54 protein-coding genes and 1 riboswitch (1 of these 55 only partly in view) are annotated in these 56,613 nt (G+C 68.5%); of the genes, 25 read left to right on the top strand and 29 right to left on the bottom strand.

The features are described from left to right. From narJ to AWC02_RS08785, 4 genes are all read right to left on the bottom strand, one after another. Positions 1–482, bottom strand: partial view of a nitrate reductase molybdenum cofactor assembly chaperone gene (narJ, locus tag AWC02_RS08800; RefSeq protein WP_085128399.1) — the 5' portion only. It extends 181 nt beyond the left edge of the window; only the first 482 of its 663 coding nucleotides appear in the window; its start codon is at positions 480–482; its stop codon lies beyond the left edge, outside the window. Next, positions 482–2,089, bottom strand: a complete 1,608-nt coding sequence (narH, locus tag AWC02_RS08795) for a nitrate reductase subunit beta (protein ID WP_085128398.1) — start codon at positions 2,087–2,089, stop codon at positions 482–484. The genes narJ and narH overlap by 1 nt, the downstream gene beginning before the upstream one ends. Positions 2,090–2,091: 2 nt before the next feature. Next, complete coding sequence (locus AWC02_RS08790) at positions 2,092–5,814, bottom strand: nitrate reductase subunit alpha (RefSeq protein ID WP_085128397.1); 3,723 nt, start codon at positions 5,812–5,814, stop codon at positions 2,092–2,094. A 144-nt stretch (positions 5,815–5,958) separates the two neighbouring features. After that, positions 5,959–6,366, bottom strand: coding sequence for a (deoxy)nucleoside triphosphate pyrophosphohydrolase (locus tag AWC02_RS08785; RefSeq protein WP_085128396.1), 408 nt, complete (start codon positions 6,364–6,366; stop codon positions 5,959–5,961). Positions 6,367–6,399: 33 nt separating this feature from the next. Between AWC02_RS08785 and AWC02_RS08780 the strand changes: the two genes are divergently transcribed. Next, entirely contained in the window at positions 6,400–6,684 is a 285-nt protein-coding gene (locus AWC02_RS08780) for a 4a-hydroxytetrahydrobiopterin dehydratase (protein WP_085128395.1), read from the top strand. On the opposite strand, the gene AWC02_RS08775 is transcribed toward AWC02_RS08780, so the two are convergent. Beyond that, positions 6,662–7,948 (bottom strand): mannosyltransferase, encoded by a 1,287-nt coding sequence (locus tag AWC02_RS08775; protein ID WP_207568023.1) that lies wholly within the window; start codon positions 7,946–7,948, stop codon positions 6,662–6,664. The genes AWC02_RS08780 and AWC02_RS08775 overlap by 23 nt on opposite strands. Positions 7,949–8,090: 142 nt before the next feature. Here AWC02_RS08775 and AWC02_RS08770 point away from each other — a divergent pair, with 142 nt between their 5' ends. Then, positions 8,091–9,101 carry an Rv1157c family protein gene (locus tag AWC02_RS08770; protein WP_085128393.1) on the top strand — a complete coding sequence of 337 codons (1,011 nt, stop codon included), beginning with the start codon at positions 8,091–8,093 and terminating at the stop codon, positions 9,099–9,101. A gap of 4 nt (positions 9,102–9,105) precedes the next feature. Here the strand turns inward: AWC02_RS08770 and AWC02_RS08765 are convergent, their stop codons facing one another. Together AWC02_RS08765 and AWC02_RS08760 are read right to left on the bottom strand one after the other, a co-directional pair. Then, positions 9,106–9,252, bottom strand: a complete 147-nt coding sequence (locus tag AWC02_RS08765) for a hypothetical protein (RefSeq protein ID WP_013828086.1) — start codon at positions 9,250–9,252, stop codon at positions 9,106–9,108. Continuing rightward, positions 9,249–9,848, bottom strand: coding sequence for an HhH-GPD-type base excision DNA repair protein (locus tag AWC02_RS08760; protein WP_109560934.1), 600 nt, complete (start codon positions 9,846–9,848; stop codon positions 9,249–9,251). The genes AWC02_RS08765 and AWC02_RS08760 overlap by 4 nt, the downstream gene beginning before the upstream one ends. A gap of 141 nt (positions 9,849–9,989) precedes the next feature. Here AWC02_RS08760 and AWC02_RS08755 point away from each other — a divergent pair, with 141 nt between their 5' ends. Next, entirely contained in the window at positions 9,990–10,286 is a 297-nt protein-coding gene (locus AWC02_RS08755) for a DUF732 domain-containing protein (RefSeq protein WP_085128391.1), read from the top strand. Here the strand turns inward: AWC02_RS08755 and AWC02_RS21190 are convergent, their stop codons facing one another. Next, the gene (locus tag AWC02_RS21190) at positions 10,287–10,460 is read right to left on the bottom strand and encodes a DUF5302 domain-containing protein (RefSeq protein ID WP_109560933.1); all 174 of its coding nucleotides are present in this window, start codon (positions 10,458–10,460) and stop codon (positions 10,287–10,289) included. A 59-nt stretch (positions 10,461–10,519) separates the two neighbouring features. Next, positions 10,520–10,963, bottom strand: a complete 444-nt coding sequence (locus AWC02_RS08750) for a PPOX class F420-dependent oxidoreductase (protein WP_085128390.1) — start codon at positions 10,961–10,963, stop codon at positions 10,520–10,522. A 53-nt stretch (positions 10,964–11,016) separates the two neighbouring features. On the opposite strand from AWC02_RS08750, the gene AWC02_RS08745 reads away from it, so the two are divergent. Next, positions 11,017–11,541, top strand: coding sequence for a DUF1697 domain-containing protein (locus AWC02_RS08745; protein ID WP_085128389.1), 525 nt, complete (start codon positions 11,017–11,019; stop codon positions 11,539–11,541). 10 nt (positions 11,542–11,551) lie between these two features. Continuing rightward, positions 11,552–12,373, top strand: coding sequence for a class I SAM-dependent methyltransferase (locus tag AWC02_RS08740; protein ID WP_085128388.1), 822 nt, complete (start codon positions 11,552–11,554; stop codon positions 12,371–12,373). Here AWC02_RS08740 and AWC02_RS08735 read toward each other — a convergent pair. Beyond that, positions 12,370–12,747: an Rv1152 family transcriptional regulator gene (locus AWC02_RS08735; protein WP_085128387.1), complete on the bottom strand. Its 378-nt coding sequence runs from the start codon at positions 12,745–12,747 to the stop codon at positions 12,370–12,372. The two genes, AWC02_RS08740 and AWC02_RS08735, sit on opposite strands and share 4 nt — an antisense overlap. Before the next feature lie 28 nt (positions 12,748–12,775). Between AWC02_RS08735 and AWC02_RS08730 the strand changes: the two genes are divergently transcribed. Beyond that, positions 12,776–13,489, top strand: coding sequence for an SIR2 family NAD-dependent protein deacylase (locus AWC02_RS08730; RefSeq protein ID WP_085128386.1), 714 nt, complete (start codon positions 12,776–12,778; stop codon positions 13,487–13,489). Positions 13,490–13,496: 7 nt separating this feature from the next. Here AWC02_RS08730 and AWC02_RS08725 read toward each other — a convergent pair whose 3' ends face one another. Continuing rightward, on the bottom strand, positions 13,497–14,135 hold the full coding sequence (locus AWC02_RS08725) for a class I SAM-dependent methyltransferase (RefSeq protein WP_085128385.1): 639 nt from the start codon (positions 14,133–14,135) through the stop codon (positions 13,497–13,499). 166 nt (positions 14,136–14,301) lie between these two features. On the opposite strand from AWC02_RS08725, the gene AWC02_RS22850 reads away from it, so the two are divergent. Then, positions 14,302–14,427 (top strand): hypothetical protein, encoded by a 126-nt coding sequence (locus AWC02_RS22850; RefSeq protein WP_109560932.1) that lies wholly within the window; start codon positions 14,302–14,304, stop codon positions 14,425–14,427. A gap of 280 nt (positions 14,428–14,707) precedes the next feature. Here AWC02_RS22850 and AWC02_RS08720 read toward each other — a convergent pair whose 3' ends face one another. The 3 genes from AWC02_RS08720 to AWC02_RS08710 are packed head-to-tail and all read right to left on the bottom strand — an operon-like array spanning position 14,708 to position 17,595. Beyond that, positions 14,708–15,706, bottom strand: coding sequence for an NAD(P)H-dependent flavin oxidoreductase (locus AWC02_RS08720; RefSeq protein ID WP_085128384.1), 999 nt, complete (start codon positions 15,704–15,706; stop codon positions 14,708–14,710). An 8-nt stretch (positions 15,707–15,714) separates the two neighbouring features. Next, on the bottom strand, positions 15,715–16,467 hold the full coding sequence (locus AWC02_RS08715) for a 3-hydroxyacyl-CoA dehydrogenase (protein ID WP_046319830.1): 753 nt from the start codon (positions 16,465–16,467) through the stop codon (positions 15,715–15,717). 42 nt (positions 16,468–16,509) lie between these two features. Continuing rightward, positions 16,510–17,595 carry a CaiB/BaiF CoA transferase family protein gene (locus tag AWC02_RS08710; protein WP_085128383.1) on the bottom strand — a complete coding sequence of 362 codons (1,086 nt, stop codon included), beginning with the start codon at positions 17,593–17,595 and terminating at the stop codon, positions 16,510–16,512. A gap of 52 nt (positions 17,596–17,647) precedes the next feature. Here AWC02_RS08710 and AWC02_RS08705 point away from each other — a divergent pair, with 52 nt between their 5' ends. Beyond that, positions 17,648–18,457, top strand: a complete 810-nt coding sequence (locus tag AWC02_RS08705; RefSeq protein WP_085128517.1) for an enoyl-CoA hydratase — start codon at positions 17,648–17,650, stop codon at positions 18,455–18,457. Between the two features lie 31 nt (positions 18,458–18,488). On the opposite strand, the gene AWC02_RS08700 is transcribed toward AWC02_RS08705, so the two are convergent. From AWC02_RS08700 to AWC02_RS08630, 15 genes are all read right to left on the bottom strand, one after another. Continuing rightward, positions 18,489–19,208, bottom strand: a complete 720-nt coding sequence (locus tag AWC02_RS08700; protein WP_085128382.1) for a CPBP family intramembrane glutamic endopeptidase — start codon at positions 19,206–19,208, stop codon at positions 18,489–18,491. 80 nt (positions 19,209–19,288) lie between these two features. Next, complete coding sequence (locus AWC02_RS08695) at positions 19,289–19,816, bottom strand: gamma carbonic anhydrase family protein (RefSeq protein ID WP_085128516.1); 528 nt, start codon at positions 19,814–19,816, stop codon at positions 19,289–19,291. Next, positions 19,813–20,601: a crotonase/enoyl-CoA hydratase family protein gene (locus AWC02_RS08690; protein ID WP_085128381.1), complete on the bottom strand. Its 789-nt coding sequence runs from the start codon at positions 20,599–20,601 to the stop codon at positions 19,813–19,815. Before AWC02_RS08690 ends, AWC02_RS08695 begins: the two co-directional genes overlap by 4 nt. Beyond that, a complete protein-coding gene (locus AWC02_RS08685; protein ID WP_085128380.1) occupies positions 20,598–21,743 on the bottom strand; it encodes a thiolase family protein in 1,146 nt (381 codons plus the stop codon). The genes AWC02_RS08690 and AWC02_RS08685 overlap by 4 nt, the downstream gene beginning before the upstream one ends. 86 nt (positions 21,744–21,829) lie before the next feature. Continuing rightward, positions 21,830–23,101, bottom strand: coding sequence for a cytochrome P450 (locus AWC02_RS08680; RefSeq protein WP_085128379.1), 1,272 nt, complete (start codon positions 23,099–23,101; stop codon positions 21,830–21,832). Positions 23,102–23,120: 19 nt separating this feature from the next. Next, positions 23,121–24,023, bottom strand: coding sequence for an SDR family NAD(P)-dependent oxidoreductase (locus AWC02_RS08675; RefSeq protein WP_237160396.1), 903 nt, complete (start codon positions 24,021–24,023; stop codon positions 23,121–23,123). A gap of 5 nt (positions 24,024–24,028) precedes the next feature. Continuing rightward, positions 24,029–25,240 (bottom strand): cytochrome P450, encoded by a 1,212-nt coding sequence (locus AWC02_RS08670; RefSeq protein WP_085128377.1) that lies wholly within the window; start codon positions 25,238–25,240, stop codon positions 24,029–24,031. Between the two features lie 11 nt (positions 25,241–25,251). Beyond that, on the bottom strand, positions 25,252–26,754 hold the full coding sequence (locus tag AWC02_RS08665; protein ID WP_085128515.1) for an aldehyde dehydrogenase family protein: 1,503 nt from the start codon (positions 26,752–26,754) through the stop codon (positions 25,252–25,254). A 16-nt stretch (positions 26,755–26,770) separates the two neighbouring features. Then, positions 26,771–27,655 carry an SDR family oxidoreductase gene (locus tag AWC02_RS08660; protein WP_085128376.1) on the bottom strand — a complete coding sequence of 295 codons (885 nt, stop codon included), beginning with the start codon at positions 27,653–27,655 and terminating at the stop codon, positions 26,771–26,773. Continuing rightward, the gene (locus AWC02_RS08655; protein WP_085128375.1) at positions 27,648–28,778 is read right to left on the bottom strand and encodes a spirocyclase AveC family protein; all 1,131 of its coding nucleotides are present in this window, start codon (positions 28,776–28,778) and stop codon (positions 27,648–27,650) included. Before AWC02_RS08655 ends, AWC02_RS08660 begins: the two co-directional genes overlap by 8 nt. A gap of 3 nt (positions 28,779–28,781) precedes the next feature. Further along, positions 28,782–29,894 (bottom strand): ABC transporter substrate-binding protein, encoded by a 1,113-nt coding sequence (locus AWC02_RS08650; protein ID WP_085128374.1) that lies wholly within the window; start codon positions 29,892–29,894, stop codon positions 28,782–28,784. A gap of 62 nt (positions 29,895–29,956) precedes the next feature. Continuing rightward, positions 29,957–30,757, bottom strand: coding sequence for a CbbQ/NirQ/NorQ/GpvN family protein (locus tag AWC02_RS08645; RefSeq protein WP_085128373.1), 801 nt, complete (start codon positions 30,755–30,757; stop codon positions 29,957–29,959). Positions 30,758–30,776: 19 nt separating this feature from the next. After that, on the bottom strand, positions 30,777–32,420 hold the full coding sequence (locus AWC02_RS08640) for a nitric oxide reductase activation protein NorD (RefSeq protein ID WP_085128514.1): 1,644 nt from the start codon (positions 32,418–32,420) through the stop codon (positions 30,777–30,779). Positions 32,421–32,564: 144 nt separating this feature from the next. Beyond that, entirely contained in the window at positions 32,565–33,767 is a 1,203-nt protein-coding gene (locus AWC02_RS08635; protein WP_085128513.1) for a cytochrome P450, read from the bottom strand. A gap of 38 nt (positions 33,768–33,805) precedes the next feature. Beyond that, complete coding sequence (locus AWC02_RS08630) at positions 33,806–34,456, bottom strand: TetR/AcrR family transcriptional regulator (RefSeq protein ID WP_085128372.1); 651 nt, start codon at positions 34,454–34,456, stop codon at positions 33,806–33,808. 220 nt (positions 34,457–34,676) lie between these two features. On the opposite strand from AWC02_RS08630, the gene AWC02_RS08625 reads away from it, so the two are divergent. The 17 genes from AWC02_RS08625 to AWC02_RS08545 all read left to right on the top strand — a co-directional run. Further along, positions 34,677–35,471 (top strand): spirocyclase AveC family protein, encoded by a 795-nt coding sequence (locus AWC02_RS08625; protein WP_085128371.1) that lies wholly within the window; start codon positions 34,677–34,679, stop codon positions 35,469–35,471. A 213-nt stretch (positions 35,472–35,684) separates the two neighbouring features. Next, a complete protein-coding gene (locus AWC02_RS08620) occupies positions 35,685–36,548 on the top strand; it encodes an MlaE family ABC transporter permease (RefSeq protein ID WP_085128512.1) in 864 nt (287 codons plus the stop codon). Between the two features lie 5 nt (positions 36,549–36,553). Beyond that, a complete protein-coding gene (locus AWC02_RS08615) occupies positions 36,554–37,411 on the top strand; it encodes an ABC transporter permease (RefSeq protein ID WP_085128370.1) in 858 nt (285 codons plus the stop codon). Continuing rightward, positions 37,375–38,850, top strand: a complete 1,476-nt coding sequence (locus AWC02_RS08610; protein ID WP_237160394.1) for an MlaD family protein — start codon at positions 37,375–37,377, stop codon at positions 38,848–38,850. Before AWC02_RS08615 ends, AWC02_RS08610 begins: the two co-directional genes overlap by 37 nt. Further along, positions 38,847–39,887 (top strand): MCE family protein, encoded by a 1,041-nt coding sequence (locus tag AWC02_RS08605; protein WP_085128369.1) that lies wholly within the window; start codon positions 38,847–38,849, stop codon positions 39,885–39,887. The genes AWC02_RS08610 and AWC02_RS08605 overlap by 4 nt, the downstream gene beginning before the upstream one ends. A 7-nt stretch (positions 39,888–39,894) precedes the next feature. Next, positions 39,895–40,977, top strand: a complete 1,083-nt coding sequence (locus AWC02_RS08600) for an MCE family protein (protein ID WP_085128368.1) — start codon at positions 39,895–39,897, stop codon at positions 40,975–40,977. After that, complete coding sequence (locus AWC02_RS08595) at positions 40,974–42,107, top strand: MlaD family protein (RefSeq protein WP_085128510.1); 1,134 nt, start codon at positions 40,974–40,976, stop codon at positions 42,105–42,107. Before AWC02_RS08600 ends, AWC02_RS08595 begins: the two co-directional genes overlap by 4 nt. Beyond that, positions 42,104–43,237 carry an MCE family protein gene (locus AWC02_RS08590; RefSeq protein WP_237160393.1) on the top strand — a complete coding sequence of 378 codons (1,134 nt, stop codon included), beginning with the start codon at positions 42,104–42,106 and terminating at the stop codon, positions 43,235–43,237. The genes AWC02_RS08595 and AWC02_RS08590 overlap by 4 nt, the downstream gene beginning before the upstream one ends. Then, entirely contained in the window at positions 43,234–44,520 is a 1,287-nt protein-coding gene (locus AWC02_RS08585) for an MlaD family protein (RefSeq protein ID WP_085128367.1), read from the top strand. The genes AWC02_RS08590 and AWC02_RS08585 overlap by 4 nt, the downstream gene beginning before the upstream one ends. 14 nt (positions 44,521–44,534) lie before the next feature. Further along, positions 44,535–45,104: a hypothetical protein gene (locus AWC02_RS08580; RefSeq protein ID WP_085128508.1), complete on the top strand. Its 570-nt coding sequence runs from the start codon at positions 44,535–44,537 to the stop codon at positions 45,102–45,104. Further along, positions 45,104–45,811 carry a DUF3298 domain-containing protein gene (locus AWC02_RS08575; RefSeq protein WP_237160392.1) on the top strand — a complete coding sequence of 236 codons (708 nt, stop codon included), beginning with the start codon at positions 45,104–45,106 and terminating at the stop codon, positions 45,809–45,811. Before AWC02_RS08580 ends, AWC02_RS08575 begins: the two co-directional genes overlap by 1 nt. A gap of 68 nt (positions 45,812–45,879) precedes the next feature. After that, the gene (locus tag AWC02_RS08570; protein ID WP_085128366.1) at positions 45,880–47,166 is read left to right on the top strand and encodes an amidohydrolase family protein; all 1,287 of its coding nucleotides are present in this window, start codon (positions 45,880–45,882) and stop codon (positions 47,164–47,166) included. 117 nt (positions 47,167–47,283) lie between these two features. Beyond that, complete coding sequence (locus tag AWC02_RS08565; RefSeq protein ID WP_085128365.1) at positions 47,284–48,588, top strand: TetR/AcrR family transcriptional regulator; 1,305 nt, start codon at positions 47,284–47,286, stop codon at positions 48,586–48,588. Between the two features lie 75 nt (positions 48,589–48,663). Further along, positions 48,664–49,542 (top strand): mycofactocin-coupled SDR family oxidoreductase, encoded by an 879-nt coding sequence (locus AWC02_RS08560; RefSeq protein WP_085128364.1) that lies wholly within the window; start codon positions 48,664–48,666, stop codon positions 49,540–49,542. Between the two features lie 42 nt (positions 49,543–49,584). After that, the gene (locus tag AWC02_RS08555; RefSeq protein WP_085128363.1) at positions 49,585–50,247 is read left to right on the top strand and encodes an SDR family oxidoreductase; all 663 of its coding nucleotides are present in this window, start codon (positions 49,585–49,587) and stop codon (positions 50,245–50,247) included. A 23-nt stretch (positions 50,248–50,270) separates the two neighbouring features. After that, positions 50,271–50,497: riboswitch (cobalamin riboswitch) on the top strand. A gap of 110 nt (positions 50,498–50,607) precedes the next feature. Beyond that, positions 50,608–52,905, top strand: a complete 2,298-nt coding sequence (metE, locus tag AWC02_RS08550; protein WP_419179229.1) for a 5-methyltetrahydropteroyltriglutamate--homocysteine S-methyltransferase — start codon at positions 50,608–50,610, stop codon at positions 52,903–52,905. Positions 52,906–53,245: 340 nt separating this feature from the next. Next, on the top strand, positions 53,246–56,613 hold a 3,368-nt coding region (locus tag AWC02_RS08545; protein WP_085128506.1), incomplete at its 3' end, for an HAD-IC family P-type ATPase.

The following is a 56,613-nucleotide window of genomic DNA, read 5'->3' as shown; positions in this document are numbered from 1 at the left end:
TGGGTCAGCGCCCGGTGCACGACGTCGATGGGCGCACGGTGGGCCAGCAGCAGCCGGCGTCCGGCCGCGGGGTCCACCGTCGCGGCGAACTCCAGAACCACCGGCAGGTAGTCGGGCGCCTCCCCGGCCGGCGGCTGCACGCCGGCGTCGCGGTAGGCGTGGGCGAACGCCAGCATCTGCATCCCGCGGTTGCGGGTGTCGCCGCCGGTCCAGTAGGTCAGCAACATCGTGGCGCGCCGGCGCATGTCGAAGGTCTCGACGTAGTCGGCGGCGGCGGCCATCGGGTCCGCGGCGCGCAGGGCACTCGCCGTGCGCCGCAACAACGCCGCCGGCGGCCCGGCGTGGACCAGCAGCGCCTCGACGGTGTCGAGCCGCCGCGGCAGGTGCTCGTCGGGGTAGGACAGCAGCAGCGACGCGGCCTGCCACACCGCCCGGTCGGCGGGTCCGCCCGCCGGGCGCCGAGGTGGGAGCCGGAATCGCATCAGTGTCGCTCCGGGAACATCTCCGGCACGGCCCGCTGGCCGCCGCCCCAGTTGAGCAGGTTGGTCCGGCCCTGGGGACGTTGCGCGTGCCCGTTTTCCACCAGGTGAAACGAGGATTTCGCGGCCTCTCCGACACCGGCGCCGACGAACGGATCCTGTGCGTCCGGCCCGCCGGTGATCGAGCATCCCAGGTGCTCCAGGTCGTGCGCCTGCTGACTGTAGGCAGTGGGAATCACATAGCGCTCTTCGTACTTCGCGATCGCCAGCAAGCGATACATGTCGTACATCTGCTCTTCGGTCATGCCGACCGCGGCGGGGATGTGCGGCTGGGTGTCCCGTCCCAAGCTGATGTCGCGCATATAGGAGCGCATCGCAGCGAGCCGGCGCAGCACGCTCTCGACCACCGCGGTGTCGCCGGCGCTGAACAGTTCGGCCAGGTAGGCCATCGGGATGCGCAACGCCTCCAGCGCCCCGAACAGGTTGCCCAGATCCTCGCCGTCGTGGCCGTCCCGGCTGACCGCGTCGACCACCGGCGACAGCGGCGGGATGTACCAGACCATGGGCATGGTGCGGTACTCCGGATGCAGCGGCAACGCCACTCGAAAGGTGTTGATCAGCGCGTAGATCGGCGAACGCGCGGCGGCCTCGATCCAGGTGTCGGAGATCCCCTCGGCCCGCGCTCCGGCGATTACCGCCGGGTCGGTCGGGTCGAGGAACACCTCGCACTGCGCGTGATACAGATCGGCGTCGTTGTCGACCGACGCCGCCTCGAGCACCTTGTCGGCGTCGTAGAGCACCAGGCCGATGTAGCGCAGCCGGCCGACACAGGTCTCCGAGCAGACGGTCGGCAGCCCGACTTCGATGCGCGGGTAACAGAAGTGGCACTTCTCGGCCTTGCCGGTCTTGTGGTTGAAGTACACCTTCTTGTAGGGGCATCCCGACACGCACAGCCGCCAGCCGCGGCAGCGGTCCTGGTCGACGAGCACAATGCCGTCTTCTTCGCGCTTGTAGATCGCCCCCGTCGGGCACGACGCGACGCACGACGGGTTCAGGCAGTGCTCGCAGATCCGTGGCAGGTAGAACATGAAGGTCTCTTTGAGCTCGCTGGTGATCCGGTCGCTGACCTTCGCCAGGACCGGGTCGTTGACCAGGTTTTCGGGCGCGCCGGCCAGGTTGTCGTCCCAGTTGGGGCCCCACTGGATCTTCAGGGGCTCGCCGGTGATCGAGCTCTTGGGCTCGGCGACCGGGATGGTGTCGGCCAGCGGTGCCGCGGTGAGGTTCTCGTAGTCGTAGGTCCACGGCTCGTAGTAGTCGGTCAGCTGCGGCAGGTTGGGGTTGGCGAAGATGTTCAGCAGCTTGTGCACGCGGCCGCCGGCCAGCAACCGCAGCCGGCCCTTGCGGTCCTTGGTCCAGCCGCCCTTCCAGCGACTCTGGTCTTCGTAGGTGCGTGGATAGCCCCCGCCGGGGCGGGTATCGACGTTGTTGAACCAGACGTATTCGGTGCCCTCGCGGTTGGTCCAGGCCTGTTTGCACGTCACCGAACAGGTATGGCAACCAATACATTTGTCCAGGTTCATCACCATGGCCAGCTGCGCCATCACCTTCATGGTCAGTACCTCACGTCCTGACTGCGCCGCCGCACCACGGTCACCTCGTCGCGCTGGTTTCCAGTCGGGCCCAGATAGTTGAACCCGAACGCGTGCTGGCCGTAGCCCCCGGCGAGATGACTGGGCTTGACCCGGATTCTGGTCAGCGAGTTGTGCGTGCCGCCCCGCTTGTTGTTGGTCTCGGCCCGCGGGGTGTCGACGGTGCGTTCCTGCACGTGATAGACGAACACCACCCCGTCGGGCATCCGCGAGCTGACGATCGCGCGTCCGACGAACACCCCGTTGACGTTGACCGCTTCGATCCAGTCGTTGTCCCTGACACCGATTTTCGCGGCATCGCCGGGGCTCATCCACATGGTCGGGCCGCCCCGCGACAGCGACAGCATGTACAGGTTGTCCTGGTAGGTGGAGTGGAAGGACCACTTCGAATGCGGCGTCAGGTAGCGCACGGTAATGCCGATGCCGTCTGCGGCCGCACCCAGTTCGGGGGCGTCGAACAGCCGCACCATGTCCAGCGGCGGGCGGTATACCGGCAGGTGTTCGCCGAGCTCCTCGATCCAGTCGTGGGCGGTGTAGAAGTGCATCCGGCCGGTCAGGGTGTGAAACGGCTTGAGGCACTCGATGTTGATGGTGAAGGGCGCGTAACGCCGCCCGCCGGTCTCGCTACCGGACCACTCCGGGCTGGTGATCACCGGCACCGGGCGCGCCTGGGTGTCGGCGTAGGTGATCCGCTTCTCCGCACTGCCCTCCGACAGGTGCGCCAGCTGCCGGCCGGTGCGCTTCTCCAGCTCCCGGAAACCCTCGGTCGCCAGCCGGCCGTTGGTGGTGCCCGACAACGCGAGCACGGTGTCGCACATCCGCGTCGCGGTGGTCAGCGCCGGGCGCCCCTCCCCCGCCCCGGACGTCAGCACCCCGAAGCGGGCGGCCAGGTCCTCGACCTCTTCGTTCGGGAAGACCGTGTAGCCCTTGGTGGTCATTCCGAGGGTGTCCACCAGCGGCCCCAACGACTGCCACTTGTCGAAGATCGCGGTGTAGTCGCGTTGCACCACCGTCACGTTCGGCATGGTCTTGCCCGGAATCGGCGTCTGGCCGCTGCGCAGCCAGTCGCGCTCGGTGCCGTCGGGGCAGGCCATCGCATCGGCGGTGTCGTGCGCCATGGCGGTGAGGACCACGTCATCGCGGACGCCCAGGTGCTTGGCCGCCAGCGCGCTGAATGTCCGGGCGATCGCCCCGAAGGCGTCGTAGTCGCTGCGGGTCTCCCAGGGCGGGTCGATCGCGGCGCTGAACGAGTGCACGTAGGGATGCATGTCCGTCGACGACAGGTCGGCCTTCTCATACCAGGTGGCCGCCGGCAGCACGATGTCGGAGAGCAAGGTGGTCGAGGTCATCCGGAAGTCGATCGACATCAGCAGGTCGAGCTTGCCCTCCGGAATGTCGCGGTCCCAGCGCACATCGGCCGGTTTGACCCCGCCGGTGGGCGGCTGTCCGATCACGCTGGCGTCGGTGCCCAGCAGATGCTTGAGGAAGTACTCTCCGCCCTTGCCGGACGCCCCGATCAGGTTGGCCCGCCACACCGTCAGCACCCGCGGCCAGTTCGCCGGGTCGTCGGGATCGGTGACCGCGAGTTTGAGCTCACCGGAGGCGAGTCGCTCGGCGACGTAGTCGCCGGCGTCGCGACCGGCGGCGGCGGCCTCGTCGGCCACCTCCAGCGTGGAGCGGTCGAACTGCGGATAGAACGGGCTCCACCCCATGGCCGTGGCCGAGGCCAGGATGTCCATGGTGTGCCGGCCGTCGAATCGGCCGCGCCCCAGCGGCGTTGCGAGTTTGTCCGCCCCGTAGGCGTCGTAGCGCCACTGATCGGTGTGTGCGTACCAATACGAGGTGCCCGGCACCTGGCGCGGCGGCCGCGACCAGTCATTGCCGGTGGCCATGGTCTGCCATCCGGTCAGCGGGCGCACCTTTTCCTGGCCGACATAGTGTGCCCAGCCGCCGCCGTTGCGGCCCATCGCGCCGGTGAGCATCAGCAACGCCAGGACCGCCCGGTAGGTGGCGTCGCCGTGGAACCACTGGCAGATGCCGCTGCCCATGATGATCATCGAGCGGCCGCCGGATTCCTCGGCGTTGCGGGCGAATTCGCGGGCGACTCGAATCGCCTGGGCGGCCGAGACACCGGTGATCGGCTCTTGCCAGGCCGGGGTGTTGACCTGTGTGGCGTCGTCGTATCCGGTGGGCCACTGGCCGGGCAGCCCGGGCCGGCGCACCGAATAGTTGGCCAGCATCAGGTCGAACACCGTGCAGACCAGGTGCTCGCCGACCTGGCGCACCGGGACCCCGCGTTCGACAGCGGTGCCGTGGCCGGTCACGGTGTCGAAGCTGGGCAGCCAGACCAGGGCGGTGGGTTGATCGCCGTTGCGCGCCGCGGGGCTTTTGACGCTCAACGCCGGCCGCAGCTCGCCGAGGTCGAGGTTCCACTTGCCCATGCCGTCGTCGCCCCAGCGGAAGCCCAGCGAGCCGTGCGGTACCACCACGGCGTCGGTGACCTCGTCGAGCAGGGCCGGCTTGAACGCCGAGTTCTCTGTTGCCGCAAGCTCTCCGCCCAGGTCGGCGGCGGTCAGGTTCTTGCCCGGAACCAGCCGGCCGTCGCGGGACTCCAGTTTGATCAGGAAGGGTAGGTCGGTGTAGCGGCGCACGAAGTCGGCGAAGAACGGGACTTCGCGTTCGGCGTAGCACTCGGTGAGGATCACGTGGCCCATCGCCATGGCCAGTGCGCCGTCGGTGCCGGCCGCACAGGGCATCCACTCGTCGGCGAATTTGGTGTTGTCGGCGTAGTCCGGGCTGACGGAGACCACCTTGGTGCCCCGGTAACGCACCTCGGCCATCCAGTGCGCGTCGGGGGTGCGGGTGATCGGGACGTTGGAGCCCCACATCATCAGATACGCCGCGTCCCACCAGTCCCCGGACTCCGGGACGTCGGTCTGGTCGCCGAACACCTGAGGTGAGGCGACCGGCAGGTCGGCGTACCAGTCGTAGAACGACGACATCACCCCGCCGAGCAGCTGGATGAAGCGCGACCCGGCGGCATAGGACACCATCGACATCGCCGGAATCGGCGAGAACCCCGCGATCCGGTCGGGCCCATGGGTTTTGATGGTGTGCACGTGGGCCGCGGCGACCATCTCGGTGGCCTCGGCCCAGCTCACCCGAACCAGCCCGCCCATGCCGCGCGCCTGCTGGTAGGTGCGCCGGCGCTCGGGATCGGCCTGGATGTCCGCCCAGGCCGCCACCGGGTCGCCCAGGCGCGCCTTGGCCTCGCGGAACATCTCCACCAGCACGCCGCGGGCGTAGGGGTAGCGGACCCGGGTCGGCGAGTAGGAGTACCAGGAGAACGAGGCGCCGCGCGGGCAGCCGCGGGGTTCGTATTCGGGGCGGTCCGGGCCCACCGAGGGATAGTCGGTGGCCTGGTTCTCCCAGGTGATGATGCCGTCCTTGACGAAGATCTTCCAGGAGCACGATCCGGTGCAGTTGACCCCGTGGGTGGACCGCACCACCTTGTCGTGACTCCAGCGGTCCCGGTAGAAGACGTCGGCCGCGCGCCCACCCCGACGGGTGACGGTGCGCCCGTCCGGCGAGACCTGGCCGGGGGTGAAGAACCGGCCGCTGCGTCCGAGCAGTTGCTCGAACGGCCCTCCGATGTGCGCGGTGGGCGGTCGCGCTGTACGTGTCATCGGGATCTCCTTAGGCGGTAGCCGCGCTCCGACGGGTCATGTGCAGTCCGGAGCCGCCGCACACCATTTCAGGCCCGAAACACCAGCGTAGCGGGATATATCGCTCAACGACCCTTTTGCAGGGCGAGATTTAACAGAGCGTTTTCACCAGAGTGCCCGAGCCAGCTCGGACAGCCAAGCCCGATCGGCAGGTACCCAGTCAACGTCGAGCAGTTGCACAGCCGTCACCCAGCGCAGGGCCTGATGGTCATGCGGCTGCGGCTCGCCGGCGCTGAGCCGTACAAGGTAGGCGCGCAGGATCATCTGCGGGTTCAGCACCACATCCGCGCCCAGGCGTTCCCCCACGGTGATCGCCTCGGGGTCCAGGCCCAGTTCTTCGCCGAGCTCGCGCGCCAAGGCGGCCGGTTCGCTCTCGCCGGGCATGACTTTGCCGCCCGGCAGCTCCCAGCGACCGGCCAGCTCCGGTGGGCGGCGACGCTGCGCGATCAGCACCGCAGGCCCCGCCGGCGACGGCGCGACGACGGCTCCGGCGACGACGATCTGGGAGGGCATGGCGTGTGAGGCTATACCGTCCTACGGTCAGGTATGGCGTTGTTGACCGATGACCAGATAACCGAGGCACTGCCCGGCCTGCCGGGTTGGGAGCACACCGACGGCGCGTTGCGCCGCACGGTGAAATTCGACTCGTTCCCCGCCGGCATCGAGGCGGTGCGCCGGGTCGCTGAGCGCGCCGAGGCGGCCGATCACCACCCCGACATCGACATACGATGGCGCACCGTGACTTTCGTGCTGGTGACCCACTCGGCCGGCGGGATCACCGACAAGGATGTGGCGATGGCCGGTGAGATCAACCGGATTCTGCAGACCTGACCCGCGAGGCCGCCATCCAGGCCAGGGTCACCAGCGCGCCGACGATGTAGACCAGGCCGGCCCACGCCAGGTACCACGGCCGGCCGTCCTGCCAGATCGTCGGCTGGAAGAAGCTCAGCAGCCAGGGCACCCCGATCAGGGTCAGCGCCAGCCACAGCCAGCCCAGTGCGCGGGCGCCCGGAAGACCGGCACGGGGCCCGTGCAGCAGCCAGATCATCAGCGGCACCAGCCAGACCCAGTGATGCGTCCAGGAGATCGGGGACGCCAACAGCCCGAACAGCTCGACCACCAGCAGCGACCCGAGCGGATCGGGTCCGGACGGACCGCTGTTGAGCGCCCGCCAGGCCAACACCGCCAGCACCCCGGTGACGCCGATCGCGACCAGCACCGGCGTGCTGTAGCCCGCGTCGTGGCCGAGGATGCGCGAGATCCCGCCCCGCCACGACTGATTGAAGGACGTGCCGATGGGGCCCACCCGGTGGGCGTCGCCGAGCAGCTCGGTGAAGTAGCGGCGGGCCTGATCCCCGGTGACCCACACCGAGACCGCGACGGTGCCGGCGAACACGACCGCCGAGCACACCGCCGCCGCCCACCGCCGCGCCCCGGCCAGGTACACCCCGGCGATCGCGGGGGTGAGTTTCACCCCGGCGGCCAGACCCACCAAAAGCCCTGAGACCCACCATCGTCGGCTGTTGACCGCGGCGAGCACCGCCAGCACCAGGATCACGTTGATCTGGCCGTAGTCGAAGGTGCTGCGCAGCGGTTCGATCCAGATCCCGACCGCCGTCCACAGCATCGCGTTCCGGCGGTTCAGCGAGGCTCGACGAAGGAGAGGCGAAGCTGGGACCGCCCCATCAATCCGGCGGCCGGCGGTCACCGGCTGGCCCAGCAGGCGCTGGGTCAGCCGCACCACGCCGTACAGGGCGACCACCGTCCCGATCTGCCACAGGAAGGCGACCAGGCCGAACGGCAGGAAGTGCAGCGGGTAGAACACCACCGCCGCGAACGGCGGGTAGGTGAAGGGCAGCGGGAAGTCGGGCGTCTGGTCGGCGTAGACGTAGTCGTAGACTCCGCCGGGCCGGGTCAGCGCGGCCGCGCCGCTGATGTAGACGTGCAGGTCGACGAAGTTGGCGCCGCGCGGGGTCAGGTAGGTCAAGGCCAGGCGCGCCGCGACGCTGGCGGTCAGCAGCAGGGGGGCCCACGCGATCAGGCGGGATGTGCGCGAGGGCGCAACCGGGGTGTCCAGGGTGGTGTCTACCGGCACGACTTTAGACGAACGGCCGATCGGTCACCGTCGAGGTTCGGGTCCGTAACGGTTCTATAAATCACACACGTGTCACTTGAGCCTCACCAGTAACAAGCTAGCTTCGTTTTCCAGGACGCCACCGCCGATGATTGGGGAAGTCATGTCGCGCCTGAAGACGCTGTTCGGAACGCCGCAGTTCACCATGCAGCGCGCCGCCGCCAAGGCCACCGTCGCAGCCGGATCGTCGGCCGTGCTGGTCTTCGGCGCCGTCAGCGGGGTGGCCCTGGCCGACCCGGCCATGCCGGCGTTGCCGTTGCCCGCCGCGGGATTCCCCGGGCTGCCGGCCATCGAGCAGTTGAGCCCGGTGATTCAGCAGGCCGCCGCCGACCCCGCCGGGGCGACCTCCCTGCTGATGGCCGCGGCCGCCGCGTTCGCCGGAAACCCCGCCGCCACCCCCGACTCCCGGCAGGTGGCCGACTCGGTGGCGCAGTTCGTGCAGTCGCCGCCCGAGGCACTGTCGCCCCTGCACGTTCCGACGGCCGGCTCGGCTCCCGGCATGGTGGCCCACCTGCCCAGCGGTGTCGACCCGGCCAAGTCGGTGGGTCCGGTCGCCCAGGCGGCGCCCAGCGCCCCCGAAGCGCTGCCCGCGCCCGCCGAGGCCGTCCCGGCGCCCGCCGAGGCCGTCCCGGCGGCTCCCGACGCCGCATCGGTGGCACCCGGCCAGGACGCGGTGCCGACCGCCAATGCCGGATTCGGCCCGGACGCCCCGCCGACCCAGGACTTCATGTACCCGTCGCTGGGCCAGAACTGCTCCGCCGACGGCGGCAACGTCATCGCCACCGCGCTGTCGGTGGCCGGCCCGGCCACCATCCCGACGCCGGGCCCCAGGGCCGGCCAAACCGCCTACGTGTTCACCGCCGTGGGCACTCCCGGCCCGGCCGAGACGCAGAAGCTACCGCTGAACGTCACGTGGGTGAACCTGACCACCGGAAAGTCCGGCAGCGCAACGCTGCAGCCGCGCAGCGACATCAACCCCGAAGGGCCGACGACGCTGACCGCGATCGTCGACACCGGCTCGGGCAGCATCATGTCGACGATCTTCGGTCAGGTCAGCACCAAGGACCACCAGTGCAACTTCCTGCCCACCATCGGCTCGACGGTGGTGCCCTGAGCCGTCAGTAGGCCATGAAGAGGATGGCGTCCCGGTCGTAGCTCATGCCGGGATGCGCATCCGCAAGGTGCTTCTGGGCCAGGTCGACCAAGTCGTCCTCGTCCTTGCCGACAATGGCCTCGCCACACGGACAGTTCAGGTGAGTTTTCACGTCGCCGCCTTTCCCTTGCTCTCTCGGGCCTGTTTCGCAGCCTGTTTCTGGGCCTTCTTGGTGGACCGCACCTCGTGCAGTGACGCCGCATCCACGACATCGGCGATGGAGAGGTGCGTGCCTGCTTCACCGTATGCTCCGGCGGCCTCCCGCCATCCCGACGGGGTCACCCCGTACTGCTTGCCGAGCAGGGCCAGAAAGATCCGGGCCTTCTGCTCACCGAAGCCGGGCAGCGCCTTGAGGCGTTTGAGCACCTGCGCGCCGTCGGGCTCCCCGACCTTCCACAGGGCGGCCGTGTCACCGCCGTACTGCTCGCAGACCGCCCTGGCCAGCGCCTGAACCCGGCTCGCCATCGAGCCCGGGAACCGGTGCACCGCAGGCTTTTCGGCGAACAATGCGGCGAACTCCTCGGGATCGCGCGCGGCGATGTCGTGCGGGTCGAGCCCGCCCATCCGGTCGGCGATCTTCTTCGGACCGGCGAAGGCGACCTCCATCGGGATCTGCTGATCCAGCAACATCCCGACCAGCAGCGCGAACGGGTCGGCGCTCAGCAGGGCATCGGCTTGCGGATCTCCGGCCAACTGCAGCATGGGCACGCGCTCAGTCTAGGGCCACGCCCGCCGGCTGCCGGCGGCAATGAGCACGGCAGCCGACCAAAGCGTTGCGGTGGTCTGTGTCGGTGGAGTGTGCGAGCGTGTAATCAGCATCCAGCGGACGCACCTCTTAGGAGAAAGACCATGAGACGGGCAGTGGCAGTTCTCTTCGCAGCAGCGGTCACCGCTGTGGCCTTGGCGCCGGTGGCCGGTGCGATACCGGAGCAGGGCACCCCGGAGTTCGACACCTACATGCAGGGCCTGGAACGCAACGGGTTCAACTTGAACCCCGACACCGCGTGGCGGGTCGCCCACCAGGCGTGCGAAGGCGGCCTTCCCGGGTTCATCGGCTGGGAGTTGGCGGCCCAAGGGGTCGTCGGTCCGGGCGCCGATCAGCGCCTGATGGACGTGGCCCGCAAGTACGCGTGCCCCGTGCAGTAACTAGCCGCTCTTGCGGCGGAACTCCCGGCGGCTCTCCACCGGGCCGTGCGACCGGGACTGCTTGGCTCCGGCGTCCTTGTGGTCGGATCCGCCGGCCGCCTTGGCGTTCTTGCGCTCCAGCGCCTCGCGGAATTTGCGCTTGTTCTCGTCTGCGGCGGAATCTGACTCGGGCATACCCCGGAGCCTAGCGGTGATCCCCGGAGCGGCGCAGCCCGTCTCGGCCAAACCTGCCCTCAGCGCACGCCGGGGGGCATGCCGTAGAGGTGGTGGATCGGCAGGGTCAGCAGAACCCGCCGGTCGGTCACCATGGCCTGGCGGTAGTCGTCCCAGTCCGGATGCTCTCCGGCGATGCTGCGGTACAACTCGACCAGCGCCTCGACGGTGTCGTCGTCGGGGGCGCCGGCCGGCGGTGTCAGCTGGGCATCCCCCTCGGCGACGGCATAGGACCAGCCGTCATCGGAGCTGACCAACAGCGACGCGCGGGGGTCGCGGCGCAGGTTGCGGGTCTTGGCCCGCGGCTCGGTGACCGACACCTGCACCGTGAGGGCCCGCGGATCGAAGTGGTACTGCACGTTGGACAGCTGCGGGCGCCCGTCGCGCTTGACGGTGGCCAGCACTCCCAGCGTGTTCCCGCTGATCACGGCCAGCAACTTGTCGTCGAACACCTGGCGTCCCATGATCGAAGCGTACCGACGCGCCGCGTGTTCTTCGGAGGATTGGAGTAGCCCTCATGAGCCGGTATGCGCTGTTTCTGCGCGGCGTGAACGTCGGCGGGATCAAGCTCAAGATGTCCGACGTCGCCGCGGCGCTGCGCGACGCCGGATTCGACGAGGTCCGCACCCTGCTCGCCAGCGGCAACGTGCTGCTGGACTCGCCTGCCAAAGCCGCCGCGGTGCGGGCCACCGCCGAATCCGCGCTACGGCAGCGCTTCGACTACCAGGCGTGGGTGCTGGTCTACGACGTCGACACGGTCCGCGAGATCGTGACCGCATACCCGTTCGACGCCGCGGATCCCGGCCTGCAGTCCTATGTCACCTTCGTCGCCGACGACGCGGTGCTGGCCGAACTGGCCGAGCTCACCGACGGCGAGGAGAAGATCACCCTCGGGGACGGGGTGGTCTACTGGCAGGTCCCCAAGGGCGACACCCTGACCAGCCCCGTGGGTAAGACGATGGGGGCCAAGCGCTACCAATCGGCCACCACGACCCGCAATCTGCGCACTGTGCACAAGGTGCTCGACTCCGCCGACCGGTAAGGTCGCGCAGGTGGGCGAGGCACAGAAAGTCACCCTGACCGGGGTATCGGAAACAGCACTGCTGACCTTGAACGCGCGGGCGAACGAGGCCCGCCGGCCCGACCGGATCCTCGACGATCCGATGGCGGTGCGCCTGGTGGATTCGATCGACTTCGACTTCGCGAAGTTCGGCACCACCCGCCAGGACATCCCCCTGCGCGCGCTGGGTATCGATACGCAGGCCCTGCGCTTTCTTCGCCAACACCCGACGGGCACCGTGGTGGCCCTGGCCGAGGGCCTGCAGACCAGCTTCTGGCGGCTGAGCGAGGCGGTCCCCGATCCGCAATTCCGTTGGCTCACCGTCGATCTGCCCCCGATCATCGCGATCCGCGAACGGCTGCTCCCCAAGGAGCCGCGGGTGTCGGTCTGCGCCCAGTCCGCGCTGGACTACAGCTGGATGGACCTGGTCGACACCTCCGACAGCGTGTTCATCACCGCCGAGGGCCTGCTGATGTACCTGCAGCCCGACGAGGCGCTGGGCCTGATCGCCGAGTGCGCCCGCCGCTTTCCCGGCGGCCGGATGGTCTTCGACCTCCCCCCGTCGTGGTTCGGCTGGCTGATGCGCCAGGGCGTGCCGACCTCGCTGCGTTACCGGGCGCCGGCAATGCCGTTCACGCTGTCGGCTGCTGCCAGCGCCAAACTGGTGGACACCGTCCCGGGAGTGCGGGCCGTGCACGATCTGCAGCTGCCGCCGGGCCGCGGCCTGCTGTTCAAAAAGCTGCTGCCCGCCGCCTACCGGTTGCGGTCGCTGGCCGATGTGCGCCCGTCGCTGACTCTGCTGGAGTTCGGCTAACCCGCCCCGGCGCCGTCGAACGCGGCGTCGAGGTAGCGCAGCGCCTGGGCCTTATCCAGTCCGACCGCGCGGGCCGCGGCGGCGAATGCACCCGCGGCCTGGGCCATCGCCGCGTCCGCCGGATCGGTGCCGGCCACGAAAGTGCCGAAGCGGCCGCGGGTTTCGACAACGCCGCCGGACTCCAGCTCGCGGTAGGCCCGCGCGACGGTGTTGACCGCCAGGCCCAGTTGGCCCGCCAGGTCGCGCACCGTGGGCAACCGGGTGCCAGCCGGCAGCGAGCCGGCCCGGACTGCCTCGATCAGCTGCACCCTGATCTGCTCGAACAGCGGCCCGTCGTGGTCCGCGTCGATCTTCAGCATGTCCGAGAAGTCCATTCGGCCAGTATCCCGCTATGTTGGTGGCGTGCGGGTGGCGGTATTCAGCGGCGCAGGGATCTCGGCGGAGAGCGGGATACCCACATTCCGTGATGACGAGAACGGCTTGTGGTCGCAGTATGACCCCTACGAGGTGTCCAGCATCGACGGCTGGAACCGGCACCCCGAACTGGTGTGGGGCTGGTATCTGTGGCGCTGCCAGCTGTCCCGGCGCTTCGAGCCCAACCTGGGCCATCGCGCGATCGCGGACTGGGAGCAGCACGCCGAGGTCCAGGTCATCACCCAGAACGTCGACAACCTGCACGAGCGGGCCGGCAGTTCCACGGTGCACCATCTGCACGGCACCATGTTCAGCTTCCGCTGCGCGGACTGCGGCGAGCCCCGCACCCCGGAGCTGCCCGAGCTGCCCGAACCCGTGCTGGAGATCGCGCCGTCGGTGTGCGAGTGCGGCGGCTTGATCCGCCCGAACGTCGTGTGGTTCGGCGAGGACCTGCCCGACGGGCCGTGGAACGCCGCGGTTGAGGCCGTCGACAACTGCGACGTCATGGTCGTGGTCGGCACCTCCGGGGTGGTCTATCCGGCGGCCAGCCTGCCCGAACGGGCGCTGGACCTGGGCAAGACCGTCGTCCAGGTGAACCCCGAGCCCACGCCGCTGTCCGAGCGGGCCACGGTGCACCTGCTCACGACCGCCTCGGCGGCGCTGCCGGGCATGGCGCAGCGGTTGCCGTTCCTGCTGCGCTGAGGCGCGCTCAGGCCGTGCGGCTGGCCGAGCCCAGCGCGAACTCCGACACCGGAACCGGCGCCCAGGCCGGGAATTGGTGCCCGCGCCGCGACTCCGTGACGACGAATCCCGCTGCGGTGATCATCTGCTCGGTGTGGCGGTGGGTGTGGCAGTTGCCGAACAGCCGGGGCCAGAAGGTGGCGTCGGCCACCCGCTGCAGCCGGCCGCGGGCCCCGGCACTGGCGACGTGCTCGAAGTAGCGCAGCTCGCCGCCGGGCTTGAGCAACGTGAACAGCTGACGCAGCACGTCCTCGGGACGGTCGACCGAGCACAGGACCAGGGAGCACACGATCGCGTCGAAGGGCTCGCCGGCGTCCAGGGCCTCGACGGTGCTGGCCAGTACAGTGACCGGCACCGGCGCGGACGTCGCGGCCGCCGTGGCGGCGTCCCGCAGTCGCGACTCGGGCTCGGCGGCCACCACCTCGGTCACGGTCTCGGGGTACAAGCCGAAGTTGCTTCCGGTGCCGGCGCCGACCTCCAGCACACGCCCGGACAGGCCGGCCAGATTCTCCCGGCGCCGGTCGCGCAGCCATTCGGTCTCCCGGCTCGACATGAAGGTCCAGATCCGGGCGAACAGCGGGTTGTCCAGGGTGTCCGGTGCGCTCATGCCAGCCACCCTAGCCCGCCGCCGCGGGGCAGAGCGCACCGATTGTGGCGGATCACGCCCGCCGGCTCGGTAGGGCGCCGGCAAACCCTACCCGTCAGTAGTATTGCCACCATTTCCCGAAACGTGACTCAATGATTCCTTAATAGTGACCCATAGGCTCAGGGTCATGTGGATCGACGACTCAAGTGCCGACGTAATCAAGGTCGATTTCGAGGCTCTGTACCACGGCGATTTCCTCGTCGAGGGTGACACCTCGGAGCAGTTCGACGACTGGCATCTGCTGGCCAGTTGAGTGACCGGCGCCGCGACAGCGGCGCCGTTCCCTGTTGCGCCCCTCGCGCGACGGCCCCCGCTCCTCCGAGACCGGGTGCCACCTGTGAGTCAAACCATTTCTCTTTTACTCAGGCCCCGCTGCGGCATGCGCTGATCGAGCGCCCGGCGCGGCCCGGCCCAGCAACGTGCGGGCAACCCTCTCAACAACAACGCCGAACGTGCAATCAGGGCGGAAAATCGGTCCACATTCCGCCCTGATTACACGTTCGGCGCTGGTAAAACAGCCTCGGGTGTCGCTGTTAGGCGACGTTCTCCGCGTCCTCGTCCTCGACCATGTTGCCGAGACGTCCCAGGATGATCTCCTCGGCCTCCGACACGATCCGCGAGACCAGCTCGTCGACAGTCGGAATGTCGTTGATCAGGCCCATCGCGGTGCCCACCGTCCAGATGCCGGCGTCGATGTCGCCCTCGTCGAAGACGCGGCGGCCGCGCACGCCCGCCACCAGCTCCTGCACGTCGGGGAACTGACCGCCGTTCTTGAGGATCTCGACGACCTCGCGGGACACCGCGTTGCTGGCCACCCGGGCGGTGTTGTGCAGCGACCGGAAGATCAGCTCGGTGCCGCGCTCGTCGCCGGCGACGATCGCTTCCTTGACGTTCTGGTGGATGCAGGACTCCACGGTGCACATGAACCGCGAGCCCATGTTGATGCCGTCGGCACCCAGGGCAAGGGCTGCGACCAGACCGCGCGCGTCCGCGAAGCCGCCGGAGGCGATCATCGGGATCTCGATCTGTGCGGCCGCGGCCGGGATCAGCACCAGGCCGGGAACGTCGTCTTCGCCGGGGTGCCCGGCGCACTCGAACCCGTCGATGCTGATGCCGTCCACCCCGAGACTCTGCGCCTTCACGGCGTGCCGTACCGAGGTGCACTTGTGCAGCACCTTGATGCCGTTGTCATGGAACATCGGCAGGTGCGGCGCCGGGTTGGACCCGGCCGTCTCGACGATCTTGATGCCGGCGTCGACGATGACCTGCCGGTACTCGTCGTAGGGCGGCGGGTTGATCGCCGGCAGGATGGTCAGGTTCACCCCGAACGGCTTGTCGGTGAGATCCCGGGTCTTGGCGATCTCGTTGGCCAGGTCGGCCGGAGTCGGCTGGGTGAGCGCGGTGAGGAATCCCAGCGCCCCGGCATTGGCGACCGCGGCCACCAATTCCGCGCGACCCACCCACTGCATACCGCCCTGGGCGATGGGGTGCTCGACGCCGAACGCCTCGGTGAACTTCGTTGTGATGCCCATGTCACTCCTTACCTGGGGGCCATCCGGATCGCACCGTCGAGGCGGATGACCTCGCCGTTGAGCATCGGGTTGTTGATGATGTGCTCGGCCAGGGCCCCGTACTCGTCGGGGTCACCCAGGCGCGAGGGGTGCGGCACCTGCGCACCGAGGGACTTCTGCGCCTCCTCGGGCAGCGATCCCAGCAGCGGGGTCTTGAACAGGCCCGGCGCGATGGTGCAGACCCGGATCAGTTCCCGCGACAGGTCCCGGGCGATCGGCAGCGTCATGCCGACCACGCCGCCCTTGGACGCCGAGTAGGCCGCCTGGCCGATCTGGCCCTCGAACGCCGCCACCGAGGCGGTGTTGATGATGACACCGCGCTCGCCGTTGATCGGCTCGGTCTTGGCGATCCGCTCGGCCGAGAGCCGCAGCACGTTGAACGTGCCGATCAGGTTCACCTGGATGATCTTGGTGAAGGCGTCCAGCGGGAACGCGCCGTCCTTGCTCAGCGTCTTGATCGCGTTGCCGATGCCGGCGCAGTTGACGTTGATCCGCACCGGACCAAGCGACTCCGCGACGTCCAGGGCGGCCGTGACGCCCTCGGGGTCGGCCACGTTGGCCTCCACGAAGCGAGCCCGGTCGCCGAGCTCGGCGACAACGTCCGCACCCTTGAGGTCGATCACCACAACCAGCCCGCCGGCATCCAGCAGGCGCTTGGCGGTCGCCAAACCCAACCCGGAAGCACCGCCGGTGACAACGGCTACCGCGTCCTTGATCTGCACTCTCTTGGCCCCTCTCAGTCCCAACCGTCTGGTTGGTCGGGACTATACCCAGTCGTCCAGGACAGTCTCGTTGTCGGCTCCCAGAACAGGCGGCGGCGTCGGGGTGCCGGGCACGCTGCGGGAGAACCGCGGCGCGGGCATCGGCTGAAGATAACCGTTGACGTCGTAGAAAGTGTTGCGTTCGGCAATGTGCGAGTCGGTCTCCACCTCGCCGAAGGCCAGCACCGGAGCCACGCAGGCGTCCGAGCCGGCGAACACCGCCGCCCAGTGGTCCCGGTCGTGGGCGGCGAACGCCTCGGTCAGCTTCGCCCGCAGCTGCGGCCAGCCGCTGACATCGTTCTGCGCCGGCAACTCGGCCGGGTCCAGTTCGAGCTTGGCCAGCAGTTCGGCATAGAACTGCGGCTCGATGGCGCCGACGGACATGTACTTGCCGTCGGCGCATTCGTAGGTGTCGTAGTAGGGCGCGCCGGTGTCGAGCATGTTCACACCGCGCTCGTCGCTCCACATCCCCTGCGACCGGAAGCTCCACATCATCGCCGAGAGCACGCTGGCCCCGTCGACCATCGCCGCATCGATCACCTGGCCCTTGCCCGAGGTCTGCCGCTCCCACAGCGCGGCCAGAATGCCGACCAGCAGGAACATCGATCCCCCGCCGAAGTCGCCGGCGAGGTTCAGCGGTGGAACCGGGCGCTCACCGTGACGGCCGATGGCGTGCAACACCCCGGTCACCGAGATGTAGTTGATGTCGTGGCCGGCCTGCTGGGCACGCGGGCCGGTCTGCCCCCAGCCGGTCATGCGGCCGTAGATGAGCCGCTCGTTGACCTTGGCGCAGTCCTCGGGGCCCAGGCCGAGGCGCTCGGTGACGCCCGGCCGGAAACCCTCGATCAGCACATCGGCTTTGGCGACCAGCTGCAGCACCAGGTCGCGGCCTTCCGGCGACTTCAGGTCCGCGGTCACCGAGCGGCGGTTGCGCAGCATGGCGTCCTTGCTGGGGCCACCACCGAATTTCGGCGGCCGCTCCACCCGGACCACGTCGGCACCCAGGTCGCCGAGGATCATCGCCGCGTGCGGTCCCGGACCGATCCCGGCCAGCTCGATGACCCGCAGTCCCGCCAGTGGTCCCGCCATTTTGCGCCTCCTCGTCGTAAGCCTGTGTGATCAGCATCCTAAGGTGAAGGCCATGACAGCAATCGACTCCGGCATCGACACCCTGGCTCCGGTGGCGGGTGTGTCCGTCACCCTGACCGACGGGGTGCTCTCGGTGACCATCGACCGCCCCGACAGCCTCAACTCGGTGACCACCGGAGTTCTGGCCGGTATCGCCGACGCCATGGAGGCGGCCGCCCGCGACCCGCGGGTGCGGGCGGTGCGCCTGGGCGGGGCGGGGCGCGGGTTCAGCTCCGGGGCGGGGATCGGCGCCGAGGATGCGGCCGACGAACTGCCCACCGAGATCATCGTCGAGGCCAACCGCGCAATCCGGGCGATTGTCGCGTTGCCGCGACCGGTGGTGGCGGTGGTGCAGGGCCCGGCGGCCGGTGTCGGGGTGTCGCTGGCGCTGGCCTGCGACCTGATCGTGGCCTCGGACAAGGCCTTTTTCCTGTTGGCGTTCACCAAGATCGGGCTGATGCCCGACGGTGGCGCCTCGGCGCTGGTGGCCGCGGCGGTCGGCCGGACCCGGGCCATGCGGCTGGCGCTGCTGGCCGAACGACTCTCGGCGGCCGAGGCCCTGGAATGGGGGCTGGTCTCCGCGGTGTACCCGGCCGAGGAGTTCGACGCCGAGGTGGACAAGCTGCTGGGCCGCTTGCTGGCCGGCCCCGCCGTGGCGCTGTCCAAGACCAAGCACGCCGTCAACGCCGCTACCCTGACCGAGCTGGACGCGGCCCTGGACCGCGAATACGTCGGGCAGTCAATCCTGTTGAACAACCACGACTTCCGTGAGGGTGCGCGGGCGTTTCAGGAGCGGCGCGCGCCGAACTTCACCGACTCCTGAGTCGGGCGAGTCGGGGCGAGATCCCGGGCGGCTACATCCCGAACAGCGGCGGCAGCGCCAGGACCATCACCAGTCCCCAGACCAGGTGGGTCAACACCGGCGCCAGCACCCCGCCGGTGGCGCGGCGCTCCATGGCGCACACGCTGCCGAGCACCAGTGCGGCCACCCCCACCATGAGGTTGCCCGCCGCCATCATCGCCGCGACGTAGAGCAGCGTGGAGAACACCAGCGGGGAGCGGCGGCCGAAGGCACTGAACAGCGCGCCGCGGAAGAAGATCTCTTCGGCGATCGCGTTGACAATCGCGATCAGCACCACCAGCCGCCAGGAGACCTCGGTGGTGTAGGCCAAGATCGCCACCACCTGATCGGACAGCAGCGGAATCTCTTGCACCGCAACCCCGCCCAGCAAGAACACCCCGCCGAGCACCAGGCCCACCCCGGTGCCGGTGAACACCGGCCGCTCGTTGCGCCCGCGGAACCGCAACACCCCAAGGTGCAGCGGCCCGGCCACCACCGCCCCGACCGACCAGACCGCGGCCAGCACCAGCGACAACCAGTAGAACGACGCGTCGCCGGGAAGCTTGTTGTGCATGGCACTCAGCACCGCGGCGCCGATCAGCACCACCACCGCGACCACGGCGCGCCGCCGCTGCACCACCGCCCGCGGCTCGTGATAGGGCGGGGCCACCCTGGTGATGATGTCGGTGATCTCGCGCAGCAGGCCGGGGCGGGCCGGGCTGATCTGAGTCATAGGAGGACGTCCCCTCAGCGGCGGGTTGAGCAACGTCCCTAAAACGTAGCGGCCGAACGGCGGCCGGTGGCCCGAATGCGCTAGTTCGCCCGGTGGACTTCGGTCAGGTGCCGGTAGGCCGCGGCATTGAGCCGATTGTTGGCGACCTCGTCCTCGCTGAGTTCCCGCCGCACCCGCCCGGGCACCCCTGCGACCAGGGAGCGGGGCGGCACCACCATGCCCTGCGGGACGACGGCACCCGCCGCGACCAGTGAGCCCTCCCCCACGACGGCACCGTTGAGGACGATCGCTCCCATGCCGATCAGGCAGTCGTCCTCAATGGTGCAGCCGTGCAGCACCGCGTTGTGCCCGACACTGACCCGGTCGCCCACCCGTACCGCGAACCCCGGGTCGACGTGAACGGTCACGCCGTCCTGGATGTTGGACTCCGCACCGATCTCGATCGGTTCGACCTCGGCGCGCAGTGTCGCCGAGTACCAGACGCTCGCCCGATCGGCCAGGCGGACCTGGCCGATCAGGCTGGCGTTGGGGGCAACCCAGGCCTCAGGGTGCAGCTGCGGAGCGTGATCCCCGATGGGGATCAGCAGCGGCTGTGGCCGGTCGCTCAACGCGCCTTCCACACCGGGGCACGCTTCTCGGCGAACGCCCGCGGCCCTTCCTTGGCGTCCTCGGACCGCAGCAGCGCGGTGAACTCCCGGCCGGTCCTGGCCCAGGCGGCCGCCTCGTCGGCGATGACGCCGTCATCGACCCCGTAGGCGATCCGCTTGGTGGACCACACCGACAAAGGCGCGTTGACGGTGATGCGTTCAGCCAGCTCCAGCGCGGCCTCCAGGGCCTTGCCGTCCTCGACCACCTGGTTGACCAAGCCCCAGCGGGCCGCGTCGGCCGCCGAGATCGGCTCCCCGGTGTACAGCAGTTCCAGGGCCACCTTGCGGGGCAGCTGGTCGACGATGCGGAACACCCCGCCCGCCCCGGCGACCAGGCCCCGCTTGACCTCGGGCAGCCCGAACTGGGCGCGCTGCTCGGCGATCACCAGGTCGCTGGCCAGCGCCAGCTCGGTGCCGCCGCCCAGCGCGGTGCCGTTGACCGCCGCGATGGTGGGCTTGTCGATGAAGTGCTGCACGTAACCGGCGAAGCCCCATTCCGGATGTTCGGAGTGGTAGATGTTCTCCCGGTTGGCGATGGCCTTGAGGTCGGCGCCGGCGCTGAACGACTTGTCGCCGGCACCGGTGAGCACCACCGCGCGCACCTCGTCGTCGTTCTGCGCCAGCTCCAAGGCGTCGCCGACGCCTTGGCTCACCGCGCCGTTGATCGCGTTGCGCGCCTCGGGCCGGTTGATGGTGACCAGCAGGACGTTACCGCGCCGTTCTACCAGAACGGCCGCGTCACTCACAGCAGCTCCAGGATGGTCGCGTTGGCCTGACCGCCGCCCTCGCACATGGTCTGTAGGCCGTAGCGAATTCCGTTGGCGCGCATGTGGTAGAGCATGGTGGTCATGATCCGGGCGCCGGAGCCGCCGAGCGGGTGGCCCAGGGCGATGGCCCCACCGTTGGGGTTGAGCTTCTTGGGGTCGGCACCGATCTCGGCGAGCCAGGCCATGGGCACCGGGGCGAACGCCTCGTTGACCTCGAACACCCCGATGTCGTCGACACTGAGCCCGGAACGCTGCAGCGCCTTCTGGGTGGCCGGGATCGGCGCGGAGAGCATCATCACCGGGTCGGCGCCGGCCAGGGTGGCGGTGTGCACCCGCGCCAGCGGGGTCAGGCCCAGTTCCTTGGCCTTCTCCGCCGACATGAACAGCAGCGCGGCCGAGCCGTCGGAGATCTGGCTGGAGTTGCCGGCGTGGATCACGCCGTCCTCTTTGAAGGCGGGCTTGAGCTGGGCCATCTTCTCCAGCGTGGTGCCGCGGCGGATGCCCTCGTCCTCGCTGACGACGTTGCCCTCGGGGTCGGTGATGGCAACGATCTCGTCCTTGAAGGCGCCCGCGTCCTGGGCGGCAGCGGCCTTGTCGTGGGACGCCAGCGCGAACTCGTCGAGCGCGGTGCGGGTCAGGCCCCACTTGGTGGCCATCATCTCGGCGCCGATGCCCTGGTTGGGGGTCTGGTCGTAGCGCGCCTTGAAGGAGTCGCCGTAGGGCCGGCCGCCGTTGGCCAGCGACGAACCCATCGGGGTCCGCGACATCGACTCGACACCACCGGCGACGACGACGTCGTAGTGTCCGGCGATCACGCCGGCGGCGGCGAAGTGCACCGACTGCTGGCTGGAACCGCACTGGCGGTCCACCGTCACCGCGGGGACGCTCTCGGGCCAGCCCGCGCTCAGCACCGCGGTCCGGCCGATGTCGAGGGCCTGCTCACCGGCCTGCATGACGCAGCCCCAGATCACGTCGTCGACCAGCGCCGGGTCCACACCGGCCCGGTTGACCAGGCCGTTGAGCACCTGGGCGGACAACTCAGCGGGGTGGACCCCCGACAGTCCGCCGTTGCGCTTGCCGACGGGCGCGCGCACCGCTTCTACGATGACGGCTTCAGCCATGATGCTCCTTAGTCAACGAGGTGTAGTTGCCCTCGATTGTCAACCAACCCGTCGGTCGCCCCCGAAGGGGGGTGGCTACCTGCTCGTCAGGGGGCCGGATCGAACTCCAGGTGCAGGTCCTGGAGGCCCCGCATGATGAAGGTCGGCTCGAAGTTGTAGCGGCGCGCGTCAGGCCGGCCGTGCTTGTCCTCGCAGATCCGGATATCGGCCATCCGGTCCAGGATGCGGTTGAGTGAGATCCTGCCCTCGGCGCGTGCCAGCGGAGAGCCGGGGCACGAGTGCACCCCGCGCCCGAACGCCACGTGCTCGCGCACGTTGCCCCGATCGATCCGGAACTCGGCGGGATTGTCGAACTTGCGCGGATCGCGGTTGCTCGCACCGGGCAGCAGCATGACGGTGCTGCCGGCGCGCACTGTCGTCTCCCCCACCGTCGTCGTGGTGCGCGCCATCCGGAAGTGCGCTTTGACCGGGCTCTCGGTGCGCAACGTCTCCTCCAGGAACACCGGGATGCGGTTGCGGTCCTCGCGCAGCGCCGCCTGGATGTCAGGGCGTTCGGCTATCACCCGCAGACCGGCGCTGAGCAGTTTGACGGTGGTCTCCTGGCCCGCGGCGAACAGGAAGGTGGCGACCCGCACCACATCGATGATCTCGGGCGTCGACCCGTCGTCGTACTTGGCCTGCGCCAGTTCGGTCAGCACATCTGGCCGCGGGTGTTGGCGACGGTCTTCGATGTAGGCGTAGAACCGCTCGTCGAGCCACTGCAGCGGATTGTGGGAGATGGGGTCCTCGTCCAGGGCGCCCACCTGCTCACCTGCCATTACCCGGCGGAACTCCCGGTGATCGTCCTCAGGCACGCCGAGCAGATCTGCGATGACCAGCATGGAGAACGGTTTTGCGTAGTCTTCGATGAACTCGCACCGGCCCTTTGCGACAAACCTGTCGAGTTGTTCGTCGGCGAGCCGCCACATGAACTCCTCGTTCTCTTTGAGCCGTTTCGGGGTCAGCAACCGGCTCAACAGCCCTCGCGTTCGGGTGTGCTCGGGCGGATCCTGGGTGACGATGTGCTCACTCATCGGGATCTCGTGCCGGTGCGCCTCGATCAGGTCCCCGACGTCGTCGACGTCGGCGCCCACCCCGTCGAACGACAGACCAGAGAACGGGCCCGCAACAGAGACGCAGGCCGAGAACGCCGGATCTTTATACACGGCAAGAGCTTCGGCGTGCCCCGTGACGGCAAGCACGCCCAGGTGCGGTTGGTGTGCGACCGGGCATCTGTCCCGCAGACTGTCGAAATAGGGGTACGGGTCGGGGATCAGTGACTGGTCGGTGAAGAAGTCCACCGATTCGAATTCGCTCACAGCGCGCCTCCTACGCTACTCACTGCACCATCTCGGTAACGGCGGTTACCTGGGCGCCGGAAATGTCCATGATCGCCTCGAGGTTCTCGGCGATGTCTTCGGCGGTCAGCGGTGTTCGCACGATGCCGGCCGTGCGCACGACGGCGATGCGGGACACCCCGCCCATCCCGACTTGCAGCACCTCGCCGTTGAGCGGGCAGTCTTCGTGGGCGAGGAATGCCGCTGCCGGCGCACATAATTCGGGCGGCATGCTGGCGTTGATGGTGGCCATGACGTCGGTGGGAATGGACAGCTGGGCGGCCACGGAATCCGAGTGCGCCGCGGACATGCGGGTGAATGCCCGCGGGGCGACGGCGTTGACCCGGATGCCGTGCGCGATACCCTCGGTCGCCAGATTGCGGGTCAGCCCGAACACCCCCGCCTTGGCGGCGCCGTAGCTGGTCAGCTCCGAAATGCCGCCCAGCATGGCCTCGGAGACGGTGTTGACCACGCGGCCGTAGCCGGCGGCGACGAAATGCGGCCACGCCGCCCGGGTAACCAGCAGGGTGCCGAAGAAGTGCACCTCCAACATGGCGCGGAACCGCTCGATGCTCAGGTCCTCGAACAGGTCCGGGTCGTGGATGCCGGCATTGTTGACCACCACGTCGATCCGCCCGAAGTTCTCCAGCGCGGTATCGATGATCATTTGTGCGCCTTGCGGTTCGGCAACCGACGCACAGCACGCGACCGCCTCGCCACCGCTGTCGGTGATCTCACGCACCACCTCGTCGGCCGGCGCCGACGACGATCCGGCGCCGTTGATGCCAGCCCCGTAATCGGCCACCACCACACGGGCGCCCTTGGCGGCCAGCAACATCGCGTGGCTGCGTCCCACCCCGCGTCCCGCACCGGTAACGACGGCGACGCGCCCGTCAAAGCGCAAGGGGTTCATGGGACGTCGAAGAGCACGGGCAGCGCCGTCGGCGACCGGAACACCTGGCCCCGGATGTGCGGGTCGTTCCCGTCGGGGTCCAGCCGCAGGTTGGGCAGCCGGTCGAGCATCAGCCCGAGCGCGTCGCGCATCTCCATCCGGGCCAGATGACTGCCCAGGCACACATGTGCCCCGTGACCCCACGACGCATGGACCTTGGACTCGCGGAAGATGTCGAACAGGTTCGGGTTCGGGTAGCGCTCGTCCTGACGGTTCGCCGCCCCCAGCATCGGCATCACCGCCGAACCGGCCGGAATGTGCACCCCGCCCAGCTCGGTGTCTCGGGCGGCCACCCGGGTGATGGTCAGCAGCGGCGCATCCCAGCGCACCCCCTCTTCGATCGTCTGCGGGATCAGGGACCGGTCGGCGCGCACCGCGTCGAGTTGATCGGTGTGGGTCAGCAGCGCGAACAGCAGGTTGCCCAGCGACCGGTAGGTGGTCTCGATACCGGCCGGCAACAGCAGCCGCAGGAAGGAGAAGATCTCCTCGTCGGACAGTTTCTGGCCGTCGATCTCGGCGTCGGCCAGCCGGCTGATCAGGTCATTGCGCGGTTCGGCGCGCCGGGCAGCCAGGATCGGGGCGAAGTAGTCGCGCAGAGCCAGCGACGCCGCCCGCCCGCGCTCGGGGTTGATCGTGAAGGACAACAGCGAAATAGACCAGCGCTGGAACTGCTCGTAGTCCTGCTCGGGCAGGCCGAGTATCCGGGCGATGATGCGGGTCGGGTATTCGAAGTTGAATTCCTTGACCAGGTCGGCATGCCCACGATCGGCGAACCGGTCGATCAGCAGGTTCGCCACCGGAATGACCAACTCGTGTTCCCAGCCCGCCACCGCCCGGGGCGAGAACGCCTTGGACACCAACGCCCGGTGCCGGCCGTGCACGGGTTCGTCCATGCCCAGCATCACCTGCTCGCCGAGCACATCGCCGAAGGTGTCGATGATGATCGACGACGAGAACGTTTCGTTGTCGCGCAACATCTTTATCACGTCTTCGTGCCGATACACCATGAATACCGGCTTGGACTCCTCGTGCGGCATCCCCGATATGTCGATGCGCTGCACGGGTTCTTCCCGGCGTAGCCGAGCGAGCTCGGTGTAGGGGTCCCGCACATCACCGGACACCACGTCGTCGAAGGCACCGAAGTCCTCCAGATCGTCGAACAATTGCACAGCTGCTCCTCTTAGACGGCGGGTTGATTCGACGGTCCAGCTTCGGCTCTGCTCCGTCGAGCCTCGCTGACCGCCGGGTAGGCGACGGATTTGATCTCGGTGTACTGGTCGAATCCGGCGATGCCGTTCTGGCGGCCGACGCCGCTGGCCTTGTAGCCGCCGAACGGTGTGTCGGCGCCGTACCCTGCGGCACCGTTGATGCCGAGGAAGCCGGCGCGCAGGCGTTTGGCCACCGCCAGCGCGTGATCCAGCGATCCGGACATGACGTTGCCGGCCAGCCCGTAGGCACTGTCGTTGGCGATCCGGACCGCGTCGTCCTCGTCGTCGTAGGGAATGACCGCCAGCACCGGCCCGAAGATCTCCTCCTGGGCGATGGTCATGGAGTTGTCGACGTCGACGAACAGCGTTGGCCGGACGAAGAAGCCGCGTTCCCGCCCGTCCGGCGGCTCGACTCCCCCGACCAGCATGCGGGCGCCCTCGGCAATCCCCTGGGCGATATAGCCGCGGATGCGTTCACGCTGCCTGGCCGAGATCACCGGGCCGCACAGGGTCGCCGGATCCTGCGGGTCGCCCGGCGTAACGCCTTGGTAGATGCCCTGCAGGATGGCGACGCCTTCGTCGTAGCGCGAGCGTGGCAGCAGCAGCCGGGTCGGGTTGGCGCAGCCCTGGCCGGCGTGCATGCACGGCGCGATGCCCATCATGCAGCCCAGCGCGAAGTCGGCGTCTTCGAGCACGATGGTCGCGGACTTGCCGCCGAGTTCCAGGAAGAGCCGCTTCATGGTGGCGGCGCCCTTTTCCATGATGCGTTTGCCCACCGCGGTGGACCCGGTGAACGAGATCATGTCCACTTTGGGCGACAGGGTCAGCTCTTCGCCGATCAACGGGTCGGCTGCGGTGACGACGTTGACGACCCCCGCCGGGATGTCGGTGTGCTCGGCGATCAGCCGGCCCAGCCGGGTGGCGTTGAAGGGAGTGTCCTGGGCCGGTTTGAGGACGACGGTGTTGCCCGTCGCCAGCGCCTGACCGATCTTGTGGATGGTGACCTCGAACGGAAAGTTCCACGGCACAATGGCTCCGACCACGCCGACGGGTTCCCGCCACACCTTGCGCGTGGTGTTGGCACCGGTCACCGAGACGAACGCATCGCCCAGCGACGTCTCCCACGGGTAATCGTCGATCAGCTGCGCGGGGTAGTTCAGGGCGTCGAACAGCGGTGCATCGAGTTGCGGGCCGTGGGTGATCGCCCGCGGGCACCCGACTTCGGCGATGAGTTCTTCGCGCAGCTCTTCGCGTTCGGCCTCCAGTGCCTCCTGCAGCTGTCGCAGGCAGCGTTGCCGGAAGGCGTGATCGCCCGACCAGTCGGTGTCGTCGAAGGCACGACGTGCCGCGTCGATGGCTCGGCCCATGTCGGCCGGGGAGGCGTCGGCGACCTCGCCGATCACCTCTTCGGTGGCGGGGTTGATGTTGACGAAGGTGCCGGCTTGGCCGTCGACGAGCTTGCCGTCGATCAGCATGCGGGATTCGAAGTGCTCAGCCATCGTGCTCCTTGGCCAACGAGCCGAACCGTGGCAGGCCCATCATCAGCCGGATCATCTGATGAAGCGCCGCGGTCGGCAGCATCCGGTTGATCAACAACAGCATTCGGGCATCGGGGCCCACCGCCCGGCGGGCGAACGGTGCCCGCGATTCCAGCGCCTTGGCCAGCCCGGCTGCAAAGCGCTCCGGGGAGCGGGCCGCGACCTTCATGGCGAAGCGGCCGCGTCGGTCCATGGTGGCGTGGTGTCGCGCATAGGGGCCGGTGAAGTCCCGGCAGTCGGTGGTCCCGGCGTCGGTGATGATGTCGGTGTCGTAGGTGCCGGTGACGAGAACGGTGACACCGAGGCCGAAGGGCGCGATTTCGCAGGCCAGCGATTCTCCCCACCTTTCCAGGGCGCCTTTGGCCGCGGAGTAGGGCGCGGTCGCCGGCATGCCCCGGACACCTCCTTGGCTGGAGACCAGCACGATGCGTCCGCGCCCGGCGGCCCGCATCGAGGGCAGCAGCGCGTTGGTCAATGCGACCGGCCCGAACACCGATGTGGCGAACATGCGCTCCCACAGCTCGGCCGGCGTTTCCTCGGCCATCCCGGCTGCCGATATCCCGGCGTTGTGCACCACGGCGTTCGGCGCACCGACCGCGGCTTCGATGGCTTTGGCCGACGCGGCCACCGACTCGGCGTCGGTGAGATCCAGGGGAATGCCGATCAGCCTCGGATCTTCTTCGGAGGCACCGGTTGCCTCCCGCAGGGCGTGCAGTCCCTGCTCCGCGGACCGCATCGCCGCCACCACCCGCCAGCCTCGGCGGTACAAGTGCACCGCCGAGGCCAACCCCAGCCCTCGCGAGGCGCCGGTGATGACAACGCTGCGCGGCTCACCCATTGCCGGGACCGCAGCGTCCTCCGTCGGCGGGCGACTCAACATCGGGACGTCCGTCGGGCTGGCCGCTCAGCCAGGTCGACCAGATGCCCACCGAGTACGGTCCCGGTTGACCCTCTTTCTCGTAGAAGCCCTGCGGGTCATAGATCTTGGCTTCCGGATACGGCCACGGGCAGGCCACCGTCCGGGACAGGTGCGCGGCCTTCACCAGGGCGAAGGTGCCGCCGTAGCAGAAGTAGCCGAGGTTGATCAGGACCAGCATCACCGTGAACATGCCGAGCACGGGGCGCCCGGCGAAGATCTTCGCCCGCTGGGCAAGCTTCTCGGCGACGGTACGTCCGGTGTCGTCGCGGTACAGCAGCACCCCCGCGGGCACCATCACGAAGTTCACCGCGAGGATCTCGAAGATGAACGGGAACTGGTGGGTCTGACCGACGAAGATCGATCCGAACGGGACCTGCGAGTAGATGTACATGCCGGTCTGCACCAAGGTGATCTCCAACGCGGCGTCGATCACCATTCCGAACGGCAGGATGCAGATGGCCAGGCTGATCAGCGGATGGCGCCACACGAACGAATCGACGGGCCGGCGTGCCTGAATCTTGCGCAGCAGCCAGATCCCCGGGAAGTAGGGGGCCAGGTAGAACATGATGTAGCCCAGCACCACGAACGGCTCGACGGTCGGTGACAGTGAGACCAGGGGCCAGTCCTCGGGCAGGTGATGCAGTTCGGGGTTGTAGACCGCGTAGGGCGCCCAGTTCATGATCGGGTCCTGCCAGACGATCAGCGTCGTGACGATCCCCATCAACAGCACCGGGTGGTACGGATGGCGCCGCCACGCCACGACGTAGACGGTGGTGATGAGGACCATCACGACGACCGTGAACGCCTCCAGGACACCGAGCCAGTGCTCGAAGCCGAACAACACCGGAACCGGCCGGGGCGGCGGCGTCTCGGTGATCGCCGGGTTGCGGACCCGGTCCGAGGTCAGGCCCGTGCGGGCGTTGGCCAGGAAGAAGCCGAGCACGCCGACCGCGACGGCGATCCACACCCACAGCCACGGTGACCCCCGTTTCGGCTCCTGGAGCGTGGCGGGGGCGGACGGCGCTGTCTGCTCTGCGGTCATCGGCTATTCCTCTCCGAAGCGATCGACGAGATGAGAGTTGACGCCGTCGGCGTCAAGCTTGCGGGCCACCAGGTAGCCGGCGCCCATCCACGCGCGGCGCGTCCAGTTCCCGAACGACACCCGGGTGCCCGGCGCCCCCGAGGCGGCGGGCATCATCTTGACCCGCTCCAAGGCCTCCTTGACCCCGCGCGGGCTCAGCGGATGCGCGTCGCTCAGGGCGCGTACCAGCGTCATCGCGACGTCGCGGTTCACCACCGACACGCACCACTGGGTGCGCCGCCCGTAGGCCTGCTGGTAGTCGTCGAGGAACGCCTGACCTACCGGGTTTCCTTCGTCGTACTGGTCGATGCCGACCCAGCCCATGAACGCGTTCCACATGATCGGGTTGATCCAGGCGTTCTGGAATGCGGTGCTGGTGAATCGGGGCGGGTCCCAGTTCAGCTCCTGTAACGCCGGGTTGATGAAGACGACGCCGAATCCGAAGCCGCAGTGGACGATCGCCGGGGCCTTCGCTTCGTGCAGGACACGGACCGCCGCGGAGACGTCTTGGGCCGTCTGGGCGATCGTCGCCTCGGCCACGATCCGGATGCCCTTGCGCCGGCACGCTTCGCGGAAGTTCTTCAGATAGGTCTCACCGACCAGCGACTGCTCTTTGAGCACCCCGACTTCCGTGTGGCCCGCTTTGGCGAGCAGGTCCGTCCAGAAGATCGGCTCGTCGGTCAGCGATCCCTGCGGAAACGCGAAGAACCACTCCCCGAGGGCTTCGTCTGAACCGGTGACGCTGATGCAGGGCACTTTGAAGCGCTCCTCGATCGCCTCGCGTGTCGGCACGCAGTTGTCGGTGATGTGCGGTCCGAAGACGGCCAGGCAGCCCTGCTCGCACAGGTCGCCGTACGCGTCGATGACGGCCTTGACCGAACCTTTGGGCAGGCCTTCGACCTCGCGGTAGACGATCTCCACCGGCCGGTCCAGCAGTCCCTGTTCCCGGGCCTGTTTGAAGACCAGTTCGAACGGTTGAGTGAGGTCTTCGAAGTAGGTCTTCGGGAAACCTTCGGGGAGGCGGAAGTCCATCAGATATCCGATTTTGATCGGCTCCGCGGTGCTCTCGTAGGACATCTCGCCTCCGTGATGAACCTAATATTTGTTCAGACCCTAGCGTGCGGCCCACCCACCGTCAATCACTTCTCGGGCAGGTAGACGGCGATCATCTCCGCCAGGCCGCCGGCCACCACGGAGTCGTCGGTCAGCGGTCCCGCGATGGCGGCCCGGGCCGCCTCACGGGGCGACAGGCCCTCGGCGATCAGGCGGCCCGCGGCGATCAGCACCCGCGTCGAGGCCACCTCGCGCAGCCCGCCGTTGCCCACCCGGCGGATCGCCTGCCCCAACCGGACCAGCTCGGCAGCCCGTTCATGCTCGATGGCCGCTTCGCACGCGACGACCTTCTCCTCGACGTCGGCGGCCGGGAAGCCGAATTCGATGGCCACCATCCGCTGGCGCGTCGAGTCCTTGAGATCTTTGAGCACGCTCTGATATCCGGGGTTGTAGGACACCACGAGCCCGAATCCGGGCGCGGCATCCAGCGTGACACCGAGCCGCTCGATCGGTAGCTGGCGGCGGTGGTCGGCCAGCGGGTGCAGCACCACGGTGGTGTCCTGACGGGCCTCCACCACCTCATCGAGGTAACAGATCGCGCCCTCGCGCACGGCGCGGGTCAGCGGCCCGTCCACCCACTCGGTCTCACCGCCGCGTAACAGGAACCGGCCGACCAGATCGGCGGTGGTCAGATCGTCATGACAGGCGACGGTCACCAGCTGCCGGCCCAGATCATGTGCCATCGCCTCGACGAAGCGGGTCTTGCCGCACCCGGTGGGTCCTTTGAGGACGATCGACAAGCCTTGCCGGTAGGCAGCTTTGAAGACCTGCTCCTCGTTGCCGGTCGCCACATAGTAGGGGCGCGTCGCGGGGCTGGCAGCCGTCATGGTTGTTTCCACCTTCTGCTCATGCGACTCGCCGTCGCAGATCTGCCGCGCCCAGCGCGGAGCGAAACAGCGGTCCGATGACCCGGTTGAGCTCGTCGAGACGAGGAACGGTCGCATGCGCGGCGCTGCCGAACACCCGGCGCAACTCCGCGACGTCGGTGGCCGCCCCGATGGTCAGACACAGGCAGCCGGTGCCGCGCCGCCGCGCCTCGGCAAGGGCCCGGTGGGCGTCGGCCGCGCCGTAGCGGCGCTCGTAGCCGTGGTCATAGGCCAACCCGTCGGAGAGCACGACGAGCAGACGCCGCGGGGTCCCGCCGCAGTCCTCCAGCAGTGCCGAGCCGTGCCGGATGGCGGCGCCCAGCCGCGAGTAGGCGCCGGGTTGCAGGCCCTGCAACCGGCGCATCGCCAGGGCGTCGAGCGCGTCGTCGAACCGTTTCACCGGGGTGACGTGTACAGCGGACCTGCCCTGGGACGAAAACGCATACAGCGCGAGGCGATCCCCGAGGTCGTGCAGAGCGGTGGCCAGTGCCGCGGCGGCCGCGCGCTGCTGTTCGTGCACGGTCTGGCCCAAGGTGTCCGGCTCTGCCGCCGAACCCGAGACGTCCAGCAGGATGAGCACGCTCAGATCCCGCCGCCGGCGCAGACTGTCGAGGTAGACGGCCTCGTCGGGTGCCGAACCCGCCAGCACTTCGACCCGTCCCTCGATTGCCGCATCCAGGTCGATGTCATCGCCCTGCGGTTGCCGGTGGTAGCGATCCAGCCCCAGCCCGAGCCGGGCCAGTGGCCGCCGCAACCCGTAATCGGTTGGCCGCAGGCCCATCTCCGCCGGCTTGGGCGCAATCTCCAGGACGGTGCACCAGTTCGGGCGGTAGCAGCGGCGATGGACGTCCCATTCGGGATAGGTCACACCCGCGCTGTCGCTCGTGGCAGGCTCGTCGTCGAGTCCGCCCGTTCCGGCCGTGGACACGACACTGCCGGCTCCCCGCACTCCCGAACGCGTCCGGTGAGTGGGGGCGTCCGCTCCCGGGGGTCCGTTGCCGCCCAGCCGGCGGGTCACCTCGAGCATCTTGGCCACCAGTCGCCCCAGCGCGCCGCTGCCGCCGACCGGGCTGGAGAAGATGTCGGGGGTGTCGTCGGCGCTCTCGGCGCTATCGTCGTCCAGCTCGGCCAGCGGTGCGCGCTGATGCCTCGGGCTGTGCGCCTGCGCCGCGTCGGACCCGGAGTGCCTTTTACTCTCAGCCAGCAGCTTTCCCGGCCGAAGAACGCCGAACGCCTCCGGCGGCGCCTCGCGGGCCGTGCGCGCCAGGGCCAACGATGCGGCCGGCGAGTCACTTCGAGCGGCGAGGTCCTCGTCGATCAGCGCCGCAGCTGCCGGCGGTAACAGTTCCCTACCGGCCGCCAAGGCCCGGTGACCCTCGATAGCCAGGTAACACGCCGCGAGCGCTCGGCGACGGCCCAGCCTGCGCATCACCTCGCCATCCAGACTTCCGGCCGCCACCAGGCAGGCCTGAACCGCCACCGCCTCCAGCTGGCGGACCGCTTCCAGGACCGGATCGAGATAGACAGCCTTGCCGTCGGTCCAGCAAGGCACACCGTCGGAAGCCGCCACCACCTGCAACGGACGCCCGGATAGCGCAGACGCCAACAAATTCCAGCGCTGCACAGGCTCGTCAGCATCGTGGTGGTTCACGGACTCCCTCGTCCACCCGGTGACCAAATATCTGTTCCACCGTAGAGTCCGTTGCCACCGCAGTCAATCGGCCCGCTCGGTCATTGCGCGCACATTGACCTAACCGCCAACCGGGCCCTATCGGGCGATCACGGGCAGCCGCGCCCACCCCCGCACGCTGGCGGTGTGCGCGCGTTCGGCGCCGGTGTAGTCGACCTCCCAGTCCGGCCACCGCTTGAGGACCTCCTCGAAGGCCACCCGCGCCTCCAGCCGTGCCAGCGCCGACCCCAGGCAGAAGTGCACGCCCTTGCCGAAGCTGAGGTGGCCGCCCTCGCGGTGAATGTCGAAGCGATCGGGGTCGACGAAATGCCGGGGGTCCCGGTTGGCGGAACCGTTCAGCAGCAACATGAATGAGCCTTCCGGAACGCGACGGCCGTAGTACTGGGCATCGCGCGCGACATAGCGGGCCTGCACCGGCGACGGCGGTTCGTAGCGCAGGGTCTCTTCGATAGCGCCCGGGATCAGGGCGGGATCTTCGGCGAGTTCGCGGCGTTGATCGGGGTGATCCGAGAGCAGTTGCGCCATGAAACCGATGAGCCGTGCGGTGGTCTCATTTCCGGCCCCGGCGATCATCGCGGTATAGGCCAGTACCTCGGTGCGGGTCAGCCGGCGACGCGTGCCGTCTGACTCATCGATCTCGGCGCACAGCAGATCGGTCATCAGGTCGTCGGAGGGATGGTTGGCCCGCCACTCGATGTACTCGGAGAACATCACGATGCTGTCGGCGAATATCTGCTGGGTGAAATCGCCGGGTTGGCGGCCCTCGGCCATCTCGATGAAGGAGCCGTTGCGGTCGCGGATCGCCTCTTGGTCCTTCTCCGGGATGCCCAGCAGGTATCCGATGGTGCGCATCGGCATGACGGCCCCGAGATCGGCGATGAAGTCGAAGCCGCCGGCCCCCACCAGCGGGTCCAGTTCCTTGACGCAGAAGTCGCGGACCAGGTGCTCCACCGACAGCATGCGCCGGGGAGTGAACACCCGCGAGAGCAGACTCCGGTGCAGGTCGTGCAGCGGTGGGTCCTCGAACAGCAGGATTCCCGGCGGCACCTCGAGATTGTTGAACAAGATGTCGGCGGTGGTCCCGCGCCCGGAGCGATAGGTCTGCCAGTTCGGCAGCTCGCGCACCACGTCGTCGTACCGGCTCAGCGCGAAGAAGTTGAATTTCTCGTTGTAGTACAACGGCGCTTCTTCCCGCATCCGCTTCCACACCGGGTACGGGTCGTCGTCGATGTCGCGGTCGAACGGGTCGTAGTACAACTCGACCGCGCTGACACCTGTCATGGTCACATCCCTTCGGCGAAGCAGTGGACTGGGCGCGTTCAGGTGTTGCGGTGCAGGAAGCCGTGCAGGCTGGCCTGGGTGAGCTCCTCGACGATCACCTTGCGCGAGGGCGGCCTGGACCCGAAGTAGGTCGACCGCAGCGCGGCCATGCCGGCGATCATCGCCACGGTCGAGTGCGCCGGCAGATTCGGATGCGCCGATCCGATCGACCGCAGGTTCATGCCCTCCGCGCTGATCTGGCCGAGCAGTGTGATCGCGTGCCGGACATCGGCGATGCCGGCCTGCTCCGCCTCGTCGTCGCCGAGCCCATCGGAGGCCATGAGGGTCACCAGCAGCCCCTGATGGCCGACGAAGACGTCATAGAGCCGGCCGACGAAATGGCGTGCCAGCTCCTCTTCCCCGGTCTGCTCGAGATCGAGCGAGCGCCACGTTGTGACGAACTCGTCGACGAATTCGGTGAACGGCGTGACGAGCGCCTCCCGAAACAGCGCCGCCTTCGAACCGAAGTGCCGGAACAGCAGGGGCTCGGTGACACCGGCCGCCTGGGCGATCTCGCGGGTGGTGGTGGCGCGATAGTCCTGGCGGGCGAAGAGCTCTCGTGCCGCCTCGAGCAGCAGCCGACGCGGCTCACCGCGCGACCTGCGCATCGCCGGCGGCCGCTGCGCGGCGGTGGAGGCTCGCTGTTTCACCTTGTGTCACTCCTTGAAATCGCACCCGATCGGTGCACCTTTGAGGATAGTCTCCACTATCTAGTGGGGATAGTGTTCACTATCCAATGACCGAAGGAGGCGCGGTCGTGGGCGCTGTGATCATGTTGGGAACGCTGTTCGGGCTGATCGCCCTGGTGTTCGGTCTGGTCTGGCACTTCGATCCCGAGGCACGCGGATCGGCAGACACCCGGGAGCGCCGATGAACACCGAGCTGACTCCCCTGCTGATCGCCGGGATCGCCTTCGCCTACATCGGGGGCATCGGCTTCACCGCCGCCGGGGTGTATCTGAGCTTTCGCCGGCGGCGGCTGCACCCGCTGCTGCTGCTGTGCATCTCGGCCATCTCGTTCTCCTGGATCGAGGCACCCTACGACTGGGCGATGTATGCGCAGTTCCCGCCGGCCCTGCCCCGCATGCCGTCGTGGTGGCCGTTGAACATGACCTGGGGTGGCCTTCCCTCGTCGGTGCCGGTGGGTTATATCGCCTACTTCGTGTTGCCGGCCGTGCTCGGCGCGACGCTGGGCCGCTGGTTGTGCGCACGGTTTCACTGGCGCAGACCGATCCCGCTGCTGAGCGTGGGTCTGGTGGTCGGCTTCTGCTGGGCGCTGATCTTCAACGCATTCCTGGGCGCCCGGCTGGGGATCTTCCACTACGGCTACGTGATCCCCGGCCTGGCGTTGCGGGAGGGCACCGTGAACCAGTACCCGCTCTATGACTCCCTGGCCATGGGCGTGCAGATGATGGTCTTCACCTACCTGCTCGGACGGACGGATTCGCAAGGCAGAAATGTCATCGAGGTCTGGGCGGACAACCGGTCGACCACCCGGGTGCGATCGTCGGTCCTGTCGGTCATCGCCGTGATCGTCATCGGAAACGGGTTGTACGCAGCGGTCTTCGCGCCGCACCTCGCCACCAAGCTCGGCGGTTGGGTGACCGCGGGGCCCAGTGAGCAGTTGTTCCCCGGTGTGCCCAACCAGCCGCTCAACGGCCGTTGACGGCGGCGTCGACACAACCACGAAAAGCGTTGACCGCACGCAGCGCCGCACGATAGGCTCCGCTCACGAAACCAAATATTGGGTCCGCTATGGCGGGACGGCCGTTTCGCGGCTGCCGCAGGCGGGGCCAGTTCGGTCAGTAGGCCGGTCGTGGACTTGGCGTCCGATGGTGACTCGCGGGTCGCAATCGTCGAGCAGAACGGGGAGGTTCCGCTGGCTGTCACATCGGAGCGCGGCGAGCATGTCGACGGTGCCTCGCTCGCCGAGGTCGGAGCGTGGCTTCGGTCCTACGCCTGGTCGCATCCGCTGCGATCGCTGGGAACGGTAGGCGGCCAGACCACCCTCGGACTGCGCACCGTGCAGTACCTTCTCATCGACCTGTTCACCGGGCGCTTCGCCGTTTCGGAGTTCATCAAGCAGGCGGCGTTCATGGCCGGTACCGCGTTGCTGCCGACGCTGCTGGTGACCATTCCGGTCGGTGTCACGCTGTCGATCCAGTTTGCGGTGCTCGCCGGCCAAGTCGGCGCGGAGTCCCTGTCGGGAGCGGCCAACGGGCTCGTGGTGATCCGGCAGGGTGCTCCCCTGGTCGCCGCGATACTGCTCGCGGCGGCGGTCGGTTCGGCGGTCAGCGCGGACCTGGGCTCTCGAACCATGCGCGAAGAGATCGACGCGATGGAGGTGATGGGCGTTTCGGTGATCCGCCGATTGGTGGTGCCCCGCTTCGCCGCGCTGATTCTCGTCGGGGTCGCGTTGACCGGGCTCGCCACCTGCGCCGGCTTCTTCGTCGGGTACCTGTTCAACGTCTATGTGCAGAACGGAACACCCGGATCCTTCGTCGCGACCTTCGCCTCCTTCGCGACCGTCGACGACCTCGTCCTGGCCCTGGCCAAGGCGATCGCCTTCGGCGCGATCGTGGCGGTCGTGGCCTGTCACAAGGGCCTGGACACCCGGGGCGGCCCCGCCGGTGTCGCGAACTCGGTGAATGCCGCAGTGGTCGAGTCGATCCTGCTGCTGATGATCGTCAACGTCGGAATGAGCCAGCTCTACCTGCTGCTGTTTCCCAAGGCGAGCCTGTAACGGTCATGGTCGTCGCCGTCTACCGCCCCAGCGTTGTGCAGCACGCCCTTCGCGCCGCGGAGGTGGTGTGGCTGCCCATCGCCAAAGCCGGCCACATGCTGGACTTCATCTGCCGGGTGCTGCTGGCCGTCCCGGTGATGCTGGCCCGCTACCGCCGCGAGTTCACCCGCAACCTCTCCGACATCGCCTGGGGCAACGGCGCACTCGTGGTGGGCGGCGGAACTATGGGCGTATCCGTCGTGCTCGGGATCACCGCCGGTGCACTGTTGGCCATCGAGGGTTACAACGCGCTGAACCTGTTGGGGCTGGGGCCGGCGACCGGCCTGTTGTCGTCGTGGGGCTCGACCCGCGAGCTGGTGCCGGTGATGATCGCCATCGCTTTCACCACCCAGGCCGGCTGCCGGTTCACCGCGCAATTGGGCGCCATGCGCATCGCCGAAGAGATCGACGCCATGGACGCGCTGGCGATCAAGCCGATCCCCTACCTGGTCACCACCCGGGTGGCGGCATCGGTGGTCGCTGCCGTTCCGCTGTTCCTGGTCTGCCTTGCCGCGGCGTACCTTTCCGCACAGGTGGTCGTCGGAGTCATCGCGGACACCTCCGCGGGTACCTACGGACATTACTTCGCCCTGTTCAGCAGCGGGCGCGATGTCGTCTACGCGACGTTCAAAGGGATCATCTTCATCTTCTTCGCCGCGGTGATCCAGTGTTACTACGGCTATTTCGCCTCGGGTGGTCCGCAGGGCGTCGGGGTCGCCGCCGGCCACGCGATGCGGGCCACCATCACGGTGGTGATCATTGTCAACGCCCTGCTGACCATGGCGATGTGGGGCGTCAACGCCGGCGCACGGTTCGGCGGGTGATCATGGGGAACTCTTTCGACGTAGGCGACCGCGGCCCCTCCAACCTTCGGCTGTTCGTCACCGGACTGGCCCTGCTGGCGCTCACGGCGATCACGGTGACGCTGCTGATCGCGCAATCTCAGGGCGCTCTGCAACAGTCCGTCCGGGTCACCGCCGAACTGACCAATGTCGGCGACGGACTGCCGGTCAAGTCCGACGTGAAGTTCCGCGGCATGCTGGTCGGATTCGTCTCCGCGGTCACGCCCGCGACGGCCGGCCGCCCCAATGTCGTCCGCATCGACCTGTACCGGACGCACGCTCCCGGCATTCCCGCCACGGTCACCGCCCGCGTGGTGCCGTCGAACGTCTTCGCCGTGTCGTCGGTCCAGCTGGTCGACAACGGCACGCGTTCGGTCCCGGTCCGGCCCGGCACGGTGATCGCCGAGGACCACACGTTGCCCACCGTGCTGTTCCAGACCACGCTGAACACGTTTCGCCACGTGCTCGCCGCGGTGGGCCGCCAGCCCACCGCGGACGGTGTCGGATGGCTCACCGCGGTGGGCCAGGCCACCAGCGGCCGCGGCGAACGCCTGCAGCGCGCCGGCCGCGATCTGAACGAGATCGTCGACGAGCTCAACGCCGTCATCACCGGCGACGCGATGGGCCCATCGACCCTCTCGGCACTGTCCGAGGCCACCGCCGCGTTGGGCCGGGCCGCGCCGGAGCTGCTCGACGCCCTCGACGACGCGGTGGTGCCAATGCGCACCTTCGCCGAAAAGCGCTCGGAGTTGGTGACTCTGCTGTCTGCCGGGCTCGCCACGACCGGCGTGCTCGGCGACGCCTTCGAGCACAACACCGACCGGATGATCGACATCTCCACGAAGCTCACCCCGGTTCTGGGGGTGCTCGGGGACCACGCCGAGACCTTGCACGGGATTGCCAGTCGCCTGACGACGCTGGTCGGCAAGGTCATGGACGTCTCCTGGAACTACGACACGAACCAGCTGGTGGCCAAGGCGGTCATCTCCTTGAACCCCACCCGCACCTACGTGCGCGCCGACTGCCCGCGCTATGGCGACATGGCCGGTCCCAGTTGCTTCACCGCTCCCGAGGTCCCGACGGCGCCCGCCTTAGCTCCCGCGCTGGGGTCCCGCGGCTTCCCCATGCCTCCCGGCATCACCGAGAACCGGCCAAACTTCGCACCGCCCCGCGGCTCGGTGCTGCCGCCGGCGGCCGGGGGGACCGAGCCGCCCGCCACGCTCCCCGATCCCCCGGCGCCGGCGCAGCCCCAGTCGGCGGTGATCGGCGGCAACGTCGGACCGGTCGGCAGCACCAGGGAGAAGGAACAGGTGAAGGCCGTCATGGGCGATCAGGCCAGCACCGCTGCCGAAGTCCTTTTGGCGCCGCTGTTGCGCGGGAACACGATTCGGCTGACGGCGAGCCGCGGCGGTACCCCATGAGACACCGCAAGGCATCGGTGGGACTGAGCCTGTTCCTGGTGCTGTCCGTCACCGCGACGTGGCTGGTCTACGTCACGCTTCGGCGCGAAGTCGCCGGGCCGACCAACAGCTACATCGCGATGTTCACCGACGTCTCCGGGCTGCACAGCGGCGACGATGTGCGCACCGCGGGGGTACGGGTGGGGCGCGTCGACAAAGTCGAACTGGTCGGCAACCTCGCCAAGGTCACCTTCCGGGTACCGAAGACGCAGCCCGTCTACGACGACACCACCGCATCGGTGACGTATCAGAACATCATCGGGCAGCGTTACCTCGGACTGTCCCCGGGCACCGCGCCCTCGCACACCCTGCTCCCGGATCGGGCGAGCATCCCCCTGGAACGCACCAGCCCGTCGTTCGACATCTCCCATCTGCTCAATGGATTCGAGCCGCTGTTCACGCTGTTGAGCCCGCAGCAGGTGGACAATCTCACCAGCGGCATCATCGCCGCCCTGCAAGGCGATTCCGCGTCGTTGGTGACCTTGATCAGTCAGACCTCCGCACTGGCCGAATCCTTCGCAGGCCCCGACCAGATCCTCGGCGAGGTGATCGCCGACCTCGACGAGGTCACGGCGATCCTGGCTCGCCAAGACCGCTCGCTGCACACCGTCATCGAGAACGCCCGGGGCTCCTTGTCGACCCTGGCCGGCCGGCGCGACGAGCTGATGGCATCGACCGGCTCGATCACCCAGGCAACGGATCGATTGTCGGTCCTGCTGGATGCGGTCTATCCCCAGCTCCAAGAATTTCTTTTGCGGGAACCGGGATTCGTCGGCCATCTGACCGGCGAGGGGCACGACCGCTTCGCCTACTACGGCGCCAACCTGGTGCTGGTGCTCAAAGGGTTGGCCCGGGCAACGCAGAGCGGCAGCTACATCGACGGCTACATCTGCGACATCAACGCCACGGTGTTCGCGTTCCTGGGCCGGGTGATCCCGGGTACGGTCAAACTCGCCTCGCCGGGAAATGTCGTCCAACACTCCCCGATCTGCAGGTAGGCACCTGATGCCGCTGAGACTCAAGCGCCCCATCGAGGCCTACCACCCGGTCTGGCTGGGCACCGCCTCGGTGGCGGTCCTGACCCTGGTCATCGCGACCATCGTCGGTTTCGGCAAGCTGTCGGTAGGCCGCAGCGACTATCAGGCACAGTTCGCCCAAGCCGCCCAGCTCAGGCCCGGTGACCAGGTCACCGTCGCGGGAATCGAAGTCGGCACCGTCAAGAACGTCGCGCTCTCCGGCGACCACGTGACGGTGAGGTTCACCGTCGGCAACGGCGTACGGATCGGCGACGCGTCACGCGCCGCGATCAAACTGACCACCCTGCTGGGACGGCGCTACGTGGAGCTGTCGCCGGCCGGAGACGGCGAACTGCCCTCGCGCACCATCGCATTGGCGAACACCTCGGTGCCCTACAACCTGCAGGCCACGCTGGCAGACGCGACCACCACCTTCGAGCAGGTGGACGCCGAGCGCATCGCCGAGTCCATGGCCGAACTGAGCAACGGCCTTTCCGGCGTACCCGAGGCGTTGCCCGAGGCATTGCGCAATGTCCGATCCCTGGCCACCGTGATCGCGGCACGACGCGACCAGATCGGCTCCCTGCTGCACAACGTCGACACCCTCACCGGCGTGATCCGGGACCAGAAAGCCGATCTGGGCGCCCTGGTGATCCAGGGCGCCGACCTTCTCCGGACCATCAACGCCCGGCAGGCGTCACTGCACCGACTGCTCGACGGCCTCACGGCACTGGTCGACACCTTGAAGACGCTCTTCGACGACGAACCCGCCATCAACGAGCTGTTGGCCAACATGGCGCAGTTCGCGGGGATGGCCGCGAGCCACGACGCGCTGGTCCGCAACACGCTCCAAGTGATGCCGGTGGCCTTCCGCAATCTCGCCAACGCCAGCGGTAGTGGAACCGCCCTCGACATCAACCTGCCGGCCGGGGTGCTCATCGATTCCTGGATGTGTGCACTCAGCGGGCGTGGCAAGCAATTCGGCCTGGCGCAGTATTTCACCGATTGCCAGCCTGCCGCGGATCCGTTCCCGGGTTGGCCGCCACCGGATCCGGCGAGGCTGCCCCGATGAGCCGTCATACCTGGCGAATCCCGGTCGCAGCCGCCGCGGCCCTGCTGGCCGTCGCCGGCATCCTCTGGTGGCACGGCTCAGGCCGGCCGGCCCACGCCATGACCGTGACGGCGCAGTTCGAGGAGGCCGTCGGGCTCTATGAGGGCAATGCCGTCTCCGTGCTCGGCATGCCGATCGGCAAGGTCACCGAGATCAACCCCAAGGACAGCTACGTCGAGGTGAAGCTCGTCATCGACCGCAACGTCGACATTCCCGCCGACGTCCAGGCGGTCACGGTCGCCACCTCGATCCTGACCGACCGCCATGTCGAACTGACCCCGCCCTACAGTGGCGGGCCCAAGCTGCGCGACGGCGATGTCGTGGGTCTGCCCCGCACCAGGACACCGGTCGAGTTCGATCGCACGCTGGCCATGGCCGACAAGCTCTCCCAGGCGCTGGATGGGGACGGCGGCCAGGGCCGCGGTCCGCTGGCCAATCTGATCGGGATCGGGGCCAAGATCTCCTCCGGCAGCGGACCCGACATCAAGGCCGCACTCGATCAACTCTCGCAGGCCTTGCGCTTGAGCTCCGACAACGGTGCCGCCACGCGCCAGTCCATTGCGTCGATCACCGCCAGCCTCGCCGACTTGAGCCAGGCCGCAGCCGACAACGACACCGCGATACGGGAATTCGGGGCCAACGTCCGGGCTCTGAGCGACGTTGTCGCCGCGGAGAACCTGGGCGCCGGCAGGACCGGGGCCAAGGCCAACCAGATCCTCGACCAGGCGGCGGCGCTGCTGGAGCGCAATCGCGGCACCATCAAGGGCGTTGTCGGAGACTTCGGCGCCCTGACGACCACGCTCACCGAGAACCGGCGTCAGCTCGAGGAGATCCTTGACGTGCTGCCCCTGGTGGGCACCAACATCTACAACGCTGTCGATCCCAGCGGTCGCGCCCTGCGAATCCATCCCACGCTCGACAAGCTCATGCTCAACGGTCAGATGGCCAAGGAGATCTGCAACCTTGCCGGGATCAAAGACCTGGGCTGTGCCACGGGGACGGTCGCCGACAATGCGCCCGAGTTCGGCACGACGTTCTTCGTGGAGGGCATGACCGGTCTGCTCGAACACATGGCGGGAGTCGGCAGATGATGCGACGCCCCCTCGCCCGCGCTGTCGGCCACCTGGCTCGATCGGCGATCACCGCCGGGCTGGCAGTCACCCTGGTGGGCTGCGCGGGCGGCCTGGCCAGCATTCCGCTGCCGGCGCCGGGGCGGGTCGCCGGAGACATCACCCTGACGGCGGTGTTCGACAATGCGTTGAACCTGCCCGTGAAGGCCAAGGTCAAACTCAACGGTGCCGATATCGGCGAAGTGGAATCCATTGCGGCCCGCGACTTCTCCGCCCTGGTGCGGATGAAGATCAGCGCTGAGGCCGCGCTGTACACCGATACCGTCGCCGAGCTGCGCTCGGCCACTCCGCTGGGCGACATCTTCATCGCCATGCGACGCGGGCCGAATCCTTCGGCACACCCGGAACGGCTGCGGGACGGCGACGCCATCGCCGCCGACCACACGACATCGGCCTCGACCATCGAAGACGTGCTCGGCTCGGCAGCCCTGCTGGTCAACGGAGGTGCAATTCGCCGGCTGGTCTCCACCGTCAACGGAGCCGGTTCGGCGATGGGCGGCCGCGGCGAAAAGGTGGCCGGGCTGCTGCACAACTCCAGCGCGTTGCTGGACCGGCTCAACGGCCGCTCGGCGCAGATCGACAAGGCATTGCGCAGCACCTCCGAACTGGCCGCCACGCTCTCGGCCCGCCGCGACAGCCTCAATACGGTGCTGGCAGCGGCAGCGCCCGCGACGCAGACCCTCGCCGACAACGCCACCACCATCGCAGACCTGGTTTCCGCGGCCGGTCGCGTCACGACCCAGCTCAACCGCTTTCCCTCCATGCAGGGCACCGACACGCGCAGCACCATCGGCGATCTCAACCGCCTCTCGGACGTCTTCAACCAGATCTCCATCGACCCGCAGCTGAATATGAACATCTGGAACCGGATGATCTCGGGGATCACGCACATCACCAGCGGACCCGACATCCACGCCGTCGGGATCGTCACCCAGCTGGCGCTGGGGGCATTGCCCGACAAGAACTATCCCGGCGACCCGGGTATCCACGGTCCCGACGGCACCGACTGGCACGCCATGATCGGCAGCCTGCGCTATGAGTGGAACCTGTTGTTGAGCCGCATCTACGGGCCCGAACATCTGCCACGATGACGAACCGAGTCGCGCATCTCCTGGAACGTCCGGCGGGCCTGCTGGTCGGGTCGGTCAAGACGCTGCGCGCCCATCGCGTCGCCGTATCGGTGGCGGGCATCGCGGTGACCCTGGCCGTCGTCCTGCTCTACATCGTCGGCGGCACGCTGGGCATCAGCCCCCTGCGTTCGACCATCGCCGTCGAAGTCCACCTGCGTGAGTCCGGTGGGCTGTTGCCCAACCAGGACGTCACCCTGCGCGGGGTGCGGATCGGCAGGGTCAGCTCGGTGGCACTGGCAGATACCGGTGTGGTGGCAACCCTGGAAATCGACAGCCGCCGGCGCGTGCCGCAGAACAGCCGGGTGCGGGTCTCGGCGCTGTCCGCCGCCGGCGAGCAGTACCTGGACTTCGCTCCGGAGCAGCCCGGCGGGCCGGACCTGGCCGACGGTGCGGTGATCGACGAGGACCACACCACGGTGCCGGTATCGCTGGCTGCGCTGCTGGCCCACGCGAACGGGCTGCTGGCTCAGGTGGATCCGGAGAAACTGGCCGCCATCACCACCGAACTGCGGGTGTCGAACCAGGGACCGGCCAAGCTCGCTGCCCTGCTCGACGGCGGGGCATTCCTGATCACCACTCTCGAATCGGTGCTGCCCGAGACGGTCAGTGTGCTGCGCACCAGCCGGACCGTGCTGGCCACCCTCGTCGACACCAACCCCGGCATGGCACGAACCGCCGAGAACCTGGGCGCCATCGTGCGGGGAGCCCGGGCGATGGACGGCGGATTCCGCATCCTGGCCGACCGCGGTGCGCGTCCTTTCACCATGCTGGACGGCATCATCGACGACAACTCCGACACCATGGTTGCGATGCTGGGCAACCTCGTCACCACCGCCCAACTGTCGCACGCGCGGCTGCCCGCGCTGAACGAGATCGTCAACTCCAGTCGCGGTGGCTCCGCGGTGGAGGCGTTGAGCAGTGTGGTGTACGACGATGCGGTCTGGGTGATCACGGATCTCTATCCCCGGTACAGCTGCGACTACGGGTTGCCGCCGCTGCCGCCGGCCATCCCGAACTATCCCGAACCGTATCTGTACACCTACTGTGCCAATCCCGATCCTGCCGTTCTGGTGCGCGGCGCCCGTAACGCTCCGCGTCCGCCCGGCGACGACACCGCGGGGCCGCCCCCCGGCGTCGACCCGCATACCCAGGCGGATCCGGTTCCGCCCGACCCGCTCACCCTGCCCACCCTCTTCGGTGGTGTACCGATGGACATGCTCCTGCCACCCGACCCGCAACCGTGACGAAAGATCCGAGCATGACGGCACAGACCTCCGAAGAAGACGCCGCTGCCGAACCCGCGGAGGTGGCCGTCGACGACAAGCAGGCCACGCCGCCGGAGTCGGTGCCGCGCTCGCGCCGCGCGGCGCACATCGCTGGTATCGGTATCTGCGGTGCGGCCCTGGCGGCGCTGGGATTCTTCGGCTGGCACTACGCCCAGCACCGGGCCGTCAGCGCCGCGGGTGAGGCCGCGCTGAACTCCGCCCGCAGTTATGCCGAGGCGCTGACCAGCATCGACTCGGCCAGCGTCGACGACAGCTTCGCCGGCGTGATCGACGGTGCCACAGGAGGGTTCAAAGACTCCTACAGCCAGTCCGCGGCGCGGCTGCGTCAGGTGCTGATCGACAACAAGGTGATGAGCAAAGGGATTGTCCTGGACGCCGCGGTCAAGTCGGCGACCAGGAACAAGGTCGAGGTGCTGCTCTTCGTGGACCAGGCGATCACCAACGTCGCCAATCCATCGGCCCGGATCGACCGCAGCCGGGTCGCGATGACCATGGAACGGATCGGCGGACGATGGCTGGCCAGCCGCGTGGAGCTCAAATAGTGTCCGCCGCACGCCGTATGCGCGGGCTGCTCATGCTGCTGGCCCTGCACGCCGCCGTCGTGGCCGGCGTGGCCCGGGCGGTGCCCGCCGAAACGACGATCTCCGGTTCCAGCCCGGATGGGCTGGGCACCTGGACGGTGCACTATCAGCGCCTCGACGACGGCGATTCCCCGCTGGCCCAGGTCATCAACGATCACATCGACGCCGAGGCGCACCGCGAAGTCACCCAAGCGACCTGGGATGGGTCGACGAGACGGCCGTGGACTTTTGACGCCACCGGGACCATCGACGTGCGGGCCACGACCGTCTCAGAAGTTTTCGTCGGGTCCTACAACACCGCCGAGCCGCACATGCCGATGCAGACCGTGGGCACGGTGGTCTGCGATGCGCGTGACGGAAGCGTCATCACATGGGACAGGCTGTTTGCCGACAAGACGGCCGGCCTGTCCCGGCTCGGTGAGCGGACCGAGGCGCAGCTGGCCGCCGTGGCCTCGCCGACGCAACTGCGGGACTGGCGGCGCTCCGGCCAATTCGCGCCTGTCGACGTCAATTTCAAGTACTGGGTGCCGACTCCCGAAGGCCTTGCGCTGCAGATCCCCGAGGTGCAGTTCGGTCGCGGCCTCATGGTGATCACCGTGCCCTGGGCCGAGGTGCAGGACCTGATCGCGCCCGAGTTCGCGGCCATCGCCGACGACCGGACTCGTTGACCAAATATCTGTTCCGCCGTAGAGTCGGACGGGCGACACCGCTGAGGCACCCACCACAAGGAGCCCGCATGAACATGGACGACTTCGTCCTCGTCTCCGTCGACGACCACCTGGTCGAGCCGCCCGACATGTTCGACGGCCACATCCCGGACAAGTACAAGGACGCTGTCCCCCAGCTGATCCAGCGCGCCGACGGCACGGACGCCTGGGTGTTCGAGGGGCAAGAGGCCACCAACGTCGGCCTCAACGCGGTGGCCGGCCGCCCACCCGACGAGTACGGTGCGGAACCGACCAAGCTCAGCGAGATCCGCGAAGGGTGCTACAACATCCACGAACGCATTCGCGACATGAACGCCAACGGCGTTGCCGCCGCGATGAACTTCCCGTCCTACCCGCAGTTCTGCGGGCAGTACTTCGCCCGCGCCCAGGACAAGGACCTGGGACTGGCGGTGCTGCGGGCCTACAACGACTGGCATATCGACGAATGGTGCGGCGCCTATCCGGGCCGGATGATCCCGTTGGCGCTGCCGCCGATCTGGGACCCGAACCTGATGGCCGAGGAGGTGCGGCGGGTGGCCAAAAAGGGCTGCCACGCGGTCACCTTCTCGGAGAACCCGACCAAACTCGGCTACCCCTCGCTACACGACCCGCACTGGGATCCGTTCTGGCAGGCCTGTAGTGACGAGAACACCGTGGTGTGTCTGCACATCGGTTCGTCGTCGTCGGTGGTGATCACATCCGTCGACGCACCGGTGGACACCATGATCACGCTGCAGCCGATGAGCATCGTCAACGCGGCGGCGGACCTGGTCTGGTCACCCACACTGCGGAAGTTCCCCGACCTGACGTTCGCGCTGTCCGAAGGCGGGATCGGCTGGATTCCCTACTTTCTGGAGCGCGTCGACCGGGTGTACAAGATGCACCGCGCCTGGACCCACCAGGACTTCGGCGACAAGTTGCCCAGCGAGGTCTTCCTGGAGCGGATCGTGACCTGCTTCATCGACGACGGGTTCGGCATCGAGAACCGGCACAAACTCAACCTGGACATGATCACCTGGGAATGCGACTACCCGCACTCGGACTCCACCTGGCCGCTGGCACCGGAATCGCTGACCGGCTACCTGGCGGGGCTGCCCGACGACGAGATCGACAAGATCACCCACCAGAACGCCCTGCGCCTCTTCTCCTTTGACATGTTCGGGCACCTGCCGCGAGAGCAGGTCACCGTCGGCGCCCTGCGGGCGCAGTCACCTGACGTGGACCTCGGCTATCGCTCGTCGCAGCGGCTGAAGAAGACGGGCACCGATACCGTCACCGTCCTGGATCTGGCCGCCAAGCTGCCCACCGGAGCCTGATCCCGGACCGGCCCAACTGCGCGGCGGCAGGGCGGCATTCTGGTAGCGTTTCAACCAAATATTCGGTCGTCAGGGCTCGGGTCGGTCCCAGCTGATCACGGGAGCAGTGGAGGTGCGGTGGGGCGCCGAAAGCCAGCCGAAGCGTCATCTTCTGCGAACCGAACCGGAGGCTATGACGACGGTACCCGCCGCACCGAGATCCTCCAGACCGCCGCCGACCTGATCGCATCGTCGGGCCTGCGGACGTCGCTGCAGGAGATCGCCGACGCGGCGGGCATTCTGCCCGGCAGCCTGTACCACCACTTCGACTCCAAAGAGGCCATCCTGGTCGAGTTGGTCCGGCGCTACCACGCCGACCTCGAGCGCCTCGGCGAGACCGCGCATGCCCAGCTCGACGAGCTCGGCCCCCAGCCCGGCGCCGAGGCCATTGCCGACTTGGGGTCGGCGATCGCGCGGTGCGCCGTTGCACATCGCGCCGCCCTGCAGATGTCGTTCTACGAGGCGCCCAGCGCGAACCCCGAACTGGTCAAGCTGCTCCAGGAGCCGCCGACCAGCGCGCAGCAGGCCATGCTGGCGACGTTGCGGGCCGCCCGGTGGAGCGGTTACATCAGGCCCGACATCGACCTGCCGACGCTCGCCGACCGGATATCTCAGTCGATGATGCACGTGGGGCTCGACGTCATCCGGCACAAGGCGGCCGCCGACCAGACCGCCACGCTGCTCAGCCGCATCATGTTGCAGGGCTTGGCCGCTCGAGAACACAGCGATGAGGAGCTGGACCACTCCCCGGCTTTCGTCGCCGCCGAAGAGGCGATCAAGACCTGGACCGAAGACGACCCCGCGGAGGGCAACGACAAGGCCGCGCACATTCGGGCGGTGGCGCGTGCCGAGTTCGGCAGTAAGGGCTACGAGGTCACCACGGTCCGCGACATCGCTTCGGCGGCTGGCATGGGAACCGGCACGGTTTACCGTCTGATCGGGTCCAAGGACGAGCTGCTGGCATCGATCATGGCGTCGTTCGGCGCCAAGGCCGGGGGCGGATTCGCGGCCGTGCTGCGTTCTGACGCGACGCCGATAGAGAAGCTCGACGCGCTGAGCTGGATCAACATCAACGCCCTGGACCAGTTCCCGGACGAGTGGAAGATCCAGTTGGCCTGGATGCGCTACTCCCCGCCGGACACTCCCAATCCCGGCCTGGCGTTCACCACCCGGCTGCGACAGCTCAAAACCCTGTTGTCCGAAGGGACCCGGTCGGGCGACATCCGCATCGACACCCCGTCGATGGAGATGCTGTCGCGCTGCGTGATGGACCTGCTGTGGATGCCGGAGAACATCGTCCGGGACCAAGGGACCCGTGCGGCACTGACGCTGGCTCGCGACACCCTGGTGCGCGGGGCGGCGAGGCGCGACGCGACGCAGTAGCGCACCCGCGGGTGCTACCAAAGTTTTGTTCCGATTTCTCTTGCCTAACCCCGGGCCGTCGCATAGGTTCGGTCCATGCCTGGAAAGCTCACCGGCAAGGTCGCATTCATCACCGGCGCTGCCCGCGGGCAGGGCCGCGCCCACGCTCTTGCCATGGCCCGCGAGGGCGCCGACATCATCGCAGTGGACATCTGCCGGCAGATCGAGTCGAACCCCTACCCCCTGGCCACCCCGGACGACCTCGCCGAGACGGAGCGGGCGGTCAAGGAGCTCGGGCGCCGAGTGGTCGCCCGGATCGCCGACGTGCGCGAGCGCCACGAGTTGCGCGACGCGCTCGAAGCCGGCCTGGCGGATCTGGGCAGGGTCGACATTGTGGTCGCGAATGCGGGCATTCTGCCGATGGCGATGGGCAAGCCGGACCCGATGCAGTTCGTCGACGCCTCCGACGTGGACCTGCTTGGCGTGATGAACACTGTGGCCGTTGCCATTCCCCATCTTCCCGACGGCGCATCCATCATCGTCACGGGCTCGACCGCGGGCATGATCCGGGGAACCACCGACAACCCGAACATGGGGCCCGGCGGCGCCGGCTACGGGTGGAGCAAGCGCATCGTCATGGAGTACGTCGATGAGATGTCGCTGCATCTGGCGCCCCGGATGATCCGGGTCAACGCCATCCACCCGACCAACTGCAACACCCACCTGTTGCAGAACGACGGCATGTACTCGATGTTCCGCCCGGACCTGACCGCCGCGGGCAAGAAGGCCACCCGCGAGGACGCCGAGCCACTGTTCACGCTGTTTCAGGCCATGCCCATTCCCTACGTCGAGCCCGAGGACATGGCCAATCTGGGAGTGTTCCTGGCCAGCGACGACGCGCGCTACATCACCGGCCAGCACATCCGCGTGGACGCCGGCTCGCTGCTCAAATGGCCCAACGGTCCGGGCGGCTGAGTCTTCCCGCCGGTAGGCCCGGCGCCCGGTAGCGTCGCTCCCATGGCTCGCATCCTGATCATCGGTGGCCACGGCAAGGTCGCCCTGCTGCTCGCCCGCATCCTGGCCGATGAGCCCTCTACTGAGGTCACCTCGGTGTTCCGCAACCCCGAGCACGCTGACGAGGTCTCGGCGACCGGGGCGCACCCGGTGGTCGCTGACATCGAGCACCTCGACACCGACGCGCTGGCCGAGCTGCTGGCCGGTCACGACGCGGTGGTGTTCTCCGCGGGTGCCGGCGGCGGCAATCCGGCGCGGACCTACGCCGTGGACCGCGACGCCGCCATCCGCACCATCGACGCCGCCGCCAAGGCCGGGGTACGGCGGTTCATCATGGTTTCCTACTTCGGCGCCGGCCCCAACCACGGTGTTCCCGAAGACAACTCGTTCTTTCCCTATGCGCAGGCCAAAGCCGCCGCCGATGCCCACCTGCGCGCCAGCGACCTGGACTGGACGGTGCTGGGACCGAGCCGGCTGACGCTCGAGGAGCCGACCGGCCGCATCGACGTGGGCCCCGGTGCGGGCAAGGGTGAGGTGTCGCGCGGCAACGTCGCGCGGGTGATCGCGGCCTGCCTGGCCGACGCGTCGACCACCGGGCGCACCATCGATTTCAACGACGGCCACACGCCGATCCCGCAGGCGCTCGCGGCCGGTCGAGCCGAGTAGTCTCGGTCCTGCAACTGGTTTGCCGACACCGCCTCACGGCGGTCTCGGCATCGAGCGCACGGCGGTTTTCCGTCGGGCGCAAGAGGGAACCCGGTGAGAATCCGGGACTGTCCCGCAGCGGTATGCAGGAACGACCGCCGTCAACAGCACTGGTCAACGGGCTCGCCCACCGACTGGGAAGCGACGGCCATTAGGAGCACTTCGGTGCGTGCCTGCGAGTCCGAATACCTGCCTGTTGTGTTGGGCGCGCCGCGCCCAGCGGATCATCGCCCCGCGGAATGGGCGTCTGGTTTTGAGGGTTTTATTGCGTTAAATTGCATGGAACCGGATTGGCTGGACAACTGCCGGCGGTGATCCACCCTGCAATCGAAGGATCAACTCGTGAACGCTGCACCCTTTACCGCCACCGTTGTCGGCTCACCGCGAATCGGACCGCGACGCGAACTCAAGCGCGCCACCGAAAGTTACTGGGCCGGCCGGATCGACCAGGACGAACTGCGCCGCGTGGCCGCCGAACTGCGCCGCGACACCTGGGCTCAGCTGGCCGCCGCCGGCCTGGACTCGGTACCGGTGAACACGTTCTCCTACTACGACCAGATGCTCGACACCGCGGCGCTGCTGGGTGCGCTCCCCGCCCGGGTGGCCGGAGTGACCGACGAACTGGACCGCTACTTCGCCGCAGCCCGGGGCACCTCGGACATCGCGCCGCTGGAGATGACGAAGTGGTTCGACACCAACTACCACTACATCGTTGCCGAGATCGGCCCTGACACGACGTTCACACTCAACCCCGCCAAGGTGCTCGCCGAGCTCGCCGAGGCCACCGAACAGGGCTTCGGCGGAAACGTGGCCCGGCCGGTGATCATCGGCCCGGTCACCTTCCTGCTGCTGAGCAAGGCCGTCGACGGTGCGCCGCCGCCGATCTCCCGCCTGGACGAGCTCACCGAGGTCTACGCCGAGCTGCTGGGCAAGCTGGCCGACGCCGGCGCGCAGTGGGTGCAGATCGACGAGCCGGTGCTGGTGACCGACATCTGCGCCGACGCGCCCGCGCTGGCCGAGCAGGTCTACAACCGGCTCGGCGGGCTGAGCAACCGGCCGTCGATCTTCGTGGCCACCTACTTCGGGGACCCCGGAGCGGGGCTGCCCGCCCTGGCCCGCACACCGGTCGAGGCCATCGGGGTTGACCTGGTCTACGGCCCGAGCACCGTGGCGCCGGTGCCGGAGCTGGCATCCAAGACCTTGGTGGCCGGCATCGTCGACGGCCGCAACATCTGGCGCGCCGACCTGCGGGCCGCGCTGGCCACCCTGGCGTCGCTGCGGGGCAGCGCGGCGGCCGTTGCGGTATCGACGTCGTGCTCGACGCTGCACGTGCCGTACTCGTTGGAGCCCGAGACGGGATTGGACGGCGCGCTGCGCAGCTGGCTGGCGTTCGGCGCGGAGAAGGTGACCGAGGTGGCCACCCTGGCGCGTGCCCTGCGCGAGGGCACGGATGCCGTGGCCCAGGAGATCGCCGCGTCCGACGCCGCGGTCGCCTCCCGCACGTCCGACCCCCGCCTGAACAATGCGGCGCTGCGCGCGCAGATCGCCGAGATCAGGACGGCCGGCACCCGGCGCGGTTCGGCGCAGGCACGCCGCGCCGCCCAGGATGCGCGGTTACACCTGCCGCCGCTGCCCACCACCACCATCGGCTCGTTCCCGCAGACCGTCGAGATCCGCAAGGCCCGTGCGGCGCTGGCGGCCGGCGAGATCGACCAGGAGCAGTACATCGAGCGGATGAAGGCCGAAGTCGCTGCCGTCATCAAGCTGCAGGAGGATCTGGGCCTCGACGTGCTGGTGCACGGCGAGCCGGAGCGCAACGACATGGTGCAGTACTTCGCCGAGCAGCTGGAGGGCTTCTTCGCCACCCGCAACGGCTGGGTGCAGTCCTACGGCAGTCGCTGCGTCCGTCCGCCGGTGCTGTTCGGCGACGTCACCCGGCCCAAGCCGATGACGGTGCAGTGGGCGACCTACGCCCAGTCGCTGACCGACAAGCCGGTCAAGGGCATGCTCACCGGCCCGGTCACCATCCTGGCCTGGTCGTTCGTGCGCGACGACCAGCCGCTGGCCGACACCGCCTACCAGGTGGCCTTGGCGATCCGGGAGGAGACGCTCGACCTGGAGGCCGCCGGTATCGCGGTGATCCAGGTCGACGAGCCCGCCCTGCGCGAGCTGCTGCCGTTGCGCGACGCCGACAAAGCGGCCTACCTGGAGTGGGCGGTCGGCGCGTTCCGGCTGGCGACTTCAGGCGTCTCGGATGCGACCCAGATCCACACCCACCTGTGCTACTCGGAGTTCGGTGAGGTGATCGGCGCGATCGCCGACCTGGACGCCGACGTCACCTCGATCGAGGCGGCGCGCTCGCACATGGAGGTGCTCGACGACCTCAACGCGATCGGGTTCGCCAACGAAGTCGGCCCCGGGGTCTACGACATCCACTCGCCGCGAGTGCCCAGCGCTGACGAGATGGCCTCGTCGCTGCGCGAGGCACTGGGCGCCGTTCCCGCGCAGCGTCTGTGGGTGAACCCGGACTGCGGCTTGAAGACCCGCAGGCCCGACGAGGTGACCGCTTCCCTGGCCAACATGGTCAAGGCGGCCCAGCAGGTCCGGGCCGGCGTGTAACGACGCTCACCGAGTGTGCGTCAAGGGCGGGATCGTCACATGTTTTTCGCCCTGGGCGCACGCTCGGCGCGTGCCTAAACCCAATTCACCGGAATTTCAAGTCGATTCCGCGCACTGTTCAGCCGGCCGCTGCCTACCGGCTCTACCTTCGGTCGCGAAGGGGAGTAGTTCCCACCCGCCAGGTGGCGGGATGTGAATGGTCGTCAATACGGCGGGTCTGCCCGCCCGGTCATTCAGCGGACAACGTCATTCCGCGAGCGAGACCTTCGGACGATTGACCATGTCGACCGAAGCTTCGCAGGTTTTTGCCGCAGATTCGGTCGCCCAGCCAAGGAGACCGATGCCTCCCTCGATGCCTGCCCTGATCGACGATGTCGAACCGGGCCTGCAGCCGATTTCCCTCATCCCCGACAACCCCGGCGAAGCCGACGCTTCAGCGCCCCGCACGGCCGCCGAACCCGGCGACGGCTTTCTCGCAGTCGGCAATGCGGCCATGGCGGGGCTGTCCGCCGTCGGCCTGGGCATGGCACTCGCCGGGCGAGTCCTGCGGTTCCCGCGCCTGCCCGCCAGTGTCCAGGGCGCCGTCGTCGCCCTGGAACATCAGCCTCGGGTGCGCCGGCTGCTCGAAGAACGCATCGGCAAGCGCACGGCCGACACGGCGCTGGGGCTGGCCTCCACCGCCGCCAACGCGCTGGCCGTGGCACCGTCGATACTCGCGGTGGACTTGGCGGTCAACACCTTCCGGGCCGTCGAGGCACGTGCCGACACCCGCGCCTGGTCCCGGCGCGCACCGCACCTGACCCGTCCCGCCGCCCGCGCCGAGGGCCCGTCGGACGCGCGCACGCCGGAAGCACCGGCCGGGCAGATCGAACAACACCTGCAGCGCAACTCCTGGGTTCAGGCGATCGGTGCCACCGTGGCCGGTATCGCCAGTCGCGACCCGAACCTGGCCGGAAACGCCGCATTGGCCACCGTGCCCAAAGCCGCCCGGTCCACCCAGGAAGCGTTCGCGGCCACTCTGGGCCGCGGGCTGGCCGACAAGGACGAGGCGCTGCAGATCGACCCGGACAGCCTGCGCCGCCTGGATCGGATCGACGTGGTGATCCTCGATCCGCGGGTGCTGCGCAGCGAGTCATTGCGCCTGGTGCGGCTTCGCGGTGCCGGCGAGAAGGATCTGGCCGTGTGGGAGCGCGCCCAGGCGATGCTGGCCGACGACGACCTGCAGCCGGGTTGGCACCCGGTGCCCGGGAGCGCCCGCGGCAGGGGTCGCGCGACTGAGGCGCTGTTCGCCCCTGCGCCGCATCCGCTGGCCGTCGCGACGCTGGCCCAGACCCAGCGCGCCGAGGTGCAGGCGGTCACCGTCGACGACGCCGCCGGTGTGGGCGAGTTGCGGCCCGCGTTCGATGAAATCATCCCGCTGGCAGGTGATTCGATCGGCGACGCGCTGCTGCGCACGGCGCGCACCTACCAGCAGGACGGCCACAGCGTCGCGGTGATCTCCTCCTCGGCCGCCCAGGCGCTGTCGGCGGCCGATCTGGGCGTGGGCATCCTGCCCGACGACGACCAGCCTCAGCCGCTGGATGCGGACCTGATCGTCGACGGCCTGGCCGGGGTCTGGCGGATACTGCATGCCCTGCCCGCGGCCAAGGAAGCCAGCCGCCGCGGGGTGAACCTGTCCATCGGTGCTTCGGCACTGGGGTCGCTGCTGCTGATTCCCACCGTGCGGGGCAACGGTCCCGAACCGGTGGTCCTGGGCGCGGCAGCCGGCCTGATGTCCGGCTACTGGTCGGCACGCAACGTGGTGAACGCTCGGTTGCCGCGGCCGGTCCCCGTCGACGAGTGGCACGCCATGTCCGTCGAACAGGTTCGAAACGCTTTGGCCGCATCGTCGGAGTCCACCTCGGCACCCGACGCTGCCGACAGCGCCCAGCGCAACATCGTGTGGCAGTTCCTCGATGCGGTGCGCGACGAACTGTCTGACCCGCTGACCCCGGTACTCGGGCTCGGTGCCACGGCCACCGCCATCCTGGGCTCACCGATCGACGCATTGCTGGTCGGCTCGGTGCTGGTCAGCAACGCCTTCCTGGCCGCCGGCCAACAGCTCAGCGCAGAGCTGCGCCTGAATCGCCTCCTGGCCCACCAGATCCCGCCGGCCTGGAAAGTCACGATCCGCCCCGACGGCACCCGGGACCGCGTGCAGGTGCTGCCCGAGCAACTGCAGCGCGGCGACCTGATCGAAGTGGGTCCCGACGACGTGGTGCCGGCCGACGCCCGCCTGGTCGAGCTGGAGAAGCTCGAGGTCGACGAGGCCTCGCTGACCGGTGAGTCGCTGCCGGTGACCAAGCAGATCGACGCCACCCCCGGCGCCGAGGTGGCCGAGCGCCGCTGCATGCTCTTCGCCGGCACCACCGTGGCCGCCGGAACCGGCCTGGCACTGGTGACCGCGGTCGGCCCCGACACCGAAGTGCGGCGCGCCGCCGACCTGGTCACCAGCCGGCACAGCGACATCGGGCTGGGACACCAGCTCGGCCAGATCACCAATCGGACATGGCCGCTGAGCATGGTGGCCGGCGGACTGGTCAGCGCGCTCGGCGTGCTGCGCCGCACCCCGCTGCAGCAGGCGGTGGGCCAGGGCGTTTCGGTCGCCGTCGCGGCCGTCCCCGAAGGCATGCCGGTGGTGGCGACGCTCGCCCAGCACGCCTCGGCGCATCGCCTCACCAAATCCGGTGTCCTGGTCCGCGTTCCGCGCTCGGTGGAAGCCCTGGGCCGAGTCGACGTGGTCTGCTTCGACAAGACCGGCACGCTGAGCGAGAACCGCCTGCAGGTCACCGAGGTGCGCACAGTCGCCGAGCACTCCCGCGAGGAGTTGCTGCGCTGCGCGGTACGTGCGACGCCGTCGGCGAAGGGGCAGAACCACGTTGACGCCACCGACGCCGCGATCGTGGCGGCGGCCGAATCGGTGCCCGGTGCCCTCGCCGCCGAGCCCGCCGATGCCCATCTGCCGTTCCGGTCCGGGCGCCCCTTCGCGGCCTCGGTGTTCGGCACCGAACTGACCATCAAGGGCGCACCGGAAGTGCTGCTCGCCGCCTGCGGCGATGTCGCAGACGGCATGGATGAGGTGGTGGAGCAGTTGGCCGACGAGGGGCTGCGGGTGCTCGCGGTGGCACGACGCGAGCTCGATCCCGCTCAACTGGCGACGCTGTCGGCCGATGCCGACGACCCCGACGCCCAGTTGAACGCCCTGACGAAGCTCTGCGACGACGGGCTCACACTGCTCGGGTTCGTCGGAATCTCCGACACCCCGCGCGCCGGGTCGGCCGGCCTGCTGGCCGAGCTGCACCGCCGCCAGGTCCCGGTCCGGATGATCACCGGCGACCACCCGACCACCGGCCGGGCGATCGCCCGCAAGATGGGCCTGCAGCTCACCGCCGAGCAGGTCATCACCGGCAGCGAATGGGAGTCCCTGTCCGGCAAGGAGCAGGAACGCGCGGTGGCCGAGCGGGTGGTGTTCGCCCGGATGTCCCCGGCGAACAAGGTGCAGGTGGTGCAGGCCCTGGAACGCAGCGGCAAGGTCTCGGCCATGGTCGGCGACGGCGCCAACGACGCCGCCGCCATCCGGGCCGCCACCGTCGGCATCGGGATCGTCGCCCAGGGCAGCGACGCCGCCCACACCGCCGCCGACGTGGTGCTGCTCGACGGCAAGATCGA

Source organism: Mycolicibacter engbaekii (assembly GCF_002101585.1).
Lineage (GTDB): Bacteria > Actinomycetota > Actinomycetes > Mycobacteriales > Mycobacteriaceae > Mycobacterium > Mycobacterium engbaekii.
Note: the sequence above shows the minus strand (reverse complement) of the source record. Positions and strands in the feature narration are given on the sequence as shown.

What these genes read in the sequence shown, in the direction of transcription:
- narH (WP_085128398.1), bottom strand. Translation starts at nt 2,089, where the DNA reads ATGAAGGTGATGGCGCAGCTGGCCATGGTGATGAACCTGGACAAATGT.
- AWC02_RS08790 (WP_085128397.1), bottom strand. Translation starts at nt 5,814, where the DNA reads ATGACACGTACAGCGCGACCGCCCACCGCGCACATCGGAGGGCCGTTC.
- AWC02_RS08785 (WP_085128396.1), bottom strand. Translation starts at nt 6,366, where the DNA reads ATGCCCTCCCAGATCGTCGTCGCCGGAGCCGTCGTCGCGCCGTCGCCG.
- AWC02_RS08780 (WP_085128395.1), top strand. Translation starts at nt 6,400, where the DNA reads ATGGCGTTGTTGACCGATGACCAGATAACCGAGGCACTGCCCGGCCTG.
- AWC02_RS08770 (WP_085128393.1), top strand. Translation starts at nt 8,091, where the DNA reads ATGTCGCGCCTGAAGACGCTGTTCGGAACGCCGCAGTTCACCATGCAG.
- AWC02_RS08755 (WP_085128391.1), top strand. Translation starts at nt 9,990, where the DNA reads ATGAGACGGGCAGTGGCAGTTCTCTTCGCAGCAGCGGTCACCGCTGTG.
- AWC02_RS21190 (WP_109560933.1), bottom strand. Translation starts at nt 10,460, where the DNA reads ATGCCCGAGTCAGATTCCGCCGCAGACGAGAACAAGCGCAAATTCCGC.
- AWC02_RS08750 (WP_085128390.1), bottom strand. Translation starts at nt 10,963, where the DNA reads ATGGGACGCCAGGTGTTCGACGACAAGTTGCTGGCCGTGATCAGCGGG.
- AWC02_RS08745 (WP_085128389.1), top strand. Translation starts at nt 11,017, where the DNA reads ATGAGCCGGTATGCGCTGTTTCTGCGCGGCGTGAACGTCGGCGGGATC.
- AWC02_RS08735 (WP_085128387.1), bottom strand. Translation starts at nt 12,747, where the DNA reads ATGGACTTCTCGGACATGCTGAAGATCGACGCGGACCACGACGGGCCG.
- AWC02_RS08725 (WP_085128385.1), bottom strand. Translation starts at nt 14,135, where the DNA reads ATGAGCGCACCGGACACCCTGGACAACCCGCTGTTCGCCCGGATCTGG.
- AWC02_RS22850 (WP_109560932.1), top strand. Translation starts at nt 14,302, where the DNA reads ATGTGGATCGACGACTCAAGTGCCGACGTAATCAAGGTCGATTTCGAG.
- AWC02_RS08720 (WP_085128384.1), bottom strand. Translation starts at nt 15,706, where the DNA reads ATGGGCATCACAACGAAGTTCACCGAGGCGTTCGGCGTCGAGCACCCC.
- AWC02_RS08710 (WP_085128383.1), bottom strand. Translation starts at nt 17,595, where the DNA reads ATGGCGGGACCACTGGCGGGACTGCGGGTCATCGAGCTGGCCGGGATC.
- AWC02_RS08705 (WP_085128517.1), top strand. Translation starts at nt 17,648, where the DNA reads ATGACAGCAATCGACTCCGGCATCGACACCCTGGCTCCGGTGGCGGGT.
- AWC02_RS08700 (WP_085128382.1), bottom strand. Translation starts at nt 19,208, where the DNA reads ATGACTCAGATCAGCCCGGCCCGCCCCGGCCTGCTGCGCGAGATCACC.
- AWC02_RS08685 (WP_085128380.1), bottom strand. Translation starts at nt 21,743, where the DNA reads ATGGCTGAAGCCGTCATCGTAGAAGCGGTGCGCGCGCCCGTCGGCAAG.
- AWC02_RS08665 (WP_085128515.1), bottom strand. Translation starts at nt 26,754, where the DNA reads ATGCTGATCGACGGCAAGCTCGTCGACGGCCAAGCCGGCACCTTCGTC.
- AWC02_RS08660 (WP_085128376.1), bottom strand. Translation starts at nt 27,655, where the DNA reads ATGGGTGAGCCGCGCAGCGTTGTCATCACCGGCGCCTCGCGAGGGCTG.
- AWC02_RS08655 (WP_085128375.1), bottom strand. Translation starts at nt 28,778, where the DNA reads ATGACCGCAGAGCAGACAGCGCCGTCCGCCCCCGCCACGCTCCAGGAG.
- AWC02_RS08650 (WP_085128374.1), bottom strand. Translation starts at nt 29,894, where the DNA reads ATGTCCTACGAGAGCACCGCGGAGCCGATCAAAATCGGATATCTGATG.
- AWC02_RS08645 (WP_085128373.1), bottom strand. Translation starts at nt 30,757, where the DNA reads ATGACGGCTGCCAGCCCCGCGACGCGCCCCTACTATGTGGCGACCGGC.
- AWC02_RS08635 (WP_085128513.1), bottom strand. Translation starts at nt 33,767, where the DNA reads ATGACAGGTGTCAGCGCGGTCGAGTTGTACTACGACCCGTTCGACCGC.
- AWC02_RS08625 (WP_085128371.1), top strand. Translation starts at nt 34,677, where the DNA reads ATGAACACCGAGCTGACTCCCCTGCTGATCGCCGGGATCGCCTTCGCC.
- AWC02_RS08615 (WP_085128370.1), top strand. Translation starts at nt 36,554, where the DNA reads ATGGTCGTCGCCGTCTACCGCCCCAGCGTTGTGCAGCACGCCCTTCGC.
- AWC02_RS08605 (WP_085128369.1), top strand. Translation starts at nt 38,847, where the DNA reads ATGAGACACCGCAAGGCATCGGTGGGACTGAGCCTGTTCCTGGTGCTG.
- AWC02_RS08600 (WP_085128368.1), top strand. Translation starts at nt 39,895, where the DNA reads ATGCCGCTGAGACTCAAGCGCCCCATCGAGGCCTACCACCCGGTCTGG.
- AWC02_RS08595 (WP_085128510.1), top strand. Translation starts at nt 40,974, where the DNA reads ATGAGCCGTCATACCTGGCGAATCCCGGTCGCAGCCGCCGCGGCCCTG.
- AWC02_RS08590 (WP_237160393.1), top strand. Translation starts at nt 42,104, where the DNA reads ATGATGCGACGCCCCCTCGCCCGCGCTGTCGGCCACCTGGCTCGATCG.
- AWC02_RS08585 (WP_085128367.1), top strand. Translation starts at nt 43,234, where the DNA reads ATGACGAACCGAGTCGCGCATCTCCTGGAACGTCCGGCGGGCCTGCTG.
- AWC02_RS08580 (WP_085128508.1), top strand. Translation starts at nt 44,535, where the DNA reads ATGACGGCACAGACCTCCGAAGAAGACGCCGCTGCCGAACCCGCGGAG.
- AWC02_RS08570 (WP_085128366.1), top strand. Translation starts at nt 45,880, where the DNA reads ATGAACATGGACGACTTCGTCCTCGTCTCCGTCGACGACCACCTGGTC.
- AWC02_RS08560 (WP_085128364.1), top strand. Translation starts at nt 48,664, where the DNA reads ATGCCTGGAAAGCTCACCGGCAAGGTCGCATTCATCACCGGCGCTGCC.
- AWC02_RS08555 (WP_085128363.1), top strand. Translation starts at nt 49,585, where the DNA reads ATGGCTCGCATCCTGATCATCGGTGGCCACGGCAAGGTCGCCCTGCTG.